This is a genomic window from Achromobacter pulmonis, from assembly GCF_902859765.1.
Lineage (GTDB): Bacteria > Pseudomonadota > Gammaproteobacteria > Burkholderiales > Burkholderiaceae_B > Achromobacter > Achromobacter pulmonis.
The window spans coordinates 171,662-227,717 of sequence record NZ_CADIJV010000004.1 but is presented as its reverse complement, the minus strand read 5'-3'; the positions used below and the strand labels follow the sequence as shown (position 1 = coordinate 227,717).

52 protein-coding genes and 1 pseudogene (1 of these 53 only partly in view) are annotated in these 56,056 nt (G+C 68.7%); 31 read left to right on the top strand and 22 right to left on the bottom strand.

Features of this window, described 5'->3' with window-relative positions; all coding sequences use genetic code 11:
• Positions 1–694, top strand: partial view of an aminotransferase-like domain-containing protein gene (locus HV701_RS06025; RefSeq protein ID WP_175132154.1) — the final stretch only. Its footprint begins 737 nt before the window's first position; only the last 694 of its 1,431 coding nucleotides appear in the window; its start codon lies off the left edge, out of view; it ends in the stop codon at positions 692–694.
• Here HV701_RS06025 and HV701_RS06020 read toward each other — a convergent pair.
• The 5 genes from HV701_RS06020 to HV701_RS06000 all read right to left on the bottom strand — a co-directional run bounded on the left by HV701_RS06020 (position 685) and on the right by HV701_RS06000 (position 6,279).
• Positions 685–1,473, bottom strand: a complete 789-nt coding sequence (locus HV701_RS06020) for an anaerobic ribonucleoside-triphosphate reductase activating protein (RefSeq protein WP_175132153.1) — start codon at positions 1,471–1,473, stop codon at positions 685–687. The two genes, HV701_RS06025 and HV701_RS06020, sit on opposite strands and share 10 nt — an antisense overlap.
• Complete coding sequence (gene nrdD, locus HV701_RS06015) at positions 1,439–1,621, bottom strand: anaerobic ribonucleoside-triphosphate reductase (protein ID WP_006395259.1); 183 nt, start codon at positions 1,619–1,621, stop codon at positions 1,439–1,441. The genes HV701_RS06020 and nrdD overlap by 35 nt, the downstream gene beginning before the upstream one ends.
• Positions 1,622–1,686: 65 nt before the next feature.
• Entirely contained in the window at positions 1,687–3,687 is a 2,001-nt protein-coding gene (locus HV701_RS06010) for a ribonucleoside triphosphate reductase (protein ID WP_175132152.1), read from the bottom strand.
• Between the two features lie 161 nt (positions 3,688–3,848).
• Entirely contained in the window at positions 3,849–4,841 is a 993-nt protein-coding gene (locus tag HV701_RS06005; protein WP_175132151.1) for a Bug family tripartite tricarboxylate transporter substrate binding protein, read from the bottom strand.
• Between the two features lie 13 nt (positions 4,842–4,854).
• Positions 4,855–6,279, bottom strand: a complete 1,425-nt coding sequence (locus tag HV701_RS06000) for a M20 family metallopeptidase (protein ID WP_175132150.1) — start codon at positions 6,277–6,279, stop codon at positions 4,855–4,857.
• A gap of 128 nt (positions 6,280–6,407) precedes the next feature.
• On the opposite strand from HV701_RS06000, the gene HV701_RS05995 reads away from it, so the two are divergent.
• Complete coding sequence (locus HV701_RS05995) at positions 6,408–7,334, top strand: LysR family transcriptional regulator (protein ID WP_175132149.1); 927 nt, start codon at positions 6,408–6,410, stop codon at positions 7,332–7,334.
• Between the two features lie 139 nt (positions 7,335–7,473).
• Complete coding sequence (locus HV701_RS05990) at positions 7,474–8,235, top strand: hypothetical protein (protein WP_175132148.1); 762 nt, start codon at positions 7,474–7,476, stop codon at positions 8,233–8,235.
• 30 nt (positions 8,236–8,265) lie between these two features.
• On the opposite strand, the gene HV701_RS05985 is transcribed toward HV701_RS05990, so the two are convergent.
• Positions 8,266–9,516 carry an NnrS family protein gene (locus HV701_RS05985; RefSeq protein WP_175132147.1) on the bottom strand — a complete coding sequence of 417 codons (1,251 nt, stop codon included), beginning with the start codon at positions 9,514–9,516 and terminating at the stop codon, positions 8,266–8,268.
• A gap of 242 nt (positions 9,517–9,758) precedes the next feature.
• Here HV701_RS05985 and HV701_RS05980 point away from each other — a divergent pair, with 242 nt between their 5' ends.
• The 16 genes from HV701_RS05980 (at position 9,759) to HV701_RS05905 (ending at position 28,768) form a co-directional block, all read left to right on the top strand.
• Positions 9,759–11,018, top strand: a complete 1,260-nt coding sequence (locus HV701_RS05980) for an MFS transporter (protein ID WP_254595123.1) — start codon at positions 9,759–9,761, stop codon at positions 11,016–11,018.
• A 19-nt stretch (positions 11,019–11,037) separates the two neighbouring features.
• Complete coding sequence (locus tag HV701_RS05975) at positions 11,038–12,423, top strand: NarK family nitrate/nitrite MFS transporter (RefSeq protein WP_175132146.1); 1,386 nt, start codon at positions 11,038–11,040, stop codon at positions 12,421–12,423.
• Between the two features lie 148 nt (positions 12,424–12,571).
• On the top strand, positions 12,572–16,327 hold the full coding sequence (locus HV701_RS05970; protein WP_175132145.1) for a nitrate reductase subunit alpha: 3,756 nt from the start codon (positions 12,572–12,574) through the stop codon (positions 16,325–16,327).
• Entirely contained in the window at positions 16,324–17,886 is a 1,563-nt protein-coding gene (gene narH, locus HV701_RS05965) for a nitrate reductase subunit beta (protein WP_175132144.1), read from the top strand. Before HV701_RS05970 ends, narH begins: the two co-directional genes overlap by 4 nt.
• Positions 17,887–17,900: 14 nt before the next feature.
• Entirely contained in the window at positions 17,901–18,548 is a 648-nt protein-coding gene (narJ, locus tag HV701_RS05960) for a nitrate reductase molybdenum cofactor assembly chaperone (RefSeq protein WP_175132143.1), read from the top strand.
• 17 nt (positions 18,549–18,565) lie between these two features.
• Complete coding sequence (gene narI / locus HV701_RS05955; protein WP_175132142.1) at positions 18,566–19,249, top strand: respiratory nitrate reductase subunit gamma; 684 nt, start codon at positions 18,566–18,568, stop codon at positions 19,247–19,249.
• A 17-nt stretch (positions 19,250–19,266) separates the two neighbouring features.
• A complete protein-coding gene (locus HV701_RS05950) occupies positions 19,267–20,037 on the top strand; it encodes a peptidylprolyl isomerase (protein ID WP_175132141.1) in 771 nt (256 codons plus the stop codon).
• Positions 20,034–21,077, top strand: coding sequence for a GTP 3',8-cyclase MoaA (gene moaA / locus HV701_RS05945; RefSeq protein WP_254595122.1), 1,044 nt, complete (start codon positions 20,034–20,036; stop codon positions 21,075–21,077). The genes HV701_RS05950 and moaA overlap by 4 nt, the downstream gene beginning before the upstream one ends.
• Before the next feature lie 3 nt (positions 21,078–21,080).
• The gene (locus HV701_RS05940) at positions 21,081–21,740 is read left to right on the top strand and encodes a carbonic anhydrase (RefSeq protein ID WP_175132140.1); all 660 of its coding nucleotides are present in this window, start codon (positions 21,081–21,083) and stop codon (positions 21,738–21,740) included.
• Positions 21,737–22,261, top strand: coding sequence for a molybdopterin-guanine dinucleotide biosynthesis protein B (gene mobB / locus HV701_RS05935; protein WP_175132139.1), 525 nt, complete (start codon positions 21,737–21,739; stop codon positions 22,259–22,261). Before HV701_RS05940 ends, mobB begins: the two co-directional genes overlap by 4 nt.
• A gap of 91 nt (positions 22,262–22,352) precedes the next feature.
• Positions 22,353–24,290, top strand: coding sequence for a type IV pili methyl-accepting chemotaxis transducer N-terminal domain-containing protein (locus HV701_RS05930; RefSeq protein WP_175132138.1), 1,938 nt, complete (start codon positions 22,353–22,355; stop codon positions 24,288–24,290).
• Between the two features lie 12 nt (positions 24,291–24,302).
• The gene (locus HV701_RS05925) at positions 24,303–24,974 is read left to right on the top strand and encodes a response regulator (protein ID WP_175132137.1); all 672 of its coding nucleotides are present in this window, start codon (positions 24,303–24,305) and stop codon (positions 24,972–24,974) included.
• Positions 24,975–25,056: 82 nt separating this feature from the next.
• Positions 25,057–26,073 carry a ubiquinone anaerobic biosynthesis protein UbiU gene (gene ubiU, locus HV701_RS05920; protein ID WP_175132136.1) on the top strand — a complete coding sequence of 339 codons (1,017 nt, stop codon included), beginning with the start codon at positions 25,057–25,059 and terminating at the stop codon, positions 26,071–26,073.
• On the top strand, positions 26,064–26,960 hold the full coding sequence (locus tag HV701_RS05915; protein WP_420867809.1) for a U32 family peptidase: 897 nt from the start codon (positions 26,064–26,066) through the stop codon (positions 26,958–26,960). The genes ubiU and HV701_RS05915 overlap by 10 nt, the downstream gene beginning before the upstream one ends.
• Positions 26,957–27,394 carry a ubiquinone anaerobic biosynthesis accessory factor UbiT gene (ubiT, locus tag HV701_RS05910; RefSeq protein ID WP_175132135.1) on the top strand — a complete coding sequence of 146 codons (438 nt, stop codon included), beginning with the start codon at positions 26,957–26,959 and terminating at the stop codon, positions 27,392–27,394. Before HV701_RS05915 ends, ubiT begins: the two co-directional genes overlap by 4 nt.
• Before the next feature lie 78 nt (positions 27,395–27,472).
• On the top strand, positions 27,473–28,768 hold the full coding sequence (locus HV701_RS05905) for an O-acetylhomoserine aminocarboxypropyltransferase/cysteine synthase family protein (protein WP_175132134.1): 1,296 nt from the start codon (positions 27,473–27,475) through the stop codon (positions 28,766–28,768).
• A 49-nt stretch (positions 28,769–28,817) separates the two neighbouring features.
• On the opposite strand, the gene HV701_RS05900 is transcribed toward HV701_RS05905, so the two are convergent.
• Positions 28,818–29,384: a surface-adhesin E family protein gene (locus HV701_RS05900; protein ID WP_175132133.1), complete on the bottom strand. Its 567-nt coding sequence runs from the start codon at positions 29,382–29,384 to the stop codon at positions 28,818–28,820.
• 164 nt (positions 29,385–29,548) lie between these two features.
• Here HV701_RS05900 and HV701_RS05895 point away from each other — a divergent pair, with 164 nt between their 5' ends.
• Positions 29,549–30,934 (top strand): beta propeller repeat protein, encoded by a 1,386-nt coding sequence (locus tag HV701_RS05895; RefSeq protein ID WP_175132132.1) that lies wholly within the window; start codon positions 29,549–29,551, stop codon positions 30,932–30,934.
• An 11-nt stretch (positions 30,935–30,945) separates the two neighbouring features.
• Here HV701_RS05895 and HV701_RS05890 read toward each other — a convergent pair whose 3' ends face one another.
• Complete coding sequence (locus HV701_RS05890; protein WP_175132131.1) at positions 30,946–31,635, bottom strand: GntR family transcriptional regulator; 690 nt, start codon at positions 31,633–31,635, stop codon at positions 30,946–30,948.
• A 177-nt stretch (positions 31,636–31,812) separates the two neighbouring features.
• On the opposite strand from HV701_RS05890, the gene araD reads away from it, so the two are divergent.
• The 3 genes from araD to HV701_RS05875 all read left to right on the top strand — a co-directional run bounded on the left by araD (position 31,813) and on the right by HV701_RS05875 (position 35,361).
• Positions 31,813–33,543, top strand: a complete 1,731-nt coding sequence (gene araD, locus HV701_RS05885; protein ID WP_175132130.1) for an L-arabinonate dehydratase — start codon at positions 31,813–31,815, stop codon at positions 33,541–33,543.
• Between the two features lie 53 nt (positions 33,544–33,596).
• Positions 33,597–34,307: a ribonuclease activity regulator RraA gene (locus HV701_RS05880; RefSeq protein ID WP_175132195.1), complete on the top strand. Its 711-nt coding sequence runs from the start codon at positions 33,597–33,599 to the stop codon at positions 34,305–34,307.
• A 64-nt stretch (positions 34,308–34,371) separates the two neighbouring features.
• Positions 34,372–35,361: a Bug family tripartite tricarboxylate transporter substrate binding protein gene (locus tag HV701_RS05875; RefSeq protein ID WP_175132129.1), complete on the top strand. Its 990-nt coding sequence runs from the start codon at positions 34,372–34,374 to the stop codon at positions 35,359–35,361.
• 109 nt (positions 35,362–35,470) lie between these two features.
• Here the strand turns inward: HV701_RS05875 and HV701_RS05870 are convergent, their stop codons facing one another.
• A complete protein-coding gene (locus HV701_RS05870; RefSeq protein ID WP_175132128.1) occupies positions 35,471–36,457 on the bottom strand; it encodes a tripartite tricarboxylate transporter substrate binding protein in 987 nt (328 codons plus the stop codon).
• An 81-nt stretch (positions 36,458–36,538) separates the two neighbouring features.
• Entirely contained in the window at positions 36,539–37,663 is a 1,125-nt protein-coding gene (locus HV701_RS05865) for a muconate/chloromuconate family cycloisomerase (RefSeq protein WP_175132127.1), read from the bottom strand.
• A 107-nt stretch (positions 37,664–37,770) separates the two neighbouring features.
• Here HV701_RS05865 and HV701_RS05860 point away from each other — a divergent pair, with 107 nt between their 5' ends.
• The gene (locus tag HV701_RS05860) at positions 37,771–38,655 is read left to right on the top strand and encodes a LysR family transcriptional regulator (RefSeq protein ID WP_175132126.1); all 885 of its coding nucleotides are present in this window, start codon (positions 37,771–37,773) and stop codon (positions 38,653–38,655) included.
• Positions 38,656–38,731: 76 nt separating this feature from the next.
• On the opposite strand, the gene HV701_RS05855 is transcribed toward HV701_RS05860, so the two are convergent.
• Both HV701_RS05855 and HV701_RS05850 read right to left on the bottom strand, forming a co-directional pair.
• The gene (locus HV701_RS05855) at positions 38,732–39,907 is read right to left on the bottom strand and encodes a hypothetical protein (RefSeq protein WP_175132125.1); all 1,176 of its coding nucleotides are present in this window, start codon (positions 39,905–39,907) and stop codon (positions 38,732–38,734) included.
• 224 nt (positions 39,908–40,131) lie between these two features.
• Positions 40,132–41,070, bottom strand: coding sequence for a LysR family transcriptional regulator (locus HV701_RS05850; protein ID WP_175132124.1), 939 nt, complete (start codon positions 41,068–41,070; stop codon positions 40,132–40,134).
• A gap of 139 nt (positions 41,071–41,209) precedes the next feature.
• On the opposite strand from HV701_RS05850, the gene HV701_RS05845 reads away from it, so the two are divergent.
• Positions 41,210–41,608 (top strand): RidA family protein, encoded by a 399-nt coding sequence (locus HV701_RS05845; protein ID WP_175132123.1) that lies wholly within the window; start codon positions 41,210–41,212, stop codon positions 41,606–41,608.
• Between the two features lie 104 nt (positions 41,609–41,712).
• Here HV701_RS05845 and HV701_RS05840 read toward each other — a convergent pair whose 3' ends face one another.
• Positions 41,713–43,266 carry a hypothetical protein gene (locus HV701_RS05840; RefSeq protein WP_175132122.1) on the bottom strand — a complete coding sequence of 518 codons (1,554 nt, stop codon included), beginning with the start codon at positions 43,264–43,266 and terminating at the stop codon, positions 41,713–41,715.
• A 233-nt stretch (positions 43,267–43,499) separates the two neighbouring features.
• Positions 43,500–44,066 carry a hypothetical protein gene (locus HV701_RS05835; RefSeq protein WP_175132121.1) on the bottom strand — a complete coding sequence of 189 codons (567 nt, stop codon included), beginning with the start codon at positions 44,064–44,066 and terminating at the stop codon, positions 43,500–43,502.
• A gap of 307 nt (positions 44,067–44,373) precedes the next feature.
• Here HV701_RS05835 and HV701_RS05830 point away from each other — a divergent pair, with 307 nt between their 5' ends.
• Positions 44,374–45,207: a DUF4189 domain-containing protein gene (locus HV701_RS05830; protein ID WP_175132120.1), complete on the top strand. Its 834-nt coding sequence runs from the start codon at positions 44,374–44,376 to the stop codon at positions 45,205–45,207.
• Between the two features lie 81 nt (positions 45,208–45,288).
• Here HV701_RS05830 and HV701_RS05825 read toward each other — a convergent pair whose 3' ends face one another.
• The 4 genes from HV701_RS05825 to HV701_RS05810 all read right to left on the bottom strand — a co-directional run bounded on the left by HV701_RS05825 (position 45,289) and on the right by HV701_RS05810 (position 49,139).
• The gene (locus HV701_RS05825; RefSeq protein WP_175132119.1) at positions 45,289–46,215 is read right to left on the bottom strand and encodes a DMT family transporter; all 927 of its coding nucleotides are present in this window, start codon (positions 46,213–46,215) and stop codon (positions 45,289–45,291) included.
• A 78-nt stretch (positions 46,216–46,293) separates the two neighbouring features.
• Positions 46,294–46,671: a DUF423 domain-containing protein gene (locus HV701_RS05820; protein WP_175132118.1), complete on the bottom strand. Its 378-nt coding sequence runs from the start codon at positions 46,669–46,671 to the stop codon at positions 46,294–46,296.
• Positions 46,672–46,819: 148 nt separating this feature from the next.
• The gene (locus HV701_RS05815; RefSeq protein ID WP_175132117.1) at positions 46,820–47,881 is read right to left on the bottom strand and encodes an alcohol dehydrogenase; all 1,062 of its coding nucleotides are present in this window, start codon (positions 47,879–47,881) and stop codon (positions 46,820–46,822) included.
• Between the two features lie 25 nt (positions 47,882–47,906).
• Entirely contained in the window at positions 47,907–49,139 is a 1,233-nt protein-coding gene (locus HV701_RS05810; RefSeq protein WP_175132116.1) for an ABC transporter substrate-binding protein, read from the bottom strand.
• Between the two features lie 187 nt (positions 49,140–49,326).
• On the opposite strand from HV701_RS05810, the gene HV701_RS05805 reads away from it, so the two are divergent.
• Complete coding sequence (locus tag HV701_RS05805; RefSeq protein ID WP_175132115.1) at positions 49,327–50,067, top strand: IclR family transcriptional regulator; 741 nt, start codon at positions 49,327–49,329, stop codon at positions 50,065–50,067.
• Between the two features lie 7 nt (positions 50,068–50,074).
• On the opposite strand, the gene rocF is transcribed toward HV701_RS05805, so the two are convergent.
• Positions 50,075–51,013: an arginase gene (gene rocF, locus HV701_RS05800; RefSeq protein ID WP_175132114.1), complete on the bottom strand. Its 939-nt coding sequence runs from the start codon at positions 51,011–51,013 to the stop codon at positions 50,075–50,077.
• Positions 51,014–51,166: 153 nt separating this feature from the next.
• On the opposite strand from rocF, the gene HV701_RS05795 reads away from it, so the two are divergent.
• Both HV701_RS05795 and HV701_RS05790 read left to right on the top strand, forming a co-directional pair.
• On the top strand, positions 51,167–51,988 hold the full coding sequence (locus HV701_RS05795; protein ID WP_175132113.1) for a MetQ/NlpA family ABC transporter substrate-binding protein: 822 nt from the start codon (positions 51,167–51,169) through the stop codon (positions 51,986–51,988).
• Between the two features lie 135 nt (positions 51,989–52,123).
• Complete coding sequence (locus tag HV701_RS05790; RefSeq protein ID WP_175132112.1) at positions 52,124–53,095, top strand: GGDEF domain-containing protein; 972 nt, start codon at positions 52,124–52,126, stop codon at positions 53,093–53,095.
• A gap of 7 nt (positions 53,096–53,102) precedes the next feature.
• On the opposite strand, the gene HV701_RS26730 is transcribed toward HV701_RS05790, so the two are convergent.
• Both HV701_RS26730 and HV701_RS26725 read right to left on the bottom strand, forming a co-directional pair.
• Positions 53,103–53,720 carry an MFS transporter gene (locus HV701_RS26730; protein ID WP_254595121.1) on the bottom strand — a complete coding sequence of 206 codons (618 nt, stop codon included), beginning with the start codon at positions 53,718–53,720 and terminating at the stop codon, positions 53,103–53,105.
• Positions 53,721–53,769: 49 nt separating this feature from the next.
• Positions 53,770–54,195: pseudogene (locus tag HV701_RS26725) on the bottom strand (MFS transporter); the annotation flags it as partial.
• On the opposite strand from HV701_RS26725, the gene HV701_RS26720 reads away from it, so the two are divergent.
• Together HV701_RS26720 and HV701_RS05780 are read left to right on the top strand one after the other, a co-directional pair.
• Entirely contained in the window at positions 54,140–54,337 is a 198-nt protein-coding gene (locus HV701_RS26720) for a hypothetical protein (protein WP_254595120.1), read from the top strand. The pseudogene HV701_RS26725 and the gene HV701_RS26720 sit on opposite strands and share 56 nt — an antisense overlap.
• Positions 54,338–54,407: 70 nt before the next feature.
• A complete protein-coding gene (locus HV701_RS05780) occupies positions 54,408–54,863 on the top strand; it encodes an Lrp/AsnC family transcriptional regulator (protein ID WP_175132111.1) in 456 nt (151 codons plus the stop codon).
• A 14-nt stretch (positions 54,864–54,877) separates the two neighbouring features.
• On the opposite strand, the gene HV701_RS05775 is transcribed toward HV701_RS05780, so the two are convergent.
• Entirely contained in the window at positions 54,878–56,041 is a 1,164-nt protein-coding gene (locus tag HV701_RS05775; protein ID WP_175132110.1) for a metallophosphoesterase, read from the bottom strand.
• Between the last annotated feature and the right edge of the window lie 15 nt (positions 56,042–56,056).

The window sequence follows — 56,056 nt, the reverse complement described above, 5'->3', positions numbered from 1 at the left end:
GCGCGAGAAGCCGCGCCTCTTTTTCACGCAGTCGCTGGCGCACAATCCCACCGGTTCGGACATTTCGCCGGCCAAGGCCTACAGGCTGCTGCAACTGTCGGCGCGCCACAACCTGATCGTGGTGGAAAACGATCCGCTGGCCGACTTCAAGCCGACCTCGTCCGTGCGCCTGTCGGCGCTGGACCAGTTGGAGCGCACCCTCTACATCGGCAGTTTTTCCAAGTCGTTCTCGGCGGCGCTGCGGGTCGGCTTCATCGCCTGTGGCGCGGGACTGGCCAGCGACCTGGCGGACCTGAAGGCGCTGGTACACGTCAGCAGCTCGGAGTATTGCGAACGCATGGTCGACGTGATGCTGCGCGACGGTCACTACGAGCGCCACCTGGTGCGCCTGCGCCAGCGGCTGGAGGCCGCTACCGGCGATGCGCTGCGCGTGCTGGATTCGCTGGGCGCCGCGGTCTACACGCGGCCCACCCGTTCGCTGTATCTCTGGGCGGCGTTTCCGGGCATCGACAACTCGCTGGCGCTGGCCGAGGACCTGATGCCGCAGAAGGTCATCATGGCGCCGGGGCGCGTGTTCAGCGTCGACCCGACCGCGGCCTCGCCGTGGTCGCGCTGCAATGTGGGCGCGGTGGCGTCGCCGCGCTTTCACGCCGCGCTGGCGGCGCGCCTGGGCCGCGGCGGCGCTCAGCGATAGGTGAATGCCTCGAACCAGGCGCGCAGCAGGGCTTGCGCCTGATCGCCGAGCAGGCGCGCCGGCGGGGTGCTGGGGCAGCTGCGCGCGCCCTGTACCGCGAAGCGCTTGACGCCGCGCCGCGCCAATTCACGCGCCAGGCCCAGCAGCCGGGTCTCGTCGAGCCAGTCGGGATGCCAGGTGATGCGGCATTCGAAATCCACGCCCGCCGTCAGCATCTGGGTCAGGCAGGCCTGCGCGGGCCGGTGCGAATCGCGCCGGCCGGTGATGTCGTCATAGCCCTGCGCATCGGCCTTGATGTCCAGGCCGACCCAGTCCAGGTAGCGCAGCACGTCGGCCAGGCGCAGCGGATAGATGCCGGCGGTGTGCAGGCCGATGCGATAGCCCATGCGCCGCGCCTCGCGGATCATCGACGGCAGGCGCGGTTCGCTCAGCGGCTCGCCGCCGGAGAACACCACGCCGTCCAGCAGGCCCTGGCGGCTTTCCAGGAAGGCGCGCACCTCGCGCCAGTCGTAGCGCGCGTTGCGCGTCTGCAATTCGGCGTTGTGGCAGTAGTGGCAACGCCACGGACAGCCGGCGATGAAGACCACGGCGGCCAGCGTGCCTGGCCAGTCGACGGTGGAAAAGGGCGTCAGGCCGCCCACGGCGGGGGCGTGGCGCGGCAGCGGCTGCGGCGCCGGCCGCGGCGGCGCGGCGTGGATCATGCGGGCTTGGGGGCGGGCGACGGCCTTGCGGCCGCCGGCCGCTTCAGGCACGTTGTTCGACGAAGAAGCGGCGTTCATTGAATTCGCCTTGTTTGCCGGTATTGAAGGAAGACACAGGGCGGTGGTAGCCCATGACGCGGGTCCAGACTTCGCAGCGCACGCGCTGGCTGTCGTCCAGGCGCAGCGCCTGCGGGGCGGCGGCTTCGGGGGAGATCACGGTTTGCATAATGGCTCCGGGGGGAAAGGCCGGGCGGGGATCGCCCGGGGAAAAAAACGCGGTGGGCGGCGAGATCAGGCCGGCGCGCAGCACGAGGCCTGCTTGGCCAGCAGTTCGGCGTCGCACTTGGGGCAGAACTCGTGGTGTCCGGCCAGATAGCCGTGGTTCGGGCAGATCGAGAACGTCGGCGTGACGGTGATGTACGGCAGCCGGAAATTCGACAGCGCGCGCCGCACCAGCGCCTTGCAGGCGCTGGCCGACGACACGGCTTCGTTCATGTACAGGTGCAGCACGGTACCCCCGGTGTACTTGCCCTGCAGCGCTTCCTGCAGCGTCAGGGCTTCGAACGGATCGTCGGTGTGGCCCACCGGCAACTGGCTGGAGTTGGTGTAGTAGGGCTGGGCCTCGGTGCCCGCCTGCAGGATGCCGGGGTAGCGCTTGCGGTCCTCGCGGGCGAAGCGGTAGGTGGTGCCTTCGGCCGGCGTGGCCTCCAGGTTGTAGAGGTGGCCGGTCTGTTCCTGGAACTCGGTCATGCGCGCACGCACCCGGTCCAGCAGGCGCACCGCCAGCGCGTGGCCGGCGGGTGTGGTGACGTCGTCGGCGTCCTCGCTGAAATTGCGGATCATCTCGTTGATGCCGTTCACGCCCAGCGTGCTGAAGTGGTTGCGCAGCGTGCCCAGGTAACGCCGGGTGTAGGGGTACAGGCCCTGGTCGATATAGCGCTGCACCACCTTGCGCTTGGTTTCGAGTACGTCGCGGCCCAGCGCCAGCAAATGGTCCAGGCGCGCCATCAGGGCGGCCTCGTCGCCGCGGCAGGTATGGCCCAGCCGCGCGCAGTTGACCGTCACCACGCCCACCGAGCCGGTCTGCTCGGCCGAGCCGAACAGGCCATTGCCGCGCTTGAGCAGCTCGCGCAGGTCCAGCTGCAGGCGGCAGCACATGGAGCGCACCATGTGCGGCTCCAGGTCGGAATTGAGGAAGTTCTGGAAGTACGGCAGGCCATAGCGCGCGGTCATTTCGAACAGGCGCTCGGTGTTGGGGTGGTCCCAGTCGAAATCGGGCGTGATGTTGTAGGTCGGAATCGGGAAGGTGAACACGCGCCCCTTGGCGTCGCCGGCCATCATCACCTCGATGTAGGCGCGGTTGATCATGTCCATCTCGGTCTGCAGCTCGCCATAGGCGAACGGCATTTCCTCGCCGCCGAGGTAAGGAATCTGTTCGCGCAGGTCGGCCGGGCAGGTCCAGTCGAAGGTCAGGTTGGTGAACGGCGTCTGCGTGCCCCAGCGGCTGGGCACGTTGAGGTTGTAGATCAGTTCCTGCATGCACTGCTTGACCTCGGTGTAGGTCATCGCGTCGCGGCGGATGAAGGGCGCCATGTAGGTGTCGAACGAGCTGAAGGCCTGCGCGCCGGCCCATTCGTTCTGCAGCGTGCCCAGGAAATTGACGATCTGGCCGATGGCCGCCGACATGTGGCGCGGCGGCGTGGCCTCGATCTTGCCGGGGATGCCGTTGAAGCCTTCGGTCAGCAGTTGGCGCAGCGACCAGCCGGCGCAATAGCCGCTGAGCATGTCCAGGTCGTGGATGTGGATGTCGCCGTCGCGGTGGGCCTGGCCGGCCTCGGGCGTGAAGACGTTGGACAGCCAGTAGTTGGCGGTGACCTTGCCGGCCACGTTCAGGATCAGGCCGCCCAGGCTGTAGCCCTGGTTGGCGTTGGCGTTGACGCGCCAGTCGCGCTGTTCCAGGTATTCCTCCATGGCGCTTTCGACGTCCACCAGGGTGTGGCGCAGCGCGCGCAGGCGGGCGTGCTGTTCGCGGTAGACGATGTAGGCGCGCGCGGTGCGCCAGTAGCCGGCCTTGACCAGCGTTTCCTCGACCTGGTTCTGGATGGTCTCCACCCCGGGGCAGACGTTGCCGTCGGCGGCCAGCGCCTCGATCACCGCGCCGGTCAGGGCGTGGGCGAGGTCGGCGTCCAGTTCTCCGGTGCCGCGGCCGGCGGCGGCGATGGCCGCCGCGATCTTGGCGCGGTCGAATGCGACGACCCGGCCGTCGCGCTTGAGGATGTGTTGGAGTTGCATCGCTGACACCATATGTTGTGGAGTGGAAAAACTCTACCACCACCTATGGTGCTCGAGGCCGGGCGGCCCAAGCGTATGTCAGCCCGGCTTGATGCCGGTCAAACGGCCCGGAAGGGGCCGGCGCGGACGCAAATCCGCCGGCCCGTCTTGCACAGCGCGCCTCAGTCCAGCTTGATGTCGGCGCGCCGGCCGACTTCGCCGAAGGTCTTCAGTTCCTGTTCCATGCGCGCGGTGAAGGCCGGGCCGTCCAGGTAGACCGGTTCCAGCGCCAGGTCGCTCACGGCGCGCCGCACCTGCGGGTCGGCCATGATGTCCGCGACCGCGCGGTTCAGCGTGTCCAGCACCGGTTGCGGTGTGCGCGCCGGGGCCACCAGGCCGTACCAGCCCACCATCGAGACGCCGGGCAGGCCGCTTTCGATGAAGGTCGGCACGTCCGGCAGTTGCGGCACGCGGTGTTCGCCGGTGACGGCCAGCGCCCGCACCTTGCCGGCCCGGGCCTGCGGCGCGGCCGACGACACCGTGTCGACGCCCAGCGCGATTTCGCCGCCGATCAGCGCCGTGACCAACTGTGCGCTGCCTTTGTACGGCACCGGCGTCATCCTGGCGCCGGCCGCCGAGGCGAACATCTCGCCGACCAGGTGCGGCGCCGATCCTGGGCCAAAGGTGCCGTACATCAGGCCGCCGCCGGCGCTTTTGTCGTGGGCCAGCGCGGCGGCCTGTTGCACGGTCTCGACCGGCAGGCCGTTCTGCGCCAGCAGCACCACCGGCGCCAGCGCCACGATGGCAATCTGCGCGAAGCTGGTGCGCGGATCATAGGGCAGGCGCGACTTGAGCGCCGGCAGCACGGTGTAGGTGGTGCTGCCCGACAGCAGCAGGGTATAGCCATCGGGCTGGGCGCGCGCCACGGCTTCGGCGCCGATCACGGTCGAGGCGCCGGGACGGTTCTCGACGATCACGGCCTGGCCCAGCTTGCCGGACAGCTTGTTGGCCAGCAGACGGGCGACGGCGTCGGTGGCGCCGCCGGGCGTGAACGGCACCACCAGCTTAATGGCTTGTTCGGGGTAGGCGGCATGGGCGGCGGGCGCGCCCAGGGTGGCTTGCAGGGCAAGGGCCGAGAGGCTGGCCAGCGCGGCGGCGCGGAGTCGGGCGATCATGGTGGGGGTCCGGTCAGGGTTGGGCAGGGGTGACGGTGTCCTGGGCGCGCTGGCGCGTGGCGGCGCCTTGCTCGCCCAGATCCCAGAACAGGCCCGCCATGATGGCCAGGCCTTCGCGCGCCACGCTGCCCAGCAAGTGTTCGTTGGGGGCATGTTGCGCACAGGCGGGATAGGAATGCGGTACCCACAGCGTGGGCAGGCCGAGCAGGTCGGCGAAGATGTCGTTGGGCAGCGAGCCGCCCAGGTTGGGCAATAGCGCCGGTCGCTGGCCGGTGCTGCGTTCGAGCGAGGCGGCGGCCCAGCGCACCCAGGCATTGTCGGGGGACAGCCGGGTGGCGCCGGCCTGCATGCCGACACGCACCGCGATCTGGCCAAAGCCGGCCTGATCGAGGTGGGCGCGCAGGTGGCGTTCCAGCGCCCGCCAGTCGGTGCCGACCACGAAACGCAACTGGCACCAGGCGGAGGCGGCCGGCGGAATGGCGTTGACCGGTTTGGCCGGATCGCCGGCGCCGAAGGTCAGCACGTCCAGGCTGTTCCAGCCGAAAACCTGTTCCGAGGGCGACAGGCCCGGTTCGCCCCAGTCGGTGTCGATGGCGGGATCGTCGGGGCCGCCGCCCACCGCCAGGTCGGCCAGCGCGGCGCCCACGGCGGCCGGGATCGGGGGCGGGCGCAGGCCCGGCACCAGGATGCGGCCACGCGCATCGACCAGCGTGGCGATGGCGTGCGACAGGATGATGGCGGGGTTGGCCAGCAGGCCGCCCCAGTTGCCGGAGTGGTAGCCGCGATCGCGGGCGCGCAAGGACAGCTCGAAGTTGACCGCGCCGCGCGAGCCCATGAACAGGGTGGGGCGGGCGGCGGCCAGGCGCGGGCCGTCGCTGGCGATGAAGACATCCGCCGCCAGCGCCTCGCGCTGCGCCTCGCAGAAGGCGGCTAGGCCAGGCGAACCGGCTTCCTCGCCGGTCTCGATCAGCCAGGTGGCGTTGAATCCCAGCTTGCCATCGCGGGCCCGCAACACCGCGCGCAGGGCCGCCAGGTTGATGCTGTGCTGGCCTTTGTTGTCGGCAGTGCCGCGGCCATACCAGCGGTCGCCCTCGACTTGCAGGCGCCACGGATCGCGGCCGGCATCCCATTTGGCGGCGTTGCCGCGCACCACGTCGCCATGGCCATACAGCAGCACCGTCGGCAACGCGGCGTCCTCGATGCGCCGCGCCACCAGGATCGGCAGGTCCACGTCCGCCGGATTGGGGTACACCCGGCAGGTGAAACCGAGCTGTTGCAGCTGGGGTTCCAGCTCATCGCGCAGATAGGCGTGCTGGCAGGCGGCCTGGCCCGGCTCCTCGCTCTCGGTCTGGTAGGCGATGCGCCGCGCCAGTTCGGCCTGCAGCGTGCCGTCGTCATAGGCGTTGGTGGCGTGAAGAAGGGCTTGTTCGCGGATCACTGCGGTCTCGGGACAGGGCTGGGAAGACACAAAGTTATTACGCTTGTTCACATGCCACAATTAGATAATTCGCACTTGATCATTGCTATTAAGGCAACGACACGCGCAGGCATGCCAAAGGGGGCATTGTGATTTCGCTGGGCCTGAGATATTTCCTGGAAGTGGCGCGCTGTGGTTCCATCGCCAGCGCGGCGGCGGCGCAGCATGTGGCGGCCTCGGCGGTCAGCCGCCAGATCGCCAAGCTGGAGGACGAGCTGGGCGTCGTCTTGTTCGAACGCCTGGCGCGCGGTATGGCGCTGAGCGAGGCCGGCCGCCAATTGGCCGCCTATGCCAACGCCGCGGCGCTGGAGGCCGAGCGCGTCACTACCGGTATCCGCCAGCGCAGCGCGCTGGGCGATGTGACCATCCGGCTGGCCTGCACCGAGGGGTTCGCCCACCGCTTCCTGCCGCACTGCATGGCCGATTTCAAGCGCACCCGTCCCGAGGCGCGCTTCCACCTGCTGGTGGAGCGGCCCGACGAGGTCACCCGCCTGCTGCTGGAAGGCTTGTCGCAATTGGCGCTGCGCTACACGGTGGCGCCGGACGAGCGCCTGAATACCGAGCTGCAATGCCGCGCGCCGATCTATGCCGTCATGTGCCGCCGCCATCCGCTGGCGGCGCGCCGCAGCATCGGCGTGCGCGACCTGACCCAGGTGCCGCTATCGCTGGGCGACTCGGGCACCACGGTGCGCGACTTGTTCGATACCGCCTGCGCCAACGCCGGCGTGCATATCGAGCCGGCCTACGTGTCGAACCATTCGGCGGCGTTCCTGCCGATGTTGCCGGGCAGCCCGATCGTGGCCCTGACGGGCTACCTGACGGTGACGGGGCTGCTCGATAGCGCCGGCCTGGTGGCCGTGCCGTTCAGCCATCCGGAAATGCGCCAGCGCAGCATTCAGGTCGTGACCCTGCGCGGCCGTACCTTGCCGCCGCTGGCGCGCGAGTTCCTGGCGCTGCTGGCCGCGCGCCTGAGCGTGGCGCCGCGCGCGCCGGAGAGCGAACGCACGGCGGGATGACGGCGCGGGTCGGCGCGCCGGGCGCGGGCAGCCACCGGGGACTGCCGCGCCCGCGCGGAACCGGGGCGATAAAATAGCGCCCCGATCCCTGCCACGGCCCGCAACGCGATGCCGCCGTGCCTTTGCCTGGCTTGCCCTCATGACCGACTCTTCCCGCGCTGTTTTCGATGATCTTCTGCAACAGGTGCATGACCGCCGCGCGCGCCTGCGTTTGTGGCGCGATACCTGGTCGACGTACGACGCCATGCATGCCCAGACGCTGGCGCCGCTCGAAACCGAAGCGCTCGAACTCAAGGCCCGGTTGGTGTTTTGCTTCGACCATGCGTGCAAGCAAAAGGAACTGACCAAGGCCGAACGCCAATTGGCCGCCGAGATCGGGGGGGAATTGGCGCAGGAAACCTTGTACGCGGCGGTCTTGGATGGCACACCGGGCGAATTCGACCTGGAGCGCGTCAAGGCCATCTACCGCAAGCACGGCGGCGCCGATTTCGACGCCGAGGTTGCCGCCGAACTGGCGCAGGTCCAGACGCGGCCGGCCGAGGCGCCGGCGGATCCGGCGACGCCGTCGGCGTGGGCGGCGATCGAGGCGCTGGGGCGCGAGGGCGGTGGCGAGGGGGCGCCGCATGTCGAGGCCCTGGCGGCGTACCGCGAAGCGCTGGACCAGGCGCTGGCCGCCACCGAGCGCGCCTTCGTGGCCCGTTATGGGTTCGATCCCGCGCAGACGGTCGACCCGGCCGAGCTCATGGCCGACCTCGAGGCGGAAATCGCCGACGTGAAGGAATACATCGGTGAGCTGGAGTTCGAGCTGTCCCAGTTCGTCGACATGCAGCAGGTCAAGGCCTGGTTGAAGGCAATGAAAAAGCAGTTGGACGCCGACCGCCGGCGCGGCACGCGGGGCTGACGCCGCGGCGCGGGTCCCGGGGCCGCCGCCTCACGGCGCCCGGCGCGGCGCGGCCGGCACGATCTTCATCATCGGCGCGGCCGCCTTGGCCGCGGCGTCGGCGCGCGGCCGGATCATCCACGGGAAAAAGCGCCACAGATACAAGCCGAATCCCAGGACCCAGGCGCCGGCCGAGGCATGCAGCAGGCCCAACGTGGCGCCGGTCGGCAGCAGGGCGGCCAGACGCAGCAGCGCTGCCAGGATCACCAGCGCGTAGCTCAGCACCATGCTGCGGTCGGCGCGCAGTGGCCGGCCCAGGTGGCCCATGGCGGTGCGCGTGGCCATGCCGATGATCAGCACGGAAAAGCCGGCCACGCCGATGACGTGCGCGGGCCAGGCGGGCCGCGCCACGTAGCCGGCCAACTGCGCCGCGCCCACCAGCAGGCCCAGACCCAGGCCGAGGTAACCCACGTACAGGATCCACAGCAGCGGCACGCGGCGCGCGGCCCAGGGCTTCCAGGCCAGCCACTGCGCCAGCGCCAGGGCGCCGGTGATCGCCAGCGCCAGCGCGGCGGCGCGCGGCGCGCCGGCCAGCAGGCAGGCGATGGCCAGCACCCCGGCGGCCAACTGCCAATGGCCGCTGCGAGTGTGCGGCGGGATTTCCAGGCCGGCGACGGCGCGCTTGGCGAAGAACGGCAGCACGCGGCGCGCGATCAGCAGCGTCAGCACCGCCATGGCCAGCAGGCCGGCATTGAAGTAGCGCATCAGCGCCAGGTAGTCGCCGGCCAGGGCGGCGTGCAGGTACAGCGCATGGGCCACGGCCAGCGCCAGCAGCAGCAGCGGCACGCCGTAGTTGCGGCGGTTGCGCGTGATCCAGACGGCGCGCGCCAGCGCGGCGGCAGCCCAAACGAAGAACAGCAGGTCGGCGGCCGCGGCGATCGCGAACGCCGTCATGCCGGGCACCAGGTAGGCGCCGCGCGCCACCAGCCAGACCACGCACAGCGCCGCCAGGGGGCCGCCGCGCAGCGGATTGCGGCCGGTCCAGTTGGCGCCCGCCGTCATCAGGAAACCCACCGCGATGGTGGCCACGAAGCCCCACAGCATCTCGTGCGCGTGCCACGGCATGGCGTTCAGCACGCCTGTCAGGCGGGCGGGCACGAACACCCACAGCAGCACGGATAGCAGTGCCCAGGAACAGCCGGCCAGGTACAGCGGGCGAAAGCCCATTTCGGTGAAGGCGCGCCAATTCGGCCGCGCGGCGCCGTCGGCGGCGGGTTCTTCCAGGGTGAGCAGGGTGGACATGTTGGCCTTTACGCGGGTGGCCGGCTGAGCGGCCTTGAATGTGTATTTGAAATACATATTAAAGCCGCGGGACGCTTTCGGTCCATCGCGCGGGTTTGATCCGGCGCAAACGCGGCGGCTTTTCCGGGGTGACTAGTCACATCGGCAGCGCCGATATGGTCGGCCGGCGAATGGTGGCGCGCAGTGCCGGTCCCTAGGCTTGGGGCTGTCGAATTCCGTGTGCAAAAAAAGCGAGAACCACCATGGCATCAACCCACCCCTCGGCCAGCGCGCCCATGCGGGTCCTGGTATCCAGCACCTTCGCCTTCACCATCTGCTTCGCGGTATGGATGATCTTCGCGGTGCTGGGCATTCCCATCAAGTCACAGCTCGGCCTGTCCGAAACCGAATTCGGCCTGTTGGCCGCCATGCCGGTGCTGACCGGCTCCCTGGTGCGGGTGCCGCTGGGCATCTGGACCGACCGCTACGGCGGCCGCACGGTGTTCTTCGTGCTGATGCTGCTGGCGGTGGTGCCGATCTGGCTGCTGTCCTACGCCACCGAGTACTGGCAGTTCCTGGTGCTGGCGCTGTTCGTGGGCCTGACCGGCGGCTCGTTCTCGGTCGGCACGCCCTACGTGGCGCGCTGGTTCCCGCGCAACAAGCAAGGGCTGGCCATGGGCGTGTTCGGCGCCGGCAATTCGGGCTCGGCCATCACCAAGTTCGTGGCGCCCGCGCTGATCGCCGCCGCCGGCGGCGCCTGGGTGATCGTGCCGCAGGTGTACGCGGTGGCCCTGCTGGTGACGGCGATCCTGTTCTGGCTGTTCTCGGCCTCCGACCCGTCGCACCGCGTGGCCGGCGGCGCCTCGCTGCGCGCCCAGTTCGCAATGCTCAAGGACCCGCGCGTGTGGCGCTACTGCCAGTACTACTCGGTGGTGTTCGGCGGCTACGTGGCGCTGGCGCTCTGGATGACCAAGCACTACATCGGCGAATACGGCTTCGACATGAAGCTGGCGGCGCTGCTGGCCGCGTGCTTCTCGCTGCCGGGCGGCGTGCTGCGCGCCATGGGCGGCTGGATTTCCGACCGTTACGGCGCCTACAAGACCACCTGGTGGGTGATGTGGGTGTGCTGGGTGGCGTTTTTCATTCTCAGCTATCCGCAGACCCATTTCACGGTCATGACCACGGGCGGCCCGCGCCAGTTCGACATCGCCCTGGGTCCGACCAGCTTCACCATCCTGCTGTTCATCGTCGGCATCGCCATGGCGATCGGCAAGGCCTCGGTCTTCAAGTTCATCTCGGATGAGTTCGGCCAGAACATCGGCGCAGTCTCGGGCATTGTCGGCCTGGCCGGCGGGCTGGGCGGCTTCATCCTGCCGATCCTGTTCGGCGTGCTGCTGGACCTGACCGGCGTGCGTTCGAGCGCCTTCATGCTGCTGTACGGCACGGTCTGCGTTTCGCTCATCTTCATGCATTTCAGTTTCCGGCCCGAAAGCGCCGCCATCGCGCGGCGCCAAGCCGCCTGAATCCAATCGGAGAAAAGCTATGTCTTCCCATGTCCTGGCGCGCTGGGAGCCGGAGAACCCCGGCTTCTGGCAACAGACCGGCGCCCGCATCGCCAACCGCAATTTGTGGATTTCCATTCCCGCGCTGATGCTGGCGTTCAGCATCTGGATGCTGTGGAGCGTGGTGGTGGTCAACCTCGACCGCGCCGGTTTCATGCTGTCCAAGAACCAGATGTTCTGGCTGACGGCGCTGCCGGCGCTGTCCGGCGCCACGCTGCGCATCTTCTATTCGTTCCTGGTGCCGGTGTTCGGCGGCCGCAAATGGACCGCGATCTCGACCGCCTCGCTGCTGCTGCCGGCGCTGGGCATGGGCTTCGCGCTGCGCGACCCGACCACGTCGTTCCCGACGCTGCTGGTGCTGGCGCTGTTGTGCGGCCTGGGCGGCGGCAACTTCAGCTCCAGCATGGCCAACATCAGCTTTTTCTTTCCGAAGGAAAAGAAGGGCCTGGCCACCGGCCTGAACGCCGGCATCGGCAATCTGGGGGTGTCGCTGGTGCAGTTCGTGGTGCCGGTGGTGATTTCGATGGGCGTGTTCGGCGCCCTGGGCGGCGAGCCGCAGACCATCACGGCCGGCGGCGCGCAGCGCAGTCTGTGGCTGCAGAACGCCGGCTTCATCTGGGTGGTGCCCATTGCGCTGGCCTCGCTGGCGGCATGGTTCGGCATGAACGACATCGCCGACGCGCGCGCCTCGTTCGCCGACCAGGCGGTGATCTTCAAGCGCAAGCACAACTGGCTGATGTGCTGGCTGTACGTGGGCACGTTCGGCTCGTTCATCGGCTTCTCGGCCGGCTTCGCCATGCTGACCAAGACGCTGTTTCCGCAGGTCGACCCGACCACCTACGCCTTCCTCGGCCCGCTGGTCGGATCGCTGACGCGGCCGGTGGGCGGCTGGGTCTCGGACAAGCTGGGCGGCGCCCGCGTCACGCTCTACACCTTCATCGGCATGATCGCCGCGGTGCTGGGCGTAATGGCGTTCCTGCCGCTGAACGGGCAGGGCGGCGATTTCAACGGCTTCCTGGCCATGTTCATCGTGCTGTTCGCGCTGACCGGCGTGGGCAACGGTTCGACCTTCCGCATGATCCCGGTGATCTTCCTGCGCGAGCGCACCCAGGCCGCGCAAGGCAAGGGCGAGGCGGCGCAGAAGCAGGCGCTGACCGACGCCGCGCGCGAATCGGCCGCCGTGCTGGGTTTTTCCGGCGCCATCGGCGCCTACGGCGGCTTCTTCATCCCGCGCAGCTTCGGCACCTCGCTGGAACTGACCGGCAGCGCCCAGGCGGCCCTGTATTGCTTCATCGGCTTCTACGCCACCTGCGTGCTGGTCACCTGGTGGTACTACGCGCGCCGCAACGCGCCCGTGCCTTGCTGAGACAGCAGCGGCCAGGGTGACTAGTCACTCTGCCGCGCCCGCCCTGTGCCACCGGCGAATGGCCGGCCGGGCGGGCGACCACTAAAGTGATTTCGACAGCACAGATTGCAGTACGCGCCGGCCGGGCCGGCGCTCTTGGAGAAACGCAATGAGTCATTTTCTGGACCGGTTGAAGTTCATGTCGCGGGTGAAATCCACCTACGCGGACGGTCACGGCGAAGTGGTCAATGAAGACCGCAAGTGGGAAAACGCCTATCGCGCCCGCTGGCAGCACGACAAGGTGGTGCGCTCGACCCACGGGGTCAACTGCACCGGCTCATGCTCGTGGAAGGTGTACGTCAAGAACGGCCTGATCACCTGGGAAACCCAGCAGACCGACTACCCGCGCACGCGGCCGGATCTGCCCAACCACGAGCCGCGCGGCTGTCCGCGGGGCGCGTCCTACAGCTGGTACGTCTATTCCGCGCAACGCGTGAAGTACCCGATGATGCGCGGCCGCCTGATGGAAATGTGGCGCGAGGCGCGCAAGACCATGGACCCGATCGCGGCCTGGGAATGGATCAGCCAGGACCCGGCGCGCGCCAAGCGCTACAAGTCGGTGCGCGGCCTGGGCGGCTTCGTGCGCACGGACTGGGACACGGCGACCGAGATGATCGCCGCCGCCAACGCCTACACCATCAAGAAGTTCGGCCCCGACCGCCTGATCGGCTTCTCGCCGATTCCGGCCATGTCGATGGTCAGTTACGCCGCCGGCGCGCGCTACCTGAGCCTGCTGGGCGGCGCCTGCCTGAGCTTCTACGACTGGTACTGCGACTTGCCGCCGGCCAGCCCGCAGATCTGGGGCGAGCAGACCGACGTGCCGGAATCGGCCGACTGGTACAACTCGACCTACCTGATGGTGTGGGGCTCGAACGTGCCGCAGACCCGCACCCCCGACGCCCACTTCTACACCGAGGTCCGCTACAAGGGCACCAAGACGGTAGCCGTGTCCAGCGACTTCGGCGAAATGGTCAAGTTCGGCGACATCTGGCTGGCGCCCAAGCAGGGCACCGACGCCGCGCTGGCGATGGCCATGGGCCACGTCATCCTCAAGGAATTCCACCTGTCGGGCGCCTCGGCCTATTTCCGCGACTACGTGCGGCGCTACACCGACATGCCGATGCTGGTGCTGCTCAAGGAGCGCGACGGCTTTTACGCGCCCGACCACTTCCTGCGCGCCTCGCACCTGGACGGCGCGCTGGGCGAGCAGAACAACCCCGACTGGAAGACGCTGGTGTTCGACGAAGCCAGCGGCGACCTGGTGGCGCCCAATGGCAGTATCGGCTTTCGCTGGGGCGAGGGCGCGGTCAACGGCGGCGAGAAGGTCGGCCGCTGGAACCTGGAAGCGCGCGACGGCGGCAGCGGTCGCGCCATCGCGCCGCGCCTGAGCCTGGTGGACGGCGCCGACGCCGTGGTCGGCGTGGGCTTCCCGTACTTCGGCGCCGAGCATGACGAACTCCTGGTGCGCAACGTGCCGGCGCGCCGCCTCCGCCTGGCCGATGGCAGCGAGGCGCTGGTCGCCACGGTGTACGACCTGCAGATGGCCAACTACGGCCTGGATCGCGGCCTGGGGGGCGGCAACGTCGCCAGCACCTACGACGACGATGTGCCCTACACCCCGGCCTGGCAGGAAAAACACACCGGCGTGCCGCGCGCGCAGGTGATCCAGGTGGCGCGCGAGTTCGCCCAGAACGCCCACGATACCGAAGGCAAGTCGATGGTGATCGTCGGCGCCGGCCTGAACCACTGGTATCACATGGACATGATCTACCGCGGCATCATCAACATGCTGATGATGTGCGGCTGCGTCGGCAAGAGCGGCGGCGGCTGGGCCCACTACGTGGGCCAGGAAAAGCTGCGTCCGCAGTTCGGCTGGGCGCCGCTGGCGTTCGCCGCCGACTGGGTCCGTCCGCCGCGCCAGATGAACGGCACCTCGTTCTTCTACGCCCACACCAGCCAGTGGCGCCATGAAAAGTTGAACGTGCAGGAAGTGCTGGGCCCGACCGCCGACCGCGCCCGCTACGGCGACCTCAGCATGATCGACCTGAACGCCCGCGCCGAGCGCATGGGCTGGCTGCCGTCGGCGCCGCAGCTGCGCACCAACCCGCTGGACCTGACCGCGCAGGCCGAAGCCGCCGGCAAGGACCCGGTGGCGCACGCGGTCGAACAACTCAAGTCCGGCGAACTGCGCATGTCCTGCGAAGATCCGGACGACCCGGCCAACTTCCCGCGCAATATGTTCGTCTGGCGCTCGAACATCCTGGGCTCCAGCGGCAAGGGCCACGAGTACTTCCTGAAGTACCTGCTGGGCACGCAGAATGCTGTGTTCGGCGACGAGGGCGACGCCATCAAGCCGGTCGAGGTCACCTACCAGGAAGACGCGGCCGAGGGCAAGCTCGACCTGCTGACGGTGCTGGACTTCCGCATGAGCACCACCTGCCTGTACGGTGACATCGTGCTGCCGACGGCCACCTGGTATGAGAAGGACGACCTCAACACGTCCGACATGCACCCGTTCATCCATCCCTTGAGCGAAGCCGTGCAACCGCTATGGGAAAGCAAGACCGACTGGGAGATCTACAAGCTGCTCGCCAGGAAGTTCAGCGAGATCGGTGGCCCCTACCTGGGCAAGCGCCGCGACCTGGTGCTGACGCCGCTGATGCACGACACCCCGGGGGAACTGGGCCAGGCCTTCGAGCCCAAGGACTGGAAGCTGGGCGAATGCGAGCTGGTGCCGGGCAAGACCGCGCCCAACATGACCGTGGTCGAGCGCGACTACAACGACATCTATCGCAAGTTCACCTCGGTCGGTCCGCTGCTGGACAAGCTGGGCAACGGCGGCAAGGGCATCAACTGGAACACCGAGCACGAGGTCGGCGAGTTGGCCGGCATCAACGAGCGGGTGACCGAGCCCGGCGTGAGCCAGGGCCGGCCGCGGCTGGACAGCGCCATCGACGCCGCCGAGATGATCCTGACCTTCGCGCCCGAGACCAACGGCCACGTCTCGGTCAAGGCCTGGGAAGCGCTGGGCAAGGTCACCGGCCGCGACCATACCCACCTGGCGGTCGGCCGCGAGCACGACAAGATCCGCTTCCGCGACATCCAGGCGCAGCCGCGCAAGATCATTTCGGCGCCGACCTGGTCGGGCCTGGAAAGCGAAGAGGTCAGCTACAACGCCGGCTACACCAATGTGCACGAGCTGATCCCATGGCGCACCCTGACCGGCCGCCAGCAGTTCTACCAGGACCACCGCTGGATGCTGGATTTCGGCGAGGGTTCGTGCGTGTACAAGCCTGCGATCGACACCAAGACCGTCGCGCCGATGCTGGGCCGCTATCCCAACGGCGAAAAGGAACTGGTGCTGAACTGGATCACGCCGCACCAGAAGTGGGGCATCCACAGCACCTATTCCGACAATCTGCGCATGCTGACGCTGAGCCGCGGCGGCCCCCACGTGTGGGTGTCCGAGGCCGAGGCCAGGCAGGCCGGGCTGGTCGACAACGACTGGGTCGAGGTCTTCAACGTCAACGGCACGCTGACCGCGCGGGTGGTGGTGAGCCAGCGTGTGCCGGTCGGCATGTGCCTGATGTACCACGCCCAGGAAAAGATCGTGAACGTGCCGGGCGCGGAAACCAGCGGCAAGCGCGGCGGCATCCACAACTCGGTCACGCGCACCGTGCTCAAGCCCACGCACATGATCGGCGGCTACGCCCAGCAGGCCTACGGCTTCAACTACTACGGCACCGTGGGCGCCAACCGCGACGAATTCGTGGTGCTGCGCAAGATGAAGAAGGTGGACTGGCTGGAAGGCCCGCTGGTCGAAGACCCCGCCGTCCAAACGCAACAGGAAGAGAAGCAATCATGAGGATACGCGCCCAAATCGGCATGGTGCTGAATCTGGACAAGTGCATCGGCTGCCACACTTGTTCGGTCACCTGCAAGAACGTCTGGACCAGCCGCGACGGCGTCGAATACGCCTGGTTCAACAACGTCGAGACCAAGCCCGGCATCGGCTACCCCAAGGAATGGGAGAACCAGCAGAAGTGGCAGGGCGGCTGGCGCCGCACGGCGGCGGGCAAGCTGGAACCGCGCCAGGGCGGCAAGCTGCGCATCCTGGCCAACCTGTTCGCCAACCCCAACCTGCCGCAGATCGACGACTACTACGAGCCGTTCACCTTCGACTACGAACACCTGAAGAACGCGCCGCTGTCGCAGACGCCGCCCACCGCGCGCCCGGTGTCGGTGCTGACCGGCCAGAAGATGGACAAGATCGAATGGGGCCCGAACTGGGAAGACGACCTGGGCGGCGAATTCGCCGCGCGCAGCCGCGACGCCCTGTTCGAGGGCGTGCAAAAGGAGATGTACTCGACCTTCGAGAACACCTTCATGATGTACCTGCCGCGCCTGTGCGAACACTGCCTGAACCCGGCCTGTGTCGCCAGCTGCCCGTCGGGCTCGATCTACAAGCGCGAGGATGACGGCATCGTGCTGGTCGACCAGGACAAGTGCCGCGGCTGGCGCATGTGCATCTCGGGCTGCCCGTACAAGAAGATCTACTACAACTGGCACAGCGGCAAGGCCGAGAAGTGCACCTTCTGCTACCCGCGCATCGAGGCCGGCCAGCCGACCGTGTGCTCGGAAACTTGCGTCGGCCGCATCCGCTACCTGGGCGTCATGCTGTACGACGCCGACCAGATCGAACGCGCCGCCGCCGTGGGCAACGAGCAGGACCTGTACGAATCGCAGCTGGACCTGTTCCTGGACCCGCATGCGCCCGAGGTGATCGCCGCCGCGCGCGAGCAGGGCATCCCGGAATCGTGGCTGGAAGCCGCGCGCCAGTCGCCGGTCTACAAGATGGCGGTGCAGTGGCGCGTGGCCTTCCCACTGCATCCGGAGTACCGCACGCTGCCGATGGTCTGGTACATCCCGCCGCTGTCGCCGATCCAGACCGCGGCCGAGGCCGGCAAGATGCCGCAGCGCACGCTGGGCAAGCGCGCCATGATTCCGGACGTGGCCAGCCTGCGCATCCCGGTGCGCTACCTGGCCAACCTGCTGACGGCGGGCAAGGAAGCCCCGGTGCTGCAGGCGCTGGAACGCATGCTGGCGATGCGCGCCTACAAGCGCGCCGAGACCGTGCACGGCGAACAGGACACGGCCCTGCTGGAACAGGTCGGCCTGTCCGAGGAAACCGTGCAGGACATGTACCGCATCATGGCCATCGCCAACTACGAGGACCGCTTCGTGGTGCCCAGCAGCCACAAGGAAATCGTCGAGGACAGCTTCAACGAAAAGGGCAGCTGCGGCTTCACCTTCGGCAACGGCTGCTCGGGCGGCGTCTCGGAAGGCACGCTGTTCGGCCGCAAGCCGCAGGGCAGCGAGATCTTCATCGAGATGCCGAAGTCGCGCAAGAAGGCCGCGGCCTGACACGGGAGAACATCATGAGTCTTTATCGCCTGCTTTCCGCGCTGCTCTGCTACCCCGAACAGGAACTGCTGGATGCCCTGACCGAGGTCGAGACCGCGCTGGCCGCCCATCCCGACGCCGAGGAAGCCCTGCAACCGCTGATCGGCCATCTGGCCAGCCAGGACCTGATCGCGCTGCAGGAGACCTACGTCGCCACCTTCGACCGCAACCGCGCCCATTCGCTGCACCTGTTCGAACACGTGCACGGCGAAAGCCGCGACCGGGGCCAGGCCATGGTCGATCTGCTGGAAACCTACCGCCAGCACGGCTTCGAGCCGGTGGTATCGGAACTGCCGGACCATGTGCCGCTGTTCCTGGAGTTCCTGGGCGTGATCGACCCGGCCGTGGCGCAGGACCTGCTGGACGAGGCCATTCACGTGCTGGCCGCCATCGGCGCGCGGCTGGCGCGCAGCAACAGCCCCTACGCCAGCGTCTTCGTGTTGCTGCGCGGGCTGTCGCGGGTCACCCCGCGCGAGCAGACCGCGCCGCCGGTGCGCGACATGGACGAAGCCATGGAGACCTTCGGCGCCGGCGCCGACGGCGTCGAGCCGCTGCTGCGCCCCTTTGCGGGCGACGGCGCCCAGGCCGTGCGCTTCTACCCCCGCACGCCCGCGGCCCGCTAATTTCCAGGACACGCATCATGAATTCCCTGAACCAGTTCTTCTTCGGCATCTATCCCTATATCGCCCTGACGGTGTTCCTGCTGGGCAGCCTGGCGCGTTTCGAGCGCGAGCAGTACACCTGGAAATCCGACAGCTCGCAGCTGCTGCATCGCGGCCAGCTGCGGCTGGGCAACATCCTGTTCCACATCGGCATCCTGGGACTGTTCTTCGGCCACCTGGTGGGCCTGTTGACGCCGGTGGTGGTGTGGGACACGCTGGGCGTGTCGCACACGCTCAAGCAGATGGTGGCCATGGTGGCCGGCGGCGTCATGGGCGGGCTATGCCTGATCGGTCTGCTGATCCTGATCCACCGCCGCCTGAGCGACCCGCGCATCCGCAAGACCACGCGGCCCGGCGACAAGCTGTTGCTCGCGTGGATCCTGGTGACGCTGCTGCTGGGCCTGTCCACCATCGCGCTGTCGGCCGGCCACATGGACGGCGAGATGATGGTGCGCCTGATGCACTGGGCGCAGCACATCATTACCTTGCGCAGCGGCGCCGCCGACTTCGTGGCCGATGTGCCGCCGCTGTTCAAGGCGCACCTGTTCATGGGCCTGACCCTGTTCCTGATCTTCCCGTTCACGCGCCTGGTGCACGTCTGGAGCGGCTTCGCCTCGGTCGGCTACCTGGACCGCGCCTGGCAACTGGTGCGCCCGCGCTGAACGATCCGGAGACCGACATGCCTGTGACCGTCAATGGCGTCGAACTGACCGACGCGGATATGGAACAAGAACTGCCGCTGCACGCGGACGCACCCAACCCGATGCGCGCCGCCGCCACCGCGCTGGTGCTGCGCCGGGTGCTGCTGGACGAGGCGGCGCGGCTGGGGCTGGGGTCGGAATCGGACCCCTTGTCCGAAGACGATGCCATCGGCGCCTTGCTGGACCGCCAGGCGCAGGCCCCCGAGGCCGATGAGGCGGCCTGCCGCCGCTATTACCAGGCCAATTCGCAGCGCTTCATCGTGGGCGAACTGATCGAGGCCGACCACATCCTGTTCCAGGTCACCCCCGGGGTCAACCTGGACATGCTGCGGGCCCATGCCAGCGCCGTGCTGGCCGACCTGCTGGCCGATCCCTCCGCTTTCGCCGAGGTGGCGCGGCGGCAGTCCAACTGCCCGTCGGCGGCGGTGGGCGGCAACCTGGGGCAGCTGGGGCGCGGCGACACCGTGCCGGAATTCGAGAAGGCGGTGTTCGCCTTGCCGGCCGGCGGCCTGCTGCCCCACGTGTTGGAAACCCGCCACGGCCTGCATATCGTGCGGGTGACGCGGCGCATCGAAGGACGGCTGCTGCCGTTCGAGCAGGTGCGCGAGTCGATCGCCACGGCCCTGGGCGCCGCCAGCCGCGACACCGCCTGGCGCCAGTACGCCAGGCTATTGGTGGAGCGTGCCGACGTGCGCGGCATCGATCTGGGCGCGGCCGAGGCCGACCGGGTGTTCGGGAGCCCGTCATGAGCCGCGCGCCGGCCCTGGCGGCGGCTCCGGTGATCAGCGGAGCCGCCATACCCGCCACGCCGCGCGGCCTGGTCGACGGCTTCGGCCGCCGCATCGACTACCTGCGGGTCTCGGTCACCGACCGCTGCGACCTGCGTTGCGGCTATTGCATGCCCAAGGGCTTCAAGGGCTTCGAGGAGCCCGCCAACTGGTTGCGCCACGACGAAATGGCGCGCCTGGCGGGCCTGTTCGCCGGCCTGGGCGTGCGCCGCTTGCGGCTGACGGGCGGCGAACCGCTGCTGCGCCGGGGCGTGGCCGGCCTGGCCGCCGCCATCGCCGCGCTGCCGGGCGTGGACGACTTGTCGCTGTCGACCAACGGCACCCAACTGGCGCGCCATGCCGCGTCCTTGCGCGCGGCGGGCGTAGACCGCTTGAACATCAGCCTGGACACATTGGACGCGGCCGAATTCGGCCGCATCACCGGCCGCGACTGCCTCGGCGCGGTGCTGGCCGGGCTGCGCGCCGCGCGCGATGCCGGCTTCGCCCCGATCAAGCTCAACAGCGTGGTACACGCCGCCACGCCCGAGGCCGACGTGCGCCGGCTGCTGGACTACGCCCTGGCGCAGGGTTTCATCCTGCGCCTGATCGAGCCGATGCCGGTGGGCGATTGCGGCCGCCGCTATGCCCATGCCGACCTTGGCGCCCTGGGCGCACGGCTGGCGGCCGCCGCCGGGCTGGTGCCGGCGCTGGCCGGGCAGGGCGGCGGACCCGCGCGTTACTGGAGCGACGGCGGCGGCGCGCCGGTGTTGGGTGTCATCACGCCCATGTCGCGCCATTTCTGCGCCGCCTGCAACCGCGTGCGGCTGGGCGTGGACGGCACCTTGTATCTGTGCCTGGGCCAGGAGGACCAGGTGCCGCTGGGCCGGCTGCTGCGCGCCGGCGCCAGCGACGCCGAACTGGAACAGGCCATCCGGGCCGGCATCGCCGCCAAGCCGGAACGCCACGATTTCACCGCCCGGCCCGAGCGCATCGTGCGTTTCATGTCGCAGACCGGAGGCTGAACCATGCGCGACCTGGAACGGCTGGTGGACGGCTTTCAACGCTTCCAGCACCAGTATTACGAAGCGGCGCCGTCCCTCTACCGCAACCTGCGCGATGGCCAGCACCCCAGCACGCTACTGGTGGGCTGCTGCGATTCGCGGGTCGATCCGGCCATGCTGCTGGGCTGCGATCCGGGCGACATCTTCACCGTGCGCAATGTCGCCAACCTGGTGCCGCCGCCAGACCGCGATCAGGGCCACCATGGGGTGCTGGCCGCGATCCAGTTCGCGGTCGAGCAACTGAAGGTCAGCCGCATCATCGTGCTGGGCCATGCCCAGTGCGGCGGCATCCGCGCGCTGATGGAACGGCCGGCGCGCGCCGACGGCGAGCCGGATTACCTGAACCGCTGGATGGATATCGCCGAACCGGCGCGCCAGCGGGTGCTGAACCAGATGCCGGCGGCGTCGGCGGCCGAGCGCCGGCGGGCCTGTGAGCAGGCGTCGATCCTGATCTCGCTGCGCAACCTGGAGGCGCTGCCTTGCGTGCAGCGGCGCCTGCGGGCCGGCGACCTCACTTTGCACGGCTGGTATTTCGACCTGGTGGCCGGCGCTTTGCTGGCATACTCGGCGCGGGCGGATGCGTTCCTGCCCATTGTCTGTCCTTTGTTCACGGAGTCCGCATGACCCCTGTTTTCGGTATCGCTGGCCGCTCGGGCAGCGGCAAGACCACCCTGATCGAGGCCATGCTGCCACTGCTGGGCGCGCATGGCCTGAAGGTCAGCGTCATCAAGCACAGCCATCACGACTTCGAGATGGAGCCGCCCGGCAAGGACAGCGCGCGCTTTCGGCAGGCCGGGGCGCAGGAAGTGATGGTGGCCTCGCCGTTCCGCTATGCCATCGTGCGTGAGCTGCGCGGCGCGCCGGAACCGTCGCTGCAGGATCAGGTGGCGCGCCTGGCGCCGGCCGACCTGGTGCTGGTCGAAGGTTTCAAGCAGGTCGCCATCCCTCGCATCGAGGTGTACCGTCCGGCGCTGGGCAAGCCGCCGCTGCATGCCGAGGACGCCAGTTTCCTGGCGATCGTCAGCGACGCCGTTCTGGACACGGACCTACCCTGCCTGCCGCTGAACAACCCGGCGGCGGTGGCGGATTTCATCGTCCACGCGGTGGTGCGGGGCTGGGCGAAAGGACTACACTCGACCGGATAACGCGCCGCGCGCGGCAATCCCGGCCCAAGCCGCGCCGCGCACGACAATCCCCGCCCCGCCCGCACGCCTGTCCCACCGCAAACCTTTGCTGATGACGCCGCCCGATCCCTGCACCGCTGCCCAGGCGCTGCCCTCGCCACGCCACCGGCTGTCCACGCGCATCGTCGCCAGTTCGCTGGTGGCGCTGATCGTGGTGCTGGGCATGATCGGCCTGACGCTGTGGCTGTCGTGGCAACTGGAAGGGGCGGGCGCAGCCATCAACGATACCGGCAGCCTGCGCATGCGCGCCAACCGGGTCGCGGTCGAGCTGATGCGGCCCCAGGCCGGCAGCCAGGCGCGCACCGAGGAACAGGTGCGGCTGATGGATGACACCATCGCGCGACTGGCGCGCGGCAACCCGGCGCGGCCGCTGTTCATTCCCAACGACCCGCTCATCCGCCAGCACTGGCGCGGCGTGGCCGACTGCTGGCGCGACATCATGCGGCCGGCCGCCATGCGCGCGATCGCCCGCCATGACGCGGCCGAGTACCTGGACACGCTGCCCGATTTCGTCGCCCGCGCCGACGAACTGGTGCGCATGATCGAACAGGACAACGCCGGCAAGACCACCTCGCTGCGGCTGTCGCAAGGCGTGCTGGCGGCCATCGCCAGCGCCGGCACGCTGGCCATGATCTACCTGCTGTACCTGTGGATCATCGCGCCGGTGCTGCGCCTGCGCGACGGCCTGCAGCGCATGGCGGCACGCGAATTCAGCACCCGCCTGCCGGTCGAGAGCCAGGACGAATTCGGCGTGCTGGCGCGCGGCTTCAACCGCATGGCCGACGAACTGCAAAGCCTGTATACCGGCCTGGAACAGCGCGTGGGCGAGAAGACCGCGCAACTGGCGGCGCAGAACCGCGACATCGGCGCGCTCTACGACATGGCGGCGTTCCTGAACCAGCCCAACGACATCGAGGCGATGTGCCAGGGCTTCCTGCGCCGCGTCATGTTGCAGTTCGACGCCGAGGGGGGCAGCATCCGCGCCCTCGACCCGGACAACGACAAGCTCAACCTGGTGGTGTCGGTGGGGCTGTCGGAGGAATTGGTCGAGTCCGAACACTGCATGCAGGTCGATGACTGCTATTGCGGCGTGGCCACGCGTCAGGCCGGCGTCATCGTGATCCAGGACCTGCGCCAGGCGCCGGCGCAGCCCGACCTGAACTGCCAGCGCGACGGCTTCGCCAGCGTGGCGGTATTCCGCATCGTCACGCGCGACGAGGTGCTGGGCTCGTATTCGCTGCATTTCCGCGAGCCGCGCAAGCTGACCGCGTCCGAATCGCAGCTGCTGGAAACCCTGGGGCAGCACCTGGGCGTGGCGCTGGACAACCGCCGTCTCGGCGCTCAGGCGCGCCAGCTGGCGGTGGTGCAGGAACGCGGCCTGGTGGCGCAGGGCCTGCACGACAGCCTGGCGCAGGGCCTGAACTTCCTGAATCTGCAATTGCAATTGCTGGACGCGGCGGTCAGGCGCGGCGACCAGGCCGAGATCCAGGAAATCCTGCCGCTGCTGCGCACCGGCGTGGACGAAAGCTACCAGGACGTGCGCGAGCTGCTCACCAACTTTCGCGACAAGCTGGGGCAGGGCGACCTGAAGACCGCCATCCACGATACAGTCGAGCGTTTCCGCCGCCAGACCGGTGTGCGCACCGAGCTGGCCTTCAGCCAGGGCCTGGGCGCGCCGCTGGCGCCGGAACAGCAACTGCAGGTGTTGTTCATCCTGCAGGAAGCGCTGTCCAACGTGCGCAAGCATTCCGAGGCGGACCGGGTCGACGTGGTGGTGCGCAACGAGCGCGATTTCAGCCTGCTGATCGCCGACAACGGCCAGGGCTACGATCCGGATGAGGTGTCGCAGCGCGGCGAGGCCCACGTCGGCCTGCACATCATGCGCGAACGCGCCGCTCGCATGCATGCCACGATTACAATGAAATCCCGGCCCGGCGCCGGCACGCGCATCGCGCTGACACTGCCCGGGGCTGAGCGCCAGGCCGCCTGATTCTTCCAGACCATGCCCATCCGTATCCTGCTTGTCGACGACCACACCCTGTTCCGTTCGGGCATGCGCCTGCTGCTGCAGCGCCAGCCGGATTTCGAGGTGGTGGCCGAGGCCGGCGACGGTGTCGAAGGCCTCAAGCGCGCCAAGGAACTCAAGCCGGACGTGGTGCTGCTGGACCTGAACATGCCGGGCCTGTCCGGCCTGGAAACGCTGCAACTGCTGACGCAGGACCTGCCGTCCTGTGCGGTCATCATCCTGACCGTCTCGGAAGAGGCCGACGAACTCGGCCAGGCGCTGCGCGATGGCGCCCGCGGGTATCTGCTCAAGAACATCGACGCCGAAGCGCTGACCACCGCCATCCGTCGCGCCGCCGGCGGCGAGCCGGTGATCGCCGACGGCATGACGGCCAAGCTGGTGGCGCAATTCCGCGACCAGGCCAACCTGGCGGCGCAGGCCCCGGCCGGGCAGGCCGAACGCCATCGCCTGACCGCGCGCGAGCGCCAGATCGTGCAGTGCCTGGCGCGTGGCGCCAGCAACAAGGTGATCGCGCGCGAGCTCGACGTCAGCGAAAGCACGGTCAAGATCCACGTGCAGAACGTGCTCAAGAAACTCAACCTGACCAGCCGCGTGCAAGTGGCGGTCTACGCGGTCGAACACGGGCTGCACGGCGACGATCCGGTCTGACTTGACCGCCCGGGCGCGCGGCCGCCGCGCGGTTTGATCTGCGACAAGGCCCCGCGCGGCGCCGGCCCCTAGACTGGCCGGCATGCAAACCCGAACCTCCCCCCTGGAACTCGTGGCGCCGGCCGGCAGCCTGGCCGCGCTGAAGGCGGCGATCGAGGCAGGCGCCGACACCATCTACCTAGGCCTGAAGAACGCCACCAACGCCCGCAACTTCGCCGGGCTCAACTTCACCGAAAGCGACATCCGCGCCGGCGTCGAACTGGCGCACAGCCGGCAGCGCAAGGTGCTGTTCGCCATCAACACCTTCGTGCAGGCGGGCCGCGGCCAGGAATGGCGCGCGGCGGTCGACGCCGCGCATGGGCTGGGCGCGGACGCGGTCATCATGGCCGACGCCGGCCTGCTGGCCTATGCCCGCGACCGCTATCCCGATCTGCGGCTGCACCTGTCGGTGCAGGGCTCGGCCACCCACAGCGATGCCATCGAACTGATGAAGGAACAGTTCGGCATTCAGCGCGTGGTGCTGCCGCGCGTGCTGACCCTGACCGAGATCGCCCGCATCTGCGCCAACGTCAGCGTCGAAGTCGAAGTGTTCGGCTTCGGCAGCCTGTGCGTCATGGCCGAGGGCCGCTGCCTGCTGTCGTCGTACGCCACCGGCGACTCGCCCAACAACAAGGGCGTCTGTTCGCCCGCCAGCGCGGTGCGCTGGGTCGAGGCGGACGGCCACCTGGACGCGCGCTTGAACGGCATCCTGATCGACCGCTACGGGCCGGGCGAGGCCGCGGCCTATCCGACCCTGTGCAAGGGCCGCTTCGAGGTCGAGGGCCACGCCGACCACGCGTTGGAGGAACCCACCAGCCTGAACGCCATCGGCCTGCTGCCCAGGCTGGCCGAGATGGGTGTGGCGGCCATCAAGATCGAAGGACGCCAGCGCAGCCCGGCCTATGTCACCCAGGTGGTGTCCACGCTGCGCGCCGCGCTCGACAGCGCCCACGCCGATGCCAACCGCTATTCCCCCCGCCCCGAATGGAACGCCATGCTGGCGCGCCATGCCGAGGGTTCCCAAGTCACGCAAGGCGCATTCGAACGTCCATGGAAATGAATCCCCAGCCTTTCCGCATCTCGGTCGGCCCGCTTCTGTATTACTGGCCGCGCCAGCGCACGCTGGCGTTCTACGCGGAACTGGCCGACAGCGCGGCCGACATTCTTTATATCGGCGAGACCGTCTGCAGCCGGCGCCACGAGCTGCGCGCCGACGACTGGCTCGACCTGGCGCGCGACCTTGCCGCCAGCGGCAAGGACGTGGTGCTGTCCGGCCGCACCCTGATCGAAACCGGCGCCGAGGCGTCGGCCCTGCGGCGCCTGTGCGAGCAGACGGACTTCATGGTCGAGGCCGGCGAGGCCGGCGCCCTGCGCCACCTGGACGGGCGGCCGTTCGTGGCCGGTCCGCACATGAACGCCTATCACGGCGGCACGCTGGAATGGCTGGCCGCGCGCGGAGCCGTCCGCTTCGTGGCGCCGCTGGAAATGCACGTCAATACGCTGGCGCGGCTGCTGGACGAGCGGCCGGCCGGATTGCAGGCCGAGGTCATGGTGTGGGGCCGCATGGCCCTGGCGTTCTCGGCGCGCTGTTTCACCGCGCGCCATTTCCGCTTGAAGAAGGACGACTGCGGCTTTCGCTGCATCGAACACCCCGATGGCCTGGACATGCGCACGCGGGAATCGCGCGAATTCCTGGCGATCAACGGCATCCAGGTGCAGTCGGCCGCCTGTCTCGACTTGCTGGACCAGGCGGCGCGTCTGGCGGACATGGGCGCCGAGGTGCTGCGCGTCAGCCCGCAGTCCAGCGGCACGCTGGCGGCGATTGGCGCGCTCGACGCGGTGCGCGGCGGCCGCGCGCAGGGCGCGGTGAGTCCGCCGGCCGGCATCGGCCGCTGCAATGGCTATTTCCATGGCCAGTCCGGCATCGCCTGGCAGGAGCGGCCATGAGCGGCACGGGATTCGCCGCGCCCGGCGTGGTCGCGCGCCTGGGCCGCCGCCTGCCGGCGCCGCTGGTGTCGCTGCATTTCGTCGCGGGACTGGAGCTGGCGCGGCGCCTGAACTGGCTCAGCCCGCCGCCCGAACTGGAGGGCCGCAGCTTCGCCATTACCGTCGAGGACCTGGGTCTGTGCAGCCGCTTCACGGTGCGGGACGGCGTCTTTCGGCCGTTGTGGCGCCGCCAGGCCTGCGAACTCGAACTGGGCGCGGGTGTGGCCGAATTGCTGGCCCTGATGCGGGGCGAAACCGACGCCGACACCTTGTTCTTTCAGCGCCGGCTGCGCATTTCCGGCGACACCGAACTGGGCCTGATCGTCAAGAACTGGCTGGACGCGGCGCCGCGGCCGGCATGGTTGCGGCGCTGGGAGGCGCGCGGCAGCCTGTGAAAACCGCCGCGCCACGGCGGTTTACGCGGGCATGAGCTGCGGGTAGTATCGCCTCCCAGTACCCACAAGGAGACAGCGATGACCGAAGCGAAGAAACCCGAATGGCGGCTGGAGACTATCGCCGTGCACGGCGGCTACAAGCCGGACCCGACCACGCGCGCGGTGGCCGTGCCGATCTACCAGACTGTGGCGTATGCCTTTGACGATACCCAGCACGGCGCCGACCTGTTCGACCTGAAGGTGGCGGGCAACATCTACACCCGCATCATGAACCCGACCACCGACGTGCTGGAACAGCGCGTGGCGGCGCTGGAAGGCGGCATCGCCGCGCTGGCGCTGGCCTCGGGCCAGGCGGCGGTGACCTATGCCATCCTGACCATTGCCGAGGCGGGCGACAACATCGTCTCGTCCAGCACGCTGTACGGCGGCACGTACAACCTGTTCGCCCACACGCTGCCGCAATACGGCATCACCACGCGCTTTGCCCATCCGGGCGACCTGGCGGCTTTCGAGGCGCAGATCGACGAGCGCACCAAGGCCATCTTCGCCGAATCGGTCGGCAACCCGCTGGGCAACATCACCGACATCGCCGCGCTGGCCGAGCTGGCCCACCGCCACGGCCTGCCGCTGATCGTCGATAACACCGTGCCGTCGCCGTACCTGCTGCGTCCGATCGAGCACGGCGCCGACATCGTGGTGCAATCGCTGACCAAGTACCTGGGCGGCCACGGCACCAGCCTGGGCGGCGCCATCATCGACTCGGGCAAGTTCCCGTGGGCCGAGCACAAGACCCGCTTCAAGCGCCTGAACGAGCCCGACGTCAGTTACCACGGCGTGGTCTATACCGAAGCCTTCGGCGCGGCCGCCTACATCGGCCGCGCCCGCGTAGTGCCGCTGCGCAACACCGGCGCGGCGATCTCGCCGTTCAATTCGTTCCAGATCCTGCAAGGCATCGAGACGCTGGCGCTGCGGGTCGACCGCATCGTGGAGAACGCGGTCAAGGTGGCCAACTACCTGCGCGAGCATCCCAAGGTCGATTGGGTCAATTACGCCGGCCTGCCGGACCATCCCGACCACGCACTGGTGCGCAAGTACCTGGGCGGCAAGGCGCCCGGCCTGTTCACCTTTGGCGTCAAGGGCGGCCGCGAGGCCGGCGCGCGCTTCCAGGACGCGCTGCAACTGTTCACCCGCCTGGTCAATATCGGCGATGCCAAGTCGCTGGCCACCCATCCCGCATCCACCACCCACCGCCAGCTCAATCCCGAAGAGCTGCAAAAGGCCGGCGTGCGCGAGGAAACCGTGCGCCTGTCGATTGGCATCGAGCACATCGACGATCTGCTGGCCGACCTGGACCAGGCCCTGGCCCAGGTGTGACCGGCGCGCCGGCGGCGCGCGGGGCGGATCGGCGCAGGACCGCTGCGCCTCAGCGCCGGGCGCGGCCGCCGTCGGCCGGGCAGATCACCGTGCGCAGCGAACGCTGGACCGGATCGCGCACCACCGGCGCGTTGTTCACGCCGGCCACCGGCAGCGATTCCACCAGGCTGCCGGTGGCATTGGGACCCGTATAGTGCTGCGTCTCGGTGACCGTATAGGTATTGGCGCTGCAGTCCATGATCACGGCCTGCGTCACCGAGCCATAGGGCTGGCCGTTGGTCTCGGAAACCCGAGGCTGGGCGTAGAACCATGCCACCGTGGCCAGCATCACCACGGGCCGTTCGGACAGCTGCGTGATCGAGGCGCCGTCATAGAACACGCCCGGCATGCTCTGCGGCGCCAGCGGCTGCCAGTCAGACCCGTTGCCCGACACCGTTGCGGCGCTGTCGTCCTGACGCGCCGCGACTTCGCTGGCGCAGGCGCCGCCCGGCGCCGGCTTGTCCTGGCGCGCGGCCTGGGCCGCGCAGGCGTCGGCCGGCGTGGGGGCCGGCTGGCCCCAGGCCGTGCCCGCCAGCGTGGCCAGGATCAGGGTAGGTAGCGCTTGCCTTGCAATCATGAGGGCGTTTCCAGAGCGGCATCAAGGTAAGTCACCCAGTATAGAGAAAGATCCGGTCATGGCCGCATCCCGCCGGCCGGCCCGGCGCAAGGGTATAGTCTCGTCGGTCCGGATGCCGCCACAATGCAGGGCGGCAGCGGCAGGTTTCGAGGGGAAACGCAGGAATGGATATCAGGGGGTACGCCAGCGCGGCCGCGATTGCCGTGGCCGGGCTATTGGCCTATGGCCTGTATCAGTTGGCGCCGCAAGGCCAGCCGCTGGTGCGCAGCGAGGTGATCGGCCAGCTCGACGGGCCGCCGCTGGCGGGCTATTCGCGCACGCTCCTGTACCGCTTTGGCGACTACCAATACCTGACCGGCCAATTGATCGTGGCAGGGCGGGTCCAGGGCGGGCTGGAGCAGGCGCCGGTGCTGGAGGCGCTGGTGCCGGCGCAGCATGAGCCGGGCGAGTTCGGGCCCATGCCGCCCATGCCGCAGGACGAGGCGGCCATCCGCCAGGCCGCCCTGGCCCAAGACCTGCTGCGGGCGGCCGCGGCCGCGCGCGAGGTGCGCAATTTGGTCTACGGCGGCCGCGACAACGGGCGCTACGCGCTGCTCGGTTCTGTCGCTGGCGATGCCGGCGTGACGCTCCTGAGTACCCCGGGCCAGACCCTGTACCTGGTCGCCGGCCCCTTGCGCCAGGCGCGCCAGCGTGGCGCGCCGGCCGTGGGCGGGGCATGGCGCTCGGATGACCAGGGCGCCAGTTGGCGCTACGCGCCCGAAGTGACGCTGGGCCCGGCCCAGCGCCACGCCATGTTCCTGACCGAGGCGCGCGTCGTGGCGCTCGAAGAGGCGGCCGATGGCGCGCGCCTGCTGGTGAGCGAAGACGGCGCCCGGCATTGGTCGGCGCTGCGGCTGGACGAGCAGGTCTGGCCCGATGCCGGCAGCTACGGCAAGGCGCTTGCCGATCAGGCGGGCCCGCAGCGCGGCGCCGCGGACGCGCGCCTGGCTTATGGCTGGTCGCTGTATCCGGTGGCGGCCGACCGGGCGGTGGGCTGGAGTTGGCGCGACCGGGTCGGGGCCGACGGCGCCGCGCGGCGTATCGAGACCCGGCGTTTCGAGGTGCGGTTCCAGGCGGGCGCATCGCCGGCGTTCCGTATTACCCATGGCGTGGCGCCGGTACCGCAACAGGACCCGATGTCGCGGCCGGTGCTGGGCATGCCGGTATACGCCACGCAAGGCAATCGCATTTTTCGCCTCGATACGGACCAGGGCAATTGGCACGAACTGGCCGCCACGCCCAAGGTGCGGGGCCAGCCGTCGTCGATCGGCCAGGCCTGGTTTGGCCGCAAGGGCTGGATGGTGCAGACCTATGCCGATCGCCTGTTCGATTTTGGCGAACGGACCCGGACCTATTTCCATACGCATGACCAGGGCCGCACCTGGCGGCCCTTCCAGCTGTCGCCGGACCAGGAGCGCGGCCTGCTGGGACTGGACGCGGCTGGCGAGGGCGTGCTGGTGCACGCCGAGCGCGACGGCAGGACCGTGATCCTGCGCTACGGGTTGGACTGAGTGTCGCCGGCTCAATCGGCCAGCACGTAGTCCGGATAGCGTTTGCAGATGTCGGCCACCTGGTTGAGGGTGCCCGACAGGTGCTCGCGCAGGGCCTGCTGCGCGCGGGCGGCGTCGCCGGCCGCGATGGCATCCAGCACCCGCTGGTGGTCGTCCATGATGCGCGCGGCCTTGCCCGCCTCGGGCAGGTGCAGGCGGCGCAGGCGGTCGACGTGGCCGCTGTAGCGTTGCTCCATGTCCCACAGCGCGCTGACGCCAGCGGCCACGTGCATGTCGCGGTGGAAGGCCTGGTCGGCCGCCATGAACTGCGGGTATTCGCCGGCGGCGAGGCAGACGCGCTGGCGCTCGATGCTGGCCTGCAGCCGCTGGATCAATAGGGCGTCAGGCTTCTGCGCGAGCAGGTGCACGATTTCCAGCTCGATCGAGCGGCGCAGGAAATGCGCCTGGCGCGCCGCGGCGATGTCGATGCGGCTGACCACGGTGGTGTGCTGCGGATAGATCTCGACCAGCGCTTCTTCGGCCAGTTTCATGAGCGCGTCGCGGATCGGCGTCTGGCTTACGCCATAGGTCTCGGCCAGCGTCACCCGCGACAGCGGCGTGCCCGGCGCCAGATCCAGGGACATGATCTGGTCGCGCAGATGTTCGAAGACCTGCGGCGCCGCGTGGCGCGAACGGTCCAGTCTGAGCTTGGGGCTGGGCATCGGGGCGTGGTTCGGTAAGGGCTGGTGGTGGCGGAACGCCCCGGTACGGAGCGATCCTGGAAGCGGAGTGTAGCGGGTTTCCACCTAGCTGACGCACTAATGTATTAGTGTTTAAATGATCCCGTCAACGCATTCGTCTCTTTCACATTGCACCGCACCCAGGACCCGCACCCGCCTATGAAACGCACCTACGAAAGCCTGCGCAGCGCCGCCTGGATGGCCAAGGACGACCTGCGCTCGTTCGGCCATCGTTCCCGCATGATGCAGATGGGCTACGGCCCCGACGATTGGGCCGGCCGCCCCATCATCGCCATCATCAACACCTGGTCCGACCTGAACCCCTGTCACAGCCACTTCAAGCAGCGCGTCGAGGACGTCAAGCGCGGTGTGTTCCAGGCCGGCGGCTTTCCGGTGGAGCTGCCGGCCATTTCGGTGTCGGAATCGTTCGTCAAGCCCACCACCATGCTGTACCGGAACATGCTGGCGATGGAGGCCGAGGAACTGCTGCGCAGCCACCCGGTGGACGGCGCGGTGCTGCTGGGCGGCTGCGACAAGACCACGCCGGGTCTGCTGATGGGCGCCATCAGCGCCGGGCTGCCCTGTGTCTACGTGCCCGCCGGCCCGATGCTGCGCGGCAACTGGAAGGGCAAGATCCTCGGCTCCGGCTCGGACGCCTGGAAGCTGTGGGACGAGCGCCGCGCCGGCAAGATCACGCAGGAACAATGGACCGAGGTCGAAGGCGGCATCGCCCGCAGCTACGGCACCTGCATGACCATGGGCACGGCCAGCACCATGACCGCCATCGCCGAGGCCATCGGCATGACGCTGCCGGGCGCCTCGTCGATTCCGGCGGCCGACGTCAACCACATGCGCATGTCGGCCGACTGCGGCCGCCGCGTGGTCGAGATGGTCTGGGACGACCTGACGCCGCAGCGCATCCTGAGCCCGGCCTCGTTCCACAACGCCATCAACGTGGCCATGGCCATGGGCTGCTCCACGAACGCCATCATCCATCTGGTGGCTATGTCGCGTCGCGCCGGCCACCCGGTCGGCCTGGACGACTTCGACGCCGCCAGCCGCAAGGTGCCGGTCATCGCCAACATCCGGCCCAGCGGCGACAAGTACCTGATGGAAGACTTCTTCTACGCCGGCGGCCTGCCGGCGCTGATGTCGCGCCTGGAAGGCCATCTGGACCTGTCGGCCATGACCGTCACCGGCAAGACGCTGGGCGAGAACATCGCCGGCGCCGAGGTCTACAACGACGACGTCATCCGCAAGGTGGAAACCGCCATCTACGACGAGGGCGCGCTGGCGGTGCTGCGCGGCAACATCGCGCCGGACGGCTGTGTCATCAAGCCCAGCGCCTGCGCGCCGCAATTCCTGAGGCACACCGGCCCGGCGCTGGTGTTCGACGACTATCCCAGCATGAAGGCCGCGGTCGACGACGAGAACCTGGACGTCACCGCCGATCACATCATGATCCTGCGCAACGCCGGCCCGCAGGGCGGCCCCGGCATGCCGGAATGGGGCATGCTGCCGATCCCCACCAAGCTGGTCAAGCAGGGCGTGCGCGACATGCTGCGCCTGTCCGACGCCCGCATGAGCGGCACCAGCTACGGCGCCTGCATTCTGCACGCCGCGCCCGAGGCCTATATCGGCGGCCCGCTGGCGCTGGTCAAGACCGGCGACCTGATCACCGTCGACGTGCCGGCCCGCACCATCCACCTGAACGTCAGCGATGAGGAACTGGCCGCGCGCCGCGCCGCCTGGACGCCGCCGCCCAAGCGCTACGAGCGCGGCTACGGCTGGATGTACTCGCAGCACATCCTGCAGGCCAATGACGGTTGCGACTTCGACTTCCTCGAAACCGGCTTCGGCGCGCCGGTGCCGGAACCGGAAATCTTCTGAACCCGACGCTTGCGTCCCTATCCTGACGACCCCTGGAGCTTTCCGTGTCCGACATGAATCCCGCCACCCGCGCCAAGCTGGCCGACATCAGTACCGCCACGCTGTGCACCGCCTTGTTCAAGCGCGGCCTGCGCAACCAGTTCATCCAGGACGTGCGGCCGCTGAACGCCACGCTGCCCAACATGGTGGGTCCGGCCTTCACGCTGCGCTACATCCCGGCGCGCGATGACCTGAACACCATCAAGGTATTCGAGGACCGCGCCCACCCGCAGCGCGCCGCGGTCGAGACCTGCCCGCCGGGCGCGGTGCTGGTGATGGACAGCCGCAAGGACCCGCGCGCCGCCTCGGCCGGCTCGATCCTGGTGACCAGCCTGATGCAGCGCGGCGTGGCCGGCGTGGTCACCGACGGCGGTTTCCGCGATTCGCCCGAGATCGCCGAACTCGGCTATCCCGCCTACCACAACCGGCCGTCGGCGCCGACCAACCTGACGCTGCACCAGGCGCTGGACATCAACGCGCCGATCGGCTGCGGCGACGTGGCCGTGTTCCCCGGCGACATCATCGTGGGCGACCGCGAGGGCGTGGTGGTGATCCCGGCGCACCTGGCCGACGAGATCGCGGACGAAGCGGTCGAGATGACCGCCTTCGAGGACTTCGTCACCAGCCAGGTGCGGCAGGGCGCGTCGATCCTGGGCCTGTATCCGCCCACCGACCCGGCCAGCAAGGACAAGTTCGCCGCCTGGCGCAAAGAACAGGGCCGTTGAGCCCTGGCGCCGGCCATCCGGCCGGCGACCCATGCCGATAAAACAAAGAGGGCAGGAGACAAGCATGAACACACAACGTCGCAGCGCGCTGGCCGCGCTGCTGGCAGGACCGCTGCTGGGCACCTGGGCAATGGCGGCCACGGCCGCCGATTGGCCCGCGCAAAAGCCGATTTCCTACGTGGTGCCGTTCACCGTCGGCGGCTCGACCGACGTGGTCGGCCGCATGCTGGCGCAGAAACTGGGCGAGCGGCTGCACCAGAACGTCATCGTCGAGAACAAGCCGGGCGCGGCCGGCGGCATCGGCGCGACCTACGTGGCCAAGGCCGCGCCCGACGGCTACACGCTGTTCGGCGGCACCATCAGCACCCACGCCATCAACGCCAGCCTCTACAAGAACCTGAAGTACGACCCGGTCAAGGACTTCGAGCCGGTGTCGCTGATCGCCTACCTGCCCAATGTGCTGCTGGTCGATCCGAACCTGGGCGTGAACTCGGTGGCCGACCTGATTGCGCTGCTCAAGAAGGACCCGTCCAAGCGCACCTTTGCCTCGTCCGGCGCCGGCACGTCCACGCACCTGGCCGGCGAGTTGTTTTCCAGCATGATCGGGGTGCCGCTGACGCACGTGCCGTACAAGGGCACGCCGCCGGCCATGGTGGATGTGTCCTCGGGCGCGGTGACGTTCATGTTCGACCAGATGACCGCCGCCTTGCCGCTGTTGCAGAGCGGCAAGCTCAAGCTGCTGGCCGTCACCACCAAGGACCGCATCGCGCTGGCGCCGGACGTGCCGACCATGCAGGAGGCCGGCGTGCCGGGCTTTCAGATGGCGTCGTGGCAGGCGGTGTACGCGCCTAAGGGCACGCCCCGGCCGATCCTGGACAAGCTTGCCGCCGAGATCGCGGTGATCCTGAAGGAACCCGATGTGCGGGAAAAGCTCGGCAAGACCATGGGCATGGAACTGGTCGGCAGCACGCCGGACCAACTGCGCGCCCTGATGGCCACCGAGATCCCGCGCTGGGCCGAGGTGGTGAAGAAGTCGGGGGCGACGGTGGAGTGATGGCCGCGCATGGGCGCAAGCCCGCGGCGCATCATGCAAGACCTGATTGCCACCCCGGCCCTGGGCCGGGGTTTCCGATTGTGCGGGTCCGACCGGACCCGCCACGGACTCAGTTGATCTTGATGTTGCGTTCCTTCACCAACACCTTCCACTGCGCGGTTTCCTTGGCCAGGTAGTCACGCAGCTCGTCGGGCGTGCCGCCGATGGATTCGGCGCCGATCGACGCCAGCGTCGCCTTGACCTTGGGTTCGTTCAAGGCCTCGCGCATGGCGGTGTTGAGCTTGGCCACCACCTCGGGCGGCGTGCCGGCCGGCGCGAAAGCGGCGAACCAGGGCATCAGTTCGTAGCCGGGCAGGCCGCTTTCCGCCACGGTGGGCACGTCGGGCAGCGCGGCCGAGCGCTTGGCGGTGGTCACCGCCAGCGCGCGCAGCTTGCCGGCTTCGATGTGCGGCTTGGCCGAGGTGATGCTGTCGAACATGTAGTCCACTTGTCCGCCCAGCAGATCGGCGATGGCCGGGCCGCTGCCCTTGTACGGCACGTGCAGCATGTCGATCTTGGCCATCGACACGAACAGCTCGCCGGCCAGGTGGATCGAAGTGCCGACGCCGGCCGAGGCATAGGTGTAGTGATTGGGCTGCGCCTTGGCCTTGGCGATCACCTCGTTGACGCTCTTGACATCATTGCGCGCCGGGTTGGTGACCAGCACGTTCGGCACCACCGCCAGCAGCGAGATGGGCGCGAAATCCTTGATCGGATCGTAGTTCAGGTCGGCGTACAACGCCGGGTTGACCGCCATGCCGTTGGCCACGATCAGGATCGTGTAGCCGTCGGGCTTGGCGCGCGCCACGCTGGCCGCGCCGATATTGCCGCCCGCGCCGGCGCGGTTCTCGATGATGAACGACGTATTGAGCTGCTTGCCCATGGATTCGCCCAGGGTGCGGGCGATGCTGTCCATGGCGCCGCCCGGCGGGAACGGCACGATCCATTTGACCGGGCGGTCGGGGTAGCCCTCGGCCAGGGCGGTGCCGGCGGCGCCGAGCAGGGCCAGGCCCATGCAGGCCCGGGCGAGGTGTTTGAAGGCGTAGCGCAAAGCCATAGCGTGTCTCCGTGTGCTTGAATTATTCTGTCCGCGCGCCGGTGCGGGGCGGCGCGCGGGACCAACGTGGGGCAGGGCGCGTCAGCGGTCCCTGCGGTAGAAAGCCAGTTTGTCTTCGTCCAGCACCAGGCCCAGGCCGGGGCCGGTGGGGATCTCCATTTCGAAATCGCGGTAGCGCGGCGCGCTGGCGACGATGTCGTCCTTGAGCAGCAGCGGGCCGAACAGCTCGGTGCCCCACGACAGCCGCGGCAGGCAGGCAAACCCGTGGGCCGAGGCGATCGAGCCGATCGAGCCTTCCAGCATGGTGCCGCCATACAGCGACAGGCCGGCGGCATCGCCCACCGCCGCGGTGCGCAGCATTTCATGGATGCCGCCGGACTTGGCGATCTTCAGCGCCAGCACGTCGGCCGCGCCCTGGCGCGCGATGGCAAGCGCGTCCTCGGGGCCGTTGACGGCTTCGTCGGCCATGATGGGCACCACGAAGCGCGCCGCCAGCCGCGCCATGCCGGCCAGGTTGGCGCGCGGGATCGGCTGTTCGATCAGGTCGACGCCGGCCGCTTCCAGGCGCGCGATGGCGCCGGCCGCATCGGCCTCGTTCCAGGCCTGGTTCACGTCCACCGTGACGCGGGCGCGGTCACCCAGCGCCTGCTTGATGCGCGACACGTGGGCCACATCGTCGGCCACCGCGCGGCGGCCGACCTTGAGCTTGAAGGTGTTGTGGCGGCGGCTCGCGAGCAGCGCTTCGGCTTCCTCGATATCGCGCGCGGTGTCGCCGCTGGCCAGGGTCCACAGCACCGGCAGGCGATCGCGCACGGCGCCGCCCAGCAGGGTCGAAACCGACACGCCCAGGCGCTTGCCCTGGGCATCGAGCAGCGCGCTCTCCAGCGCCGACTTGGCGAACCGGTTGCCGCGCGCCACGCTTTCCAGGCGCCGCATCGCGGCGTGAATGTTGCTGGCGTCCAGGCCGGCCAGGGCCGGCGCCAGATAGGTGTCGATGGCCAGCTTGATGCCTTCCGGACTTTCCTCGCCATACGACAGGCCGCCGATGGTGGTGGCTTCGCCGATGCCTTCGATGCCGTCGCTGCAGCGCAGGCGCACGATCACCAGCGTCTGGCGCTGCATCACCGCCATGGCCAACTGGTGGGCGCGGATGGTCGGCAGATCCACCAGGATCGCTTCGACCGCGTTTATCGTTACCGGATTCATACTTTCCAAGGCAGGTTGATCAGATAAGGCGCAGTATCGCTTGCTAAAAGTCCTTAAGTCCAAGACTATATGAGTCTATATTGATACCTTTTGGGTCCGAATAGATCATGGAATTGCGGCATCTGCGATATTTCCAGGCGGTGGCGCGCGAAGGCAGTTTCACCCGCGCAGCCGAGGCGCTGCACATGGCCCAGCCGCCGCTGAGCCGCCAGATCCGCCAGATGGAAGAAGAACTGGGCGTGGCGCTATTCGAGCGCACGACCCGGGCCCTGCGCCTGACCGAAGCGGGGCGCTTTCTGCTGGAGCAATCGCTGTCGCTGACGGCGCGCCTGGACGAAGTGCTGGCAGGCACCCGGCGCCTGGGACAGGCGCGGCGCCGCTGGTTCGGTATCGGCTTCGTGCCGTCGACCCTGTACGGTTTCGTGCCCGAACTGATCCGGCAACTGCGGGGCGCGGACGAAAAGGTCGAGGTCGGCCTGGCCGAGATGACCACGTTGCCGCAACTGGAGGCGCTCAAGGCCGGCCGCATCGACCTGGGCATCGGCCGCATCCTGCTGGACGATCCCGCGATCGAGCGCCGCGTGCTGATGACCGAGCCGCTGATGGCGGCGGTGCCGCGGCATCATCCGCTGGCCGCTTGCGCCAGCGTCTCGGTCGACCGGCTGGCGCGCGAGCCGTTCCTACTGTATCCGGCGCGGCCGCGGCCCAATTTCGCCGATCACGTGCTGGACCTGTTCCGCGCCGCCGGCCACGCGCCGAAGGTGGTCCAGGAAGCCAACGAATTGCAGACCGCGATCGGTCTGGTCGCGGCCGGACTGGGGGTGACGGTGGTGCCGGCCTCGGTACAGCGCTTGCAGCGGCGCGACGTGGTCCACGTGCGGATCGACGCGGCCACGTTCGTGTCGCCGGTGATCGCCAGCTATCGCAAGGACGATGGCTCGCCCTTTCTGGCGCGGGCGCTGGCCCTGGCGGCGCGCCTGGCGCAGGCATGACCAGGTATGGACGCGCGCGATCGCGCGCCGCACGCTGCCGGTCGTGTCGACGCGCCGCCGGCTCGCGCCGGGATGCCTAGGCGGCGCGGGCGCCCGCGGCGGCGGGGAAATCGGGCAACGCGATATCGCTATGGCCGGCCCGGACCCAGCGCACCCGCTCGCGCGTGGCATCGATGCAGCCCCCTTCGGCGTAGACGCCCTGGGGGTCGCGGATCCGCATCATGCGCGCCAGGATGTCGGCGCAGGCCGCCGGGTCGGCCAGGGTCTGCTGCATGCGGTCCTTGACGATGGCTTCGTCGATGTAGCGCTTGCCGGCGGCGTCGGTGCGCAGGCCGTGGCGCCAGTGGTAGATCTCGACGCACTTGGCGGTCAGCGTGTAGGGCGCGCCGCGTTCCCAGAAATTGTTGAACAGGCCGCCGCCCAGGTAGAACACCCATGAGCCCTCGTAACCTTCCACATCCGAAGACGCGGCATCGGGGTTGCGGAACCAGAGCCGGTCGCCCGGCACGTAGAAGCGTTGCGGCAGCGGCGCCGCCAGCGTGCCGTACTCCCGCAGGAACGTGTCGTGGAAGCTGCCGGACATGACCGCGCGCGTTTCCCACTGGCGTTGCAGCCGCTCGCCCAGCTCGGGATTGGCCTCGCGCAGCTCCTGGGCAATGCCGAGCACGGTGACGTATTCGGTGGCGCGGTAGCAGGAAAACGCATACAGCTGGCCGGACGCCTCGGGTTGCGTGGCCTTGCGCAGGCCGTCGATCAGCGAGCGTCCCGGCAGTATGGTGAAGCCGCGCGCCTCGTCGTAGGTCCAGTAGTCCTCGGGGCGTTCGGCATGCTCGGTGTCGAAGGCCAGCGCCGTCTTGCCGGCCGCGCGCACGATATAGCGGCGGATGCGCACGGCCGATTCCAGCTCCGCGACCGAGGGAAAGTCGAACGCCACCGGGCTGGCCAGCATCGCCAGCATGATTTCGCGATCGAGGTCGGCGTCGTCCGCGTCGGTGCGCAGGCTCAGCGCCCGCGCCACGCCGGTGGTGTCGTGCTCGGGCAGGTAGCTGGCGGCGAAACCGGGGGTGAGGGCGGCGTGGATGAACGGCGCGGCCTCGCCGCGAACCTCGCAATGGGCGGCGGTGCGCAAGCCCAGGTCGGCCAGCAGGCGCTGCGCGGCCTCCAGCGCGACGGCCGTCCCGGCCGGATCGGGGCTAGCGATGAGGACCCCGCCTGGGTCGGGATGCGGCGGCGATTGCAGGGTAGACGGCATGGGAGGCGAACCGGAAAGCGGCGGACCCGATTACGAGGGTTGCCAGCCGGGAGAGGGCCTTTCGGCCGCAAGCGGACATGGACAACGGTTTCCCTGCCGGGTCTGCGCGGGGGGGCAGGGAAATGCCACGAAGGCGGGGTCGATTGTAGGGGCGCGGCCTTAATATCCGCTTTAATTTTTCGTGTCCGGGGCGCGTGGCGCACGGCCGCCGCCGGCCCCGGGGGTCAGGCCGGGACGCCGCCAGGGGGCGGCATGGCTACCGGCGCATGCCGCGCCATCAGTTCCACCACCCAGTCGATGAATACCCGCAGCTTGGCGCTGACGTGACGGTTGGGCGGGTAGGCGAGGTACAGGGGCATGGCATCGAGCTGCCAGTCCTCGAACAGCGGCACCAGTTCGCCGCGCTCGGCGTGTTCACGCGCCATGTAGTCCGGCAGCCACAGCACCCCCATGCCGGCCAGCCCCGCGGCCAGATAGGCGTTGCCGTCATCCATTGCCACCACGTAGCGGCCGTGCACGTGCAGGTTCTCGTCGCCGCGCCGCATGGCGTAGGGCAGCGGCTTGCCGCTGCGCGACCAGAGAAAGCCGACGATGCGGTGGTGGCTGTCTTCCAGGTCGCGCGGATGATCGGGCGCGCCGGCGCGCCGCAGATAGGCGGGCGCGGCGTAGACGCGCAATTGCAGGTCGCCGACGCGGCGCGCCACCAGCGACTGGTCGGTCAGTTCGCCGCCGCGCACCACGCAATCGACGGTCTCGCCGATCACATCGACGATGCGGTCGCTGACGCCCATGTCGAGCTGAATGTCCGGGTAGCGCGCATGGAAGGCGGGCAGGGCGGGCACCAGGATCATGCGCGCCAGCGGGCTGGGCACGTCGACCCGCAGCCGGCCGCGCGGCGCGGCGGCGGCGCCGGACAGGCTGGTCTCGGCGTCATCCATGTCGGCCAGCAGGCGCAGCACGCGTTCGTAGTAGACCGCGCCGTCGGCGGTGACATTGACCTTGCGGGTGGTGCGGTTGAGCAACCGCACCCGCAGCCGGGCCTCAAGCTGCTGCACCAGTTGGGTGACGCTGGTCTTGCTCATGTGCAGGGTCTCGGCCGCCTTGGTGAAACTGCCGGTCTCCACCACGCGGGCAAAGGCCTGCATCGCATCGAAACGGTCCATCGCGCCACTCCGGGAATCTGGGGATTGTTTGCATTCTACAAACAGTGAAGGACAGGCTTGCCCGTTTATCGCCGTCGCCCGCGTCCGTAAAGTGCCTGCATGATCAATGCGGGCCAGGGCCCGCCGCAGGAGTAGGAAGATGGCAACACGTGATGTGGTTTTCCCGGCCGGGCGCCAGGCGCTGTACGCGCGCAACCGCTATTCGCCGGCGATCCGTTCCAACGGTTTCCTGTTCGTCTCGGGCCAGGTGGGCAGCCGCGAAGATGGCTCGCCCGAGCCGCAACTGGAGGCCCAGGTGCGGCAGGCGTTCGACAACCTGAATGCGATCCTCGAGGCGGCCGGCGCCAGCTTCGCGGACGTGGTCGACGTGACCGTGTTCATGGTGGACCCGGCCGCGAAATTCGAGGCCATCTGGAAGGTGGTGCCGCAATACTGGGGCCAGGCGCCGCACCCGACACTGACGGCGGTGGGCGTGACCTGGCTGTATGGCTTCGATTTCGAGATCAAGGTGATCGCGAAACTGCCGCAAGGCACTTGACTGCAGCCAGAACGACGGGGCCTGCCGTGCGGTGGGGGGGGGGGCGATCATGCATCGCCGCCTGCCGCCGGACAGGCCCCGTCGGGGTTTGCCGGGGTGCCGGATCAGCCGCGCAGGCGCGCCACGGCTTGCGCCAGGTTTTCCTGCTTGCGGATCAGGGCGGCCTCGACCTGGTCGCGCGGCGTGGCGGTGTCCTGCAGCGGCGCCTTCAGGTCGGCGGCGCGCAGCAGGGTCATCAGGTTCTGCGTGCGCGTCTGGGTGATGGGCGTGATGCTGCTCTGGTCGACCAGCTTGCCCTTGACGAACTTGCTCACCAGGGTCGACATCGTGCTGGATTCGGTGAACGAGGCCTTGGCCAGTTCGCCGTCTTCGTAGGCGATGTCGGTCTGGTTGCTGCTGGTGTCGCGGATCTGGTGAAAGGCGTAGTTCTGCGTCTTGGGGTCAGCGGTCAGGTTCAACTGCTGGCCGGGCGTGAGCGCGCGATGGTAGCTGGCCGCCAGGGACGATTGCTGTTGCTGCGAGATCGCCAGGTCCAGGCGCGGGCTGCCGCTGCTGCGGGTGTTCTGCGAGGTCTCGTACGAGAAGCTGTCGAGTTCGCGCGGCTGCAGCGGGTTGGAGGCGATCGGCGTCTGGTTGATCGAGGCCGAGAAGTCGGCCAGGCCGGACAGCATCGTGCGATGCACGTCGGCGGGCAGGCCCAGTCGCGTGGTGGCCGTGCCTTGCGGCGCCCAGTCGCCATAGCTCTTGTGCAGGTCGGCAAAGCCCGACTTGAACAGGGCCATCAGGTTGGCATCGCCTTCGCCGCGCTTCTGGGCGCTGTCGAAGCGGGACAGGTAGTTGGCGATGGCGGCCGATTGCTGCTGGGCGCTGCCGAACTGGCCGGGGTTGCTGGCGTCGACGCTGATCTGCGCGGAACCGGCCACCGTCTTGACGCTCAGCGAACGCTGGCCGGCATCGGCCTGGAAATCGAAGCTGACGCGGTCGGGGCCTTCGGCGCCCACCGTGGCTTGCAGCGACACCGACGACAGCACGCTGCCGTCGAACCTGGCCAGCGCGCCCAGCGCCAGCTTGGGTGGCACGGCCGACAGGCCGTCGACGGCTTCCTGGAACGACTTGGACAGGCCCGCGATGGCGTTGCGTTCCTGTTCGGTGAGCCTGGCGTCGCCCACGTCGATCTGCACGCCCAGGCCCTTTTCGTTGCTTTCCAGCGTGACGGTGACCTTGGCGCCGCTGGCGGTGGTGACGCGCAGCGACACCGAGTTGTCGGCCTGCGCCGGGCCCTGGGCCGCGGCGACGCCATCGATGGCTGTGCTGGCGCCGGCGCGCGCAAGCGACAGCGAATAGTTGCCGCCATCGGCCTGCAGGCGGCCCAGCAACGCAGCCGCCAGGCCCTTGAACTGACCGGTCAGCGACGAGGCGCGGATGTTGTCGGACATCAGCGACGACAGCGCGTCGGGTTCCTGCGCCTGTCCGGCGGCGTTGGCCGCGATCGTGTCGGGGGAGTAGGTCAGCACGTTGGCCGTCTGCTGGCCCAGCGTCACCGAGGTGGAGGCCGGGATGTCGGGGCTGCGGTTGACGGTGGCGACGGGGGACACGCCTGATGCCGGCGTCCGCGGGGCGATGACGAGCGGCGGCGTGTAGGCGGAAATCGTGGTCATGTCTGCGTATTCCTGGCGGGCAATCACTGCCCATGAGGCTTGCCGGGGAAGTATCAGACCGGTAACGGCAGGCGCGGCCGGAAACTTAATCGCGCGCCCATTAATTTCGCCATCTTTTCAGAATATCGATTCGCCTTTTCGACAGTATTGGCGCATCGAAAAAACAATGTCGACAAACCCGCCGGAATAATCCTTGCGTGGCCCGGCGCGGTTTACGCGACGAGGTCCGCGCCTTATTTCACGACATAATTCTTCGCTTCGTTTTCGCCGGCCCATTTACGCAACGCGGCGATGAATTCCGGGCAGACGTTGCCATCGACGGTGGCGTCGACGATGACGCTGTCCTGCATGCGCATCAGCACCTTGCATTCATAGACCCGCGTGCGGTTCTGGTAGTAACCGGAGCTGCTCTGCTGGAATACCGGTGTCGCGGCGCTGCCGCGGGTGGCCGGGATCATGCCGACCACCTGCTGGCTGGTGCCGGTCGTCACCCATTCCTGATAAGGCGCCGCCTGGTAATCGGACCACTCCAATTCCAGGGTGTTGCCGACGGCGCGCTTCCTTGAGGGTTCGCCCAGCGCGGCAATGGCATCGTTGATCGAGCGGCCCTGCATGTTGCGGGCCACATTGACGCTGGGGGAGAACGACAGGCCTTCCGAAAAGACCCGGCTCAAGGATGGCAGGGAAGAGCTGCCGCCAGTGGGCATCGGCGCACAGCCGGCCAGGCTGGCGGCGGCGATCAGGCTGCTCGCCAGGCGCAGCGGCAGGCGGCGGAGGGAAGGGGGCGCGAGGAACGTCATGGCTTGCGGTCGGTGCTCCGTGGCGGCCAGGCGGGACGGCGGCGATCTTGGTCCGGGCGCGCCAGGCGTTTTGTTTCTCTTCGTGACAGCGCAGGCCAACTTGGCCTGCGGCGGACGGCTGATTGCCGATTGACAGCCTGCTTGCGCAAGGTCCGCCATTTTTACCGGAAAATGGGGCCGGCATCCTGCCGCCAACCGTGAAATTTGTTACGCAATATGCCTGGCCGATTCCCGGAAAGGGGACGGACCTGCCAGGCGCTTTGCTAAGATCGGTGCCGCTGAATTCCTCTCGATCTGGAACCCGACGATGATATTTGCCCGCTTTTCCCGGATGATCCGCGCGGCGCTCGGCGCGCTGGCACTGGCGGCAAGCCTGTTCGCGCCGCAGGCTCACGCCGATGCGCTGTATGGCGGCATCGCGACGGACGGCAAACACGCCAGGATCTATTGGGCGCTGCCGGAAGATTCCTCCAAGGCGGCCGCGTCGGCGGCGTTGGCCGAGTGCCGCCGGGGCGGCGGCAAGGACTGCAAATCACTGAGCTGGTTTTCGGACAGTTGCATGACCTATGCCCGCAACACCTCCAACGACCTGTTCCCCGGCAACAGCGTGTCGCCGGAAATGGCGGCCAGGAAGGCGATCCGCCGCTGCACCGCCGGCAGCCCCGACGGCAAGTGCTGGCTGACCACGATGCCGTTATGCGTCGGGCCGGGCTATAGCGCCCAGGACCTGCAGGCGGCCAGGACCGCGACGCCAGCCGAGCTGGAAGCGCTGGCGGCCAGGCTGAACGATCGCGAGTATTGGGGCGCCGTCGCCGAAAAGGACTCGGGCGACCTGACGTATTCGGATGGCTACCCCAATGAAAAGGACGCCATCAACAAGTTGCTGGAATGGGAGGAGTGCAGCGGCTGCACCAAGGTGCTGACCTACCGCGACAGCTGCGTCGGCCTGGCCTGGCCCAAGGGCGTGAAAGGCCGCGGCACCAGCTATACCGCGCTCGATCCAGACCCGAAGACGGCGCGCGACGCGGCCCGCGACACCTGCAGCGCCAAGAGCGGCCGGCCCAATTGCGTGGCGATGGTGCGCTGCTCGGGCCGGCCCTACATCAGCGGCTATGCCGGCGAGGACGAAAAGGCCAATTGAGGCCGCAGCGGCGCCGGTCCGCCGGACCGCCCGGGAGGCGGACAGGCGTCTGCCGGTCCGGACCAGGAGCGGCAGGCCGCCCTATCTTTTCACCCCGGCGCGGGGCTGGCGCGAACCCCGGCCGCCGCCGCGTGCCTCGCGCAACGCGATATAGACGCCGCTGCCGGCGATGAACAGCGCGCCCAGGTACGCATAGGCGTCCGGCGCCTCGCGCCAGAAGATCCAGCCCAGCAGCGTGGCCCAGATCAGGCCGGTGTAGTCGAACGGCGCCACCACCGAAGCCGGCGCGATGCGAAAGCCCTGGGTGATCAGCGCCAGCCCCAGCGTGCTGAACAGCGCCACCGCGGCGAAATAGGGCAGGTCGGCGATGGCCGGCGTCTGCCAGACCCACGCCAGGGGCAAGGCGCTGCACGCCAATTGGCCGGCGACGATGTAGAACGTGGTGGTCAGCATGCCTTCGGCGCGGCTGATACTGCGCGCCGTGATCATCATGACGGCATACAGGAAGGCGGTGGTCAGCGGCAGCAGGGTGGCGGCCTGGAAGGCGTTGGTGCCGGGCCGCACGATGATCAGCACCCCCGCGAAGCCGGCCAGCACCGCCAGCCAGCGCCGGCCATCGACACGTTCCTTCAGGATCATCACGGACAGTGCCGTGACGAACAGGGGGGCGGCGAACGCGATGGCAGTGGCTTCGGCCAGCGGCAGCGCCCGCAATCCTAGATAGAAGAAACAGGCCGACACCACGTTGATGGCGCCGCGCGTCAGGTGCAGGCCGGGATGGGCCGTGCGCAGCACGCGCCGCCCGCCCAGCCAGAGCGCCAGCGCGGTGACGAACGGCAGGGCGATCAAGGCGCGCAGGAACAGGATCTGCAGCGGGTTGTAGGAGGCGCCCAGCCATTTGGCGTTGGCGTCGCTGAGCGTCAGAAAGAAGATGCCGCCGGCGACACAGGCAATGCCCGCGAAAGCGGAGCGGTCACGCACGGCAGGGAAAACGGTGGAAGACGACATCGGGGTCCAGCGGGAAAGGCGGCCGCGGCCGCCAGATGGGGGTAATGCGGGGAAGGCCGGGGGATGCCCGGCGCGGACTCAGCCCTGGGCGCGGTACGCGGCCAGCGCCACCATGGCCCAGGCGGCCAGGAAGGCGACGCCGCCCAGGGGTGTGATGGCGCCCAGCCAGTGGGTGCCGGTCAGGGTCAGGAGGTACAGGCTGCCTGAAAACAGCACGATGCCCGCGAACATCGTCAGGCCGGCCGCCGATAGCAGCGGCGAGCCATAGCGCGCCCCGAGCAGCGCGATGATGAACAGGCCCAGCCCGTGGATCAGATGGTACAGGACGCCGGTCTGCCATACCGACAGCAACTCGGGCGTCACCAGGCGCTTGAGGCCATGCGCCCCGAACGCGCCGGCGCCGACGGCGACCAGGAGGTTGATGGCCGCGAGGATGGTGAGCTGGCGGTCGGTCATGCGAGGTCCTTTGTACAGGCGGAGAAATAGGAAGGCAGGTGCCTATGATAGGCCGAATCGCCTTGCCCGGCCGCCCTTGGCCGCGCCATCGCAGACCGGGGCGGCGCCGGATGCGCTCGTGTCCGCCCCGAATCGCCCGGCCGGCGGCTCAATCCACCGTCAGTACCGCGCGGCCCAGCACCTTGCCGGCGCGCAGCGACGCCAGCACGCTGTCGGCCTCGTCCAGCGCATAACGGTGCACCGGCATCGGCGGCACCTTGCCGGTCCGCACCAGGTCCATCAGTTCGCGCAGTTCGGCCAGGTTGCCGACGTAGCTGCCGATGATGGACATGGCCTTCATGGGAATCAACGCGATCGGCCACGACGAGGCGCCGCCGAACAGGCCGACGATGATCAGCTTGCCGCCCTTGGTCAGGAAATCGAAGGCAAGGGAGGTCGTGGAAGGCGCGCCGACCAGGTCGATGGCGGCCTGCAGCGGCTTGCCGCCGGCGGCCTGGATGATCTGCTGCGCGGCGTCGGACGCGGCGCCGTCGATGGCGGCCAGGGCGCCGGCCTCCAGCGCGGCCTGGCGCTTGGCCGGGTCGATATCCACCACGATGCCGCCCTTGCCGCCGAGCGCCTTGATCAGGGTCAGGCTCATCAGGCCCAGCCCGCCGGCGCCAAAGATGACCACGGGGTGCTCGCGGTAGACGGCTTCGCCGATCTTCTTGAGCGCCGAATAGGTCGTCAGCCCCGAGCAGGCGTAGGGCGCGATGCGGGCCGGATCCAGGTCGCCGATGTCGATCAGGTAACGCGGGTGCGGCACCAGGATGTGGTCGGCATAGCCGCCGGCGCGATGCACGCCCAGGCAGGCGGGCGCGGTACAGTGGTTCTCCTGGCCCGCCAGACAGGTCGGGCAGGCGCCGCAGCCGATCCACGGGTAGACCAGATAGTTGCGGCCCGGCTCGATGCCGGTGGCGTCGGGGCCGGCCGCCACCATGCTGCCGACGGTCTCGTGGCCCATCGTCAGCGGCAGCGAGACGCCGCGCTCCTTGAGCGACAGGGTGCGGCCCTGGCCGAGATCGTAGCCGCCTTCCCACAAGTGGATATCGCTGTGGCAAACGCCCGCGGCGCGCACCTTCAGCAGCACTTGCGACCCTTGTGGGGTGGGCGTGGCCTGCTCCATCTGCTGCAGCGGTTCGCGGAAGTTGACGACGCAATAGCACTTCATGGGATGTCTCCTCGGGAAAGCGGATTTATTTCTTGATCAAGGGGCATTCGCTATCGGCCAGCGAAACGAACACCTTATCGCCGGGCACCGTGGACAGGATGCGGTAGAAGTCGCCGGGATACTTGGACTCCGCGGGCTTTTTCACTTCCACCAGATACAGGTCCATGATGACGCGCCCATCTTCGGGGCGTATGCGGGCATTCTTGATCAGTTTGGTGGTAATGGGCAACTCGCGCATCTTCTGGTTGACGGCGGCGCCGTCGAAGGTGCCGGCGGCCTGCGCGGCCTGCAGGTAATGCGTGGTGGCGACGTAACTCAATGCCTGCACGATCGATGGCGGCCGGGTCACGCCCATTTTCTGCTGCCAGCGCCGGGTCCAGGCGCGGGTGTCGTCGTCGGCGTCCCAGTAGAAGCCGGTGGGAAAGGCCAGGCCCTGCGCCACCGGCAGGCCCATGGCCTGTACATCGTTGATGAAGGTCAGGAAGGTCAGCAGGCGCTGCTTGCCGCCGGTCAGGCCGAATTCCTGGGCCTGCTTGATCAGGTTCACCAGGTCGCCGCCGGCGCTGGCCAGCCCCACCACATTGGCCTGGGAGGCCTGCGCCTGCAGCAGGAACGAGGCGAAATCCATGGCGCCGAGCGGATGCCGTGTGCTGCCCAGCACCTTGCCGCCGGCGCCTTCCACGAAGCGGCTGGCATTGGCTTCGAGCGATTTGCCGAACACGTAGTCGGTGGTGATGAAATACCAGGATTTGCCGCCGCCTTCGACCACGCTCTTGACCACCGCATTGGCCAGAGCATAGGTATCGGGCGCCCATTGGGTGCTGAGGGGGCTGCATTGCTTGCCGCTGAAATCGCCGGCGAAACCGCCGCTGATGAGGGCGGTGCCGCCTTTCTCGCGCGCCACGCCCTGGGCCGCCAGGCCGGTCGAACTGGCACCGCCGTCGACCACCGCCACCAGCGCCTGCGTATCGAACCAGCGCCGCACCAGGGCCGAGGCCACGTCGGCCTTGTTCTGGTTGTCGGCGCCGATCACTTCCACGGTCTTGCCGGCGACCTTGCCGCCGAAGTCCTCGACCGCCATGCGCACGGCCGCTTCGGAGCCGAGCCCGCCCAGGTCGGAATAGATGCCCGAACGGTCGTTGGACACGCCCAGCCGCACGATGTCGGCGGCAGGGGTCTGGGCCAGCGCGGCCGGGGTATGCATGGCGCAGGCGGCCAGCGTGGCGGCCACGGCCGTCCACAGGGGAGGGATACGCATCGGTTTGTCTCCACGGCCCGTCGGGCGAGCCGAATATCGGTTTTCTTGGGTGACGCGAATGCTGGGCCGGGGCGCCGGTTCTCCATCCGGCTGAAAATTTATTCTTATTGGTGAATAAAAATTCCTGTGCAAGAATTTATGTTCACGATTACGAAAAGTCAACGCCGTTCGTCGAGGCCGCCGCACCATGGAAGTGAAACTGGTCGTCCGCACGCTGGAGCTGATCGAGTTGTACGCGCAGGCGCGTCGGCCGCTGTCGCTCACTGACCTGGCCCAGGGGCTGGGCGCGCCCATGTCGAGCTGCCTGGCGCTGGTGCGCACCCTGGTCGGGCGCGGCTATCTCTACGAAGTCCGGCGCCGTGGCGGCTACTACCCGACGCCGCGGCTGCAGGCGCTGTGCGGCCTGATCCAGGCGGGCGACCCGTGGCTGGAGCGGGCGCGGCCGCTCTTGCGCGCGCTGCGCGACCAGTGCGATGAAACCGTGATGCTGGGCAAGATCCAGGATGCGGGCGTGCTGTTCCTGGAAGTGGCCGAATCGGCCCAGCCGGTGCATTACGCGACCAGGCCGGGCGAACGCCGGCCGCTGCATACGAGCGCGGTGGCCAAGGCGATCCTGGCGCGCCTGGCGCCGGCCGAGCGCGAGGCGGTGCTGGCGGCGGCCGACTACCGCCGCTACACCGAGCGCACGCATGTCACGCGCGCCGCCTTGCTGGAAGACGTGGCGCGGGTCCAGGCGCAAGGGTGGGCCGAGAACGCGGGGGAAAGCGTGGCGGACCTGACCGGCCTGGCGGTGGCGCTGGAGCGCGCCGGCGAATGGTATGCGTTGTGCCTGGCGGGGCCGACGCCGCGCGTGCGGGCGCGGCGCGAGCAGCATGTGCGCAGCCTGACGGCAACGGCCGCGGCGATCCGCCAGCAGGGCGAGGGCTGACGCGGTTTCAGGCGCCCCGGCGCACCAGCGTCGATTTGCCGAACAGGCTTTCGATCAGGTCCACCGCCAGATCGGCGGTCTTGTTGCGCACGTCGAAGGCCGGGTTCAATTCCACCACATCGAGCGAGCGCATCAGGCCGGTGTCGGCAATCATCTCCATGCACAACTGCGCCTCGCGATAGGTCGGGCCGCCCATCACGGTCGTGCCGACGCCCGGGGCGATCTCGGGATCGAGGAAGTCGACATCGAAACTGACGTGCAGGTGGGTGTCCTGGTCCAGTCCGGCCAAGGCGGCTTGCATCGTTGCGCGCATGCCCATTTCATCCAGGTAGCGCATGTCGAAGACTTCCAGGCCAGCCTGGTGGACCAGGCGCTTCTCGCCTTCGTCGACGCTGCGGATGCCGATCTGGCGCACCCAGGACGGGTCGATGTCGGGCGTCTGCCCCGACATGCCGACGATCGGCGCCGGGCCGTGGCCGCACAGGCAGGCCACCGGCATGCCATGGATGTTGCCAGTGGGCGTGAGGGCGTTGGTATTGAAATCGGTATGCGCGTCCAGCCACAGGATGCGCAGCTTCTTGCCCGTGGCGCGGCAATGGCGCGCCACCGCGCTGATCGAGCCGATGCCCAGGCAATGATCGCCGCCCAGCAGGATCGGCAGCGAGCCCTGGGCCAGCGCCGCGTACATGGCGTCGTGCACCGCCTGGTTCCAGGCGGCCACTTCGTCCAGATGGCGGTAGCCGTCCACCGGCGGCTGCCACGGATTGGCCGGGCCATATAGGTTGCCGCGGTCCATGACCGTGAACCCCTGGGCCTCGATGACCGGGCCGATGCCCGCCACGCGCAGGGCTTCCGGACCCATCGAGGCGCCGCGCGCGCCCGCGCCGATGTCCGTGGGCGCGCCGATCAAGGTGACGTGGGTGGGCAGGGTGGCGGTGTTTTGCAAGGTCGGCCTCCGTGATGCGGTGTTGCAGTGCCGGGATTGAGTGTAGCGCCACGGCGCGGCATGATCGCCATCACGCTCCCAAGGGCCTTTGGCCACGCCGGCGCCGGGCTGCGGCACAATAGTCATACCACGCGTTTTTCACCGGGTGATTCCATGTCTTTGCATTCCCTGTTCCTGACCCTGGCGCGCGCCGCCGCCGTGGCCGCCCTGGGCGTGGCCAGCGCCGCGCCGGCGCTGGCGGCCGACAAGCCGCTGCGCATCGGCCTGATTCCCAGCGTGGCCAACGCCGCCACCGAACTGGCGGTGGCCGAGGCGCGCAAGGCCGGCCTGGCGGTCGAACTGGTCGAGTTCAACGACTGGGTATTGCCCAACATTGCCGTGGCCGACGGTTCGATCGACGCCAACTTCTTCCAGCACGAACCCTTCCTGCAGCTGTTCAATGCCCGGCGCGGCACCCACCTGACGCCCATCGCCTACGGCTATTCCACCACCATCGGCTTGTTCTCCAAGAAGCTCGGCAAGGGCGAGCCGCTGCCGGATGGCGCCACCATCGCGATCCCCAATGATCCGGTCAACACCGGCCGCGCCCTGCTGTTGCTGCAATCCATAGGCCTGATCAAGCTCAAGCCGGGCGTGGCGCAACAAGCCACCCTGGAGGACGTGACCGACAATCCCAAGCGCCTGAAACTGGTGCAGATCGAAGGCTCCCAATCGGCCCGCGCCTTCGACGACGTGACGGCATCGGTCACTTACACCACCTTCGCCAAGCAGGCCGGCCTGAACGAGAAAGACGGCCTGGCGTTCGACAATACCGATCCGGCCAATGTGCGCCGCTACGCCATCCGCTGGGTCACGCGGCCCGACCACGCGCAGGATCCGCGCTTGCTCAAATTCATCTCGATCTACCAGCACTCGCCCGAGGTCAAGGCCAAGCTGCGCAGCCTGTATGGCGACCTGATCACCTTCCCCTGGTAGCGCCGCGGCGCCGCGCCGGCGCGAATTGACGTTTCTTGGCATTCGCGGCGCGGGCTTGAACGTATACTGGCCGCGCTCTCTTCGCCCCGGTCCGAGACGCGGCCGGGCCGCGCCGCTTTTCCCGTCTGCCTGCCCATGCGACTCGACTTCTCGAATGACGCCCTGATTGCGCCGCACCCGCCGGACGCCGATCGCGACAGCGCCGGCCTGCCGGATCCGCGCGATGCCGAACTGGCCCATCTGCGCGCGGTGGTGGCGCAGTACCAGGCGCTGTTCCAGAATGCGCCGGTGCTGATCAACGCGTTTGACGAGCGGGGCAAGTGCCTGCTCTGGAACGCGGCGTGCGAGCGCCGTTTCGGCTGGACCCGCGAAGAGATCAATCGCCACGCGGAGCCGCTGGCGTTGTTCTATCCCGACCCCGAGATCCGCGCCCGTGTCATCGACAGCGTCGCACGCGCGCCGCACCCGTCATTCCGCGAATGGCAGCCGCTGGCGCGCGATGGCGAACGCCTGTCGGTGTTGTGGTCCAACGTGCGGTTGCCGGATGGCAGCGTCGTCAACATCGGCATGGACATGACCGAGAACCGGCGCAACGAAGCCGCGCTGGCGCGCCTGGCCAAGGTCGACGGCCTGACCGGATGCTGGACCCGGGCCGAGGTCCTGCAACGCATGAAAGGGCTGCTGGAAGCGTCCAAGCGCGGCGCCTGTCATACGGCGTTGATGCTCGACCTGGATTATTTCAAACAGGTCAACGACCGCCACGGGCACCTGGGCGGCGACGCCGCGCTGCGCCATTTCTGCGACCAACTGCGCACGTGTCTGCGCGAAGGCGATTCGGTGGGGCGTCTGGGGGGCGAGGAATTCGTGGTGTTGCTGCAGGACGCGGACAAGGACGTGGCGCTGGCGGTCTGCGACCGCCTGCGGGCCAGCTTGCGCCAGCATCCCGCCCAGATCGACGGCCACGCCCTGATGCTGTCGGCCAGCGGCGGTATCACCCGCTTCCTGGAGACCGATGCCAGCATATCCGACGTGCTGCGGCGCGCCGATCAGGCGCTGTACCAGGCCAAGCGCGCCGGCCGGGATTGCGCGGTGGTGCTGCCGGGCTGAGACGGTGTCAGGCGGCGGCGCGGCGTTCGCCGGCGCGGCGGCCATTCAGGCGCCAGTGCAGCATCGACGCCGCCAGCGCCACGGCCGCGGCCGCGGCCAGTCCCAGGCTTGCGAAGCCCGCGTGGGTATAGAGCGCGCCGGCCACGGCCGTGCCCACGCTGGCGCCCAGATAGGTGGTGCAGGTATTCAGCCCCAGCACCGCGCCCCGCTCATCGGGCCGGGCGCGCGACAACAGCAGCACCAGCAGGTTCAGACTCAATTGCGAGGCGCCGCCCCACAGCAATGCGATCGCCAGCACCGCCGGCAGCGCATGCGCCGCGGGCAGCAGGGCCACATAGACCAGGGCGATGGCGGCCAGCGCCAGCGGCAGGGCGCGGCGCGGACCCAGCCGCTCGATCAGCGGCGCGCCAGCCAGGCCGGCCAGCAGGAAGCCGGCCCCGTAGGCAAAGGCGATCAGGCCCACCTGGCCCGCGGTCAGGCCCAGCACGGTGCGCACATGGTCGGCCAGGAAGGCATAGACGCCGTAGAACGCGGACGAAAACGCCAGGCAGGCCAGCAGCAGCACGGGCACGTCGCGATAGGACAGCGGCGCCAGCAGGCGCGCCAGGGGGGGGCGCGGCGACATTGACGCCGCGGCGCTCGGGCAGACTGCGCAGGCCGGTCAAGGCTACCGCGGCGCACAGCGCCAGCACGCCGTACGTGGCGCGCCAGCCGATGGCGTCCGAGATCAGCGCCGACAGCGGCACCCCGGCCACTAGCGACACCGACCAGCCCGAGATCACGCGGCCCAAGGCCCGGGTCTCCTGGCCGCTGGCCGCCACCAGCGAGGCCGAGCCGTAGGCGGCGGGCAGGATGACGCCGGCGGCGGCGCCGGCCAGGGCCTGGGCCGCCGTCAGGATGATCCAGTGCGGCGCGGCGGCCGACATCAGCAAGGCGGCGATCAACGCCGCCATCGCGGCCAGGAGCGAGCGGCGGATGCCCCAGCGATCGATGCGCGCCGCCAGCAGGAAGGCGCTGGCGGCGGTCGCCGCGCCATAGGCCGAGATGGCGCTGCTGACGGTGAGCGGGGTGGCGGCGAACGCGCGCGCCACGTCGGACAGGATGGGACTGAGGGCCAGGCCGTTGGAGCCGACGACGCTGACGGCGAACATCAAGGCGGCAATGGCGGGGGGAAGCGGCTGGCGGCGCGAGGGCGCGCCAACGGTATCGCGGTTCTGCATGATGGGGATTTTATTGGAATAAAATAAGGGTTAACACCGATATTCCTTAATCCCGTAAAAGTTCGAATGCCGTTAGGCAGAACCAGATTCCGATGCCAGATCTCGACGACCGCGACCGAAAATTATTAACGCTGCTGGCGGACGACGCCTCGCCGAGTTATGCCGAACTGGGCAAAGTGCTGAATCTGTCGGCGCCGGCGGTACACGAGCGGGTCAAGCGCCTCAAGCGCGACGGCCTGATCAAGGGGATCGCCGCCAAGCTCGACGGTGCCCGCATCGGCCGCCCGCTGCTGGCGTTCGTGCACGTCGACACCAACAACTGGAGCATCACCCAGCAGGTGCTGGGGCTGGCCGAACTGACCGAGGTCGAGGAGATCCACACCATCACCGGCAAAAGCGCCATGCTGCTCAAGGTGCGGGTGCGCGACACCCAGGCGCTGGAGGCGTTGCTGGCGCGCATTCACCAGATCGAGGGGATTACCAACACCACCAGCGATATCGCGCTGACCAGCTACCTGGAGCGCGGCCCGCTGCCGGAAGCGGCCTGAGCGCCGCCGGCCGCTCAAGGCGCCGGCCGCAGCCGCAGGCAGGTGATCTCCGACGGGGCGCCCAGGCGCTTGGGCGGTCCCCAATAGCCCGTGCCGCGGCTGACATAGATCCACATCTGCCCCAGGCGGTGCAGTCCGGCCGTGTACGGCTGCTGGAAGCGCACGAAAAAGCCCCACGGAAAGAACTGCCCGCCGTGGGTGTGGCCGGACAATTGCAGGGTATAGCCCAGCGGCGCGGCGGCGGCCGCGCTGCGCGGCTGGTGGGCCAGCAGGATGCGCGCCGCGGCGTCGGCCGGGGCGCCTGCCAGGGCCGCCGCCGGATTGCTGCGTTGATGCGGATCGAAGGCGCCGGCACTGTAGTCCGTGACGCCGGCCACGACCAGCGGCAGGCCGGCGGGGTGGATGACCGCGTGCTCGTTCATCAGCACCCGCAGGCCCAGGCGGCGGAATTCCGCCACCCAGGGCGCCGCGCCCGAATAGTATTCATGGTTGCCGGTCACGAGGTACACCCCGAACGGCGCGCGCAGCTCGCCCAGGGGGCTGGCCTGGGGCGCCAGTTGCTCGACGCTGCCGTCCACCACGTCACCCGTGATAGCGATCATGTCTGGCGCCTGTCCGTTGACGGCGTCGACGATGGCCTGGACGTAGCGCCGCTTGATGGTCGGACCGACGTGGATGTCGCTGATCTGCGCGATGGTGAAGCCGTCCAGGTCGGCCGGCAGGCCGCGCACCGGCACGTCCACCTTGACCACGCGGGCGCGGCGGCGGGCGTTGTAGAAGCCGACCAGCGTCGCCGCCAGCGCCAGCGCCGCCACCGCCAGGGCGCTGGCGCGCCGCAGCGCGGGCCAGGGCGGCGCCAGGCCGGTGGCCAGGTCGGCCAGCCACAGCGCCAGCAGCAGCGCGTCGCGCAGCACCGTCAGCACAAATAATGACGAGAACAGGCCCATCGCGATCAGGCCGACCCAGGCGATGCGATCGCCCCAGGGCGGATGCACCGACGAGCGCGCCAGCATCCCCAGCGGGATCAGGACGCAAGACAGGATCAGCAGCAGGATGGCGCTGGCGGCGCTGGGCCCGGCCAGGCCGGCATCGCCGATCAGGCGGGCGCCGACATAGACATGGGCCAGCGCGCCCAGGGTCAGAAAACGCAGGAAGAACGAGGATTGGCGTAGCGACACGGTCGACGGAGCAGG

Coding starts and splice junctions, on each gene's coding strand:
- HV701_RS06020 (WP_175132153.1), bottom strand. CDS start 1,473: ATGAACGCCGCTTCTTCGTCGAACAACGTGCCTGAAGCGGCCGGCGGC.
- nrdD (WP_006395259.1), bottom strand. CDS start 1,621: ATGCAAACCGTGATCTCCCCCGAAGCCGCCGCCCCGCAGGCGCTGCGC.
- HV701_RS06010 (WP_175132152.1), bottom strand. CDS start 3,687: ATGCAACTCCAACACATCCTCAAGCGCGACGGCCGGGTCGTCGCATTC.
- HV701_RS06005 (WP_175132151.1), bottom strand. CDS start 4,841: ATGATCGCCCGACTCCGCGCCGCCGCGCTGGCCAGCCTCTCGGCCCTT.
- HV701_RS05990 (WP_175132148.1), top strand. CDS start 7,474: ATGACCGACTCTTCCCGCGCTGTTTTCGATGATCTTCTGCAACAGGTG.
- HV701_RS05985 (WP_175132147.1), bottom strand. CDS start 9,516: ATGTCCACCCTGCTCACCCTGGAAGAACCCGCCGCCGACGGCGCCGCG.
- HV701_RS05980 (WP_254595123.1), top strand. CDS start 9,759: ATGGCATCAACCCACCCCTCGGCCAGCGCGCCCATGCGGGTCCTGGTA.
- HV701_RS05975 (WP_175132146.1), top strand. CDS start 11,038: ATGTCTTCCCATGTCCTGGCGCGCTGGGAGCCGGAGAACCCCGGCTTC.
- HV701_RS05970 (WP_175132145.1), top strand. CDS start 12,572: ATGAGTCATTTTCTGGACCGGTTGAAGTTCATGTCGCGGGTGAAATCC.
- narH (WP_175132144.1), top strand. CDS start 16,324: ATGAGGATACGCGCCCAAATCGGCATGGTGCTGAATCTGGACAAGTGC.
- narJ (WP_175132143.1), top strand. CDS start 17,901: ATGAGTCTTTATCGCCTGCTTTCCGCGCTGCTCTGCTACCCCGAACAG.
- narI (WP_175132142.1), top strand. CDS start 18,566: ATGAATTCCCTGAACCAGTTCTTCTTCGGCATCTATCCCTATATCGCC.
- HV701_RS05950 (WP_175132141.1), top strand. CDS start 19,267: ATGCCTGTGACCGTCAATGGCGTCGAACTGACCGACGCGGATATGGAA.
- moaA (WP_254595122.1), top strand. CDS start 20,034: ATGAGCCGCGCGCCGGCCCTGGCGGCGGCTCCGGTGATCAGCGGAGCC.
- HV701_RS05940 (WP_175132140.1), top strand. CDS start 21,081: ATGCGCGACCTGGAACGGCTGGTGGACGGCTTTCAACGCTTCCAGCAC.
- mobB (WP_175132139.1), top strand. CDS start 21,737: ATGACCCCTGTTTTCGGTATCGCTGGCCGCTCGGGCAGCGGCAAGACC.
- HV701_RS05930 (WP_175132138.1), top strand. CDS start 22,353: ATGACGCCGCCCGATCCCTGCACCGCTGCCCAGGCGCTGCCCTCGCCA.
- HV701_RS05925 (WP_175132137.1), top strand. CDS start 24,303: ATGCCCATCCGTATCCTGCTTGTCGACGACCACACCCTGTTCCGTTCG.
- ubiU (WP_175132136.1), top strand. CDS start 25,057: ATGCAAACCCGAACCTCCCCCCTGGAACTCGTGGCGCCGGCCGGCAGC.
- HV701_RS05915 (WP_420867809.1), top strand. CDS start 26,064: ATGGAAATGAATCCCCAGCCTTTCCGCATCTCGGTCGGCCCGCTTCTG.
- ubiT (WP_175132135.1), top strand. CDS start 26,957: ATGAGCGGCACGGGATTCGCCGCGCCCGGCGTGGTCGCGCGCCTGGGC.
- HV701_RS05905 (WP_175132134.1), top strand. CDS start 27,473: ATGACCGAAGCGAAGAAACCCGAATGGCGGCTGGAGACTATCGCCGTG.
- HV701_RS05900 (WP_175132133.1), bottom strand. CDS start 29,384: ATGATTGCAAGGCAAGCGCTACCTACCCTGATCCTGGCCACGCTGGCG.
- HV701_RS05895 (WP_175132132.1), top strand. CDS start 29,549: ATGGATATCAGGGGGTACGCCAGCGCGGCCGCGATTGCCGTGGCCGGG.
- HV701_RS05890 (WP_175132131.1), bottom strand. CDS start 31,635: ATGCCCAGCCCCAAGCTCAGACTGGACCGTTCGCGCCACGCGGCGCCG.
- araD (WP_175132130.1), top strand. CDS start 31,813: ATGAAACGCACCTACGAAAGCCTGCGCAGCGCCGCCTGGATGGCCAAG.
- HV701_RS05880 (WP_175132195.1), top strand. CDS start 33,597: ATGAATCCCGCCACCCGCGCCAAGCTGGCCGACATCAGTACCGCCACG.
- HV701_RS05875 (WP_175132129.1), top strand. CDS start 34,372: ATGAACACACAACGTCGCAGCGCGCTGGCCGCGCTGCTGGCAGGACCG.
- HV701_RS05870 (WP_175132128.1), bottom strand. CDS start 36,457: ATGGCTTTGCGCTACGCCTTCAAACACCTCGCCCGGGCCTGCATGGGC.
- HV701_RS05865 (WP_175132127.1), bottom strand. CDS start 37,663: ATGAATCCGGTAACGATAAACGCGGTCGAAGCGATCCTGGTGGATCTG.
- HV701_RS05860 (WP_175132126.1), top strand. CDS start 37,771: ATGGAATTGCGGCATCTGCGATATTTCCAGGCGGTGGCGCGCGAAGGC.
- HV701_RS05855 (WP_175132125.1), bottom strand. CDS start 39,907: ATGCCGTCTACCCTGCAATCGCCGCCGCATCCCGACCCAGGCGGGGTC.
- HV701_RS05850 (WP_175132124.1), bottom strand. CDS start 41,070: ATGGACCGTTTCGATGCGATGCAGGCCTTTGCCCGCGTGGTGGAGACC.
- HV701_RS05845 (WP_175132123.1), top strand. CDS start 41,210: ATGGCAACACGTGATGTGGTTTTCCCGGCCGGGCGCCAGGCGCTGTAC.
- HV701_RS05840 (WP_175132122.1), bottom strand. CDS start 43,266: ATGACCACGATTTCCGCCTACACGCCGCCGCTCGTCATCGCCCCGCGG.
- HV701_RS05835 (WP_175132121.1), bottom strand. CDS start 44,066: ATGACGTTCCTCGCGCCCCCTTCCCTCCGCCGCCTGCCGCTGCGCCTG.
- HV701_RS05830 (WP_175132120.1), top strand. CDS start 44,374: ATGATATTTGCCCGCTTTTCCCGGATGATCCGCGCGGCGCTCGGCGCG.
- HV701_RS05825 (WP_175132119.1), bottom strand. CDS start 46,215: ATGTCGTCTTCCACCGTTTTCCCTGCCGTGCGTGACCGCTCCGCTTTC.
- HV701_RS05820 (WP_175132118.1), bottom strand. CDS start 46,671: ATGACCGACCGCCAGCTCACCATCCTCGCGGCCATCAACCTCCTGGTC.
- HV701_RS05815 (WP_175132117.1), bottom strand. CDS start 47,881: ATGAAGTGCTATTGCGTCGTCAACTTCCGCGAACCGCTGCAGCAGATG.
- HV701_RS05810 (WP_175132116.1), bottom strand. CDS start 49,139: ATGCGTATCCCTCCCCTGTGGACGGCCGTGGCCGCCACGCTGGCCGCC.
- HV701_RS05805 (WP_175132115.1), top strand. CDS start 49,327: ATGGAAGTGAAACTGGTCGTCCGCACGCTGGAGCTGATCGAGTTGTAC.
- HV701_RS05795 (WP_175132113.1), top strand. CDS start 51,167: ATGTCTTTGCATTCCCTGTTCCTGACCCTGGCGCGCGCCGCCGCCGTG.
- HV701_RS05790 (WP_175132112.1), top strand. CDS start 52,124: ATGCGACTCGACTTCTCGAATGACGCCCTGATTGCGCCGCACCCGCCG.
- HV701_RS26730 (WP_254595121.1), bottom strand. CDS start 53,720: ATGTCGCCGCGCCCCCCCCTGGCGCGCCTGCTGGCGCCGCTGTCCTAT.
- HV701_RS26720 (WP_254595120.1), top strand. CDS start 54,140: ATGGCGCTGCTGACGGTGAGCGGGGTGGCGGCGAACGCGCGCGCCACG.
- HV701_RS05780 (WP_175132111.1), top strand. CDS start 54,408: ATGCCAGATCTCGACGACCGCGACCGAAAATTATTAACGCTGCTGGCG.